53 protein-coding genes (2 of these 53 cut by a window edge) are annotated in these 57,671 nt (G+C 35.4%); 24 read left to right on the top strand and 29 right to left on the bottom strand.

Annotated features, from left to right (window positions below; translation table 11 throughout):
- Positions 1-357, top strand: the 3' portion of a protein-coding gene (locus B0E34_RS13675) for an ADP-ribosylglycohydrolase family protein (RefSeq protein WP_087710265.1). Its footprint begins 558 nt before the window's first position; 357 of the gene's 915 nt are visible here — the last part of the coding sequence; its start codon lies beyond the left edge, outside the window; its stop codon occupies positions 355-357.
- On the opposite strand, the gene B0E34_RS13670 is transcribed toward B0E34_RS13675, so the two are convergent.
- Positions 354-1,010, bottom strand: a complete 657-nt coding sequence (locus B0E34_RS13670; protein ID WP_087710263.1) for an NAD(P)H-binding protein — start codon at positions 1,008-1,010, stop codon at positions 354-356. The two genes, B0E34_RS13675 and B0E34_RS13670, sit on opposite strands and share 4 nt — an antisense overlap.
- Positions 1,011-1,103: 93 nt before the next feature.
- Here B0E34_RS13670 and B0E34_RS13665 point away from each other — a divergent pair, with 93 nt between their 5' ends.
- Complete coding sequence (locus B0E34_RS13665; RefSeq protein ID WP_087710262.1) at positions 1,104-1,457, top strand: MmcQ/YjbR family DNA-binding protein; 354 nt, start codon at positions 1,104-1,106, stop codon at positions 1,455-1,457.
- On the opposite strand, the gene B0E34_RS13660 is transcribed toward B0E34_RS13665, so the two are convergent.
- Positions 1,454-2,374, bottom strand: a complete 921-nt coding sequence (locus tag B0E34_RS13660) for a bifunctional riboflavin kinase/FAD synthetase (RefSeq protein ID WP_087710260.1) — start codon at positions 2,372-2,374, stop codon at positions 1,454-1,456. The genes B0E34_RS13665 and B0E34_RS13660 overlap by 4 nt on opposite strands.
- Before the next feature lie 204 nt (positions 2,375-2,578).
- Between B0E34_RS13660 and atpD the strand changes: the two genes are divergently transcribed.
- The 3 genes from atpD to B0E34_RS13645 all read left to right on the top strand — a co-directional run bounded on the left by atpD (position 2,579) and on the right by B0E34_RS13645 (position 5,355).
- On the top strand, positions 2,579-4,087 hold the full coding sequence (gene atpD / locus B0E34_RS13655) for a F0F1 ATP synthase subunit beta (RefSeq protein WP_087710258.1): 1,509 nt from the start codon (positions 2,579-2,581) through the stop codon (positions 4,085-4,087).
- An 84-nt stretch (positions 4,088-4,171) separates the two neighbouring features.
- On the top strand, positions 4,172-4,453 hold the full coding sequence (locus B0E34_RS13650) for a FoF1 ATP synthase subunit delta/epsilon (RefSeq protein WP_076390168.1): 282 nt from the start codon (positions 4,172-4,174) through the stop codon (positions 4,451-4,453).
- Positions 4,454-4,533: 80 nt separating this feature from the next.
- Positions 4,534-5,355: a hypothetical protein gene (locus B0E34_RS13645; RefSeq protein WP_087710256.1), complete on the top strand. Its 822-nt coding sequence runs from the start codon at positions 4,534-4,536 to the stop codon at positions 5,353-5,355.
- A 147-nt stretch (positions 5,356-5,502) separates the two neighbouring features.
- On the opposite strand, the gene B0E34_RS13640 is transcribed toward B0E34_RS13645, so the two are convergent.
- The 3 genes from B0E34_RS13640 to B0E34_RS13630 all read right to left on the bottom strand — a co-directional run bounded on the left by B0E34_RS13640 (position 5,503) and on the right by B0E34_RS13630 (position 10,198).
- The gene (locus tag B0E34_RS13640; protein ID WP_087710254.1) at positions 5,503-7,698 is read right to left on the bottom strand and encodes a B12-binding domain-containing radical SAM protein; all 2,196 of its coding nucleotides are present in this window, start codon (positions 7,696-7,698) and stop codon (positions 5,503-5,505) included.
- Between the two features lie 116 nt (positions 7,699-7,814).
- Positions 7,815-9,089, bottom strand: coding sequence for an aminotransferase class I/II-fold pyridoxal phosphate-dependent enzyme (locus tag B0E34_RS13635; RefSeq protein ID WP_087710252.1), 1,275 nt, complete (start codon positions 9,087-9,089; stop codon positions 7,815-7,817).
- Between the two features lie 71 nt (positions 9,090-9,160).
- Positions 9,161-10,198 (bottom strand): PLP-dependent cysteine synthase family protein, encoded by a 1,038-nt coding sequence (locus B0E34_RS13630; protein ID WP_087710250.1) that lies wholly within the window; start codon positions 10,196-10,198, stop codon positions 9,161-9,163.
- 222 nt (positions 10,199-10,420) lie between these two features.
- Here B0E34_RS13630 and B0E34_RS13625 point away from each other — a divergent pair, with 222 nt between their 5' ends.
- From B0E34_RS13625 to B0E34_RS13605, 5 genes are all read left to right on the top strand, one after another.
- Positions 10,421-13,906 (top strand): glycosyltransferase family 117 protein, encoded by a 3,486-nt coding sequence (locus B0E34_RS13625; protein ID WP_087710248.1) that lies wholly within the window; start codon positions 10,421-10,423, stop codon positions 13,904-13,906.
- A 93-nt stretch (positions 13,907-13,999) separates the two neighbouring features.
- Positions 14,000-15,487, top strand: coding sequence for a DUF8728 domain-containing protein (locus B0E34_RS13620; protein ID WP_087710247.1), 1,488 nt, complete (start codon positions 14,000-14,002; stop codon positions 15,485-15,487).
- A 112-nt stretch (positions 15,488-15,599) separates the two neighbouring features.
- Positions 15,600-16,124 (top strand): DUF1697 domain-containing protein, encoded by a 525-nt coding sequence (locus B0E34_RS13615; protein WP_087710245.1) that lies wholly within the window; start codon positions 15,600-15,602, stop codon positions 16,122-16,124.
- Positions 16,125-16,351: 227 nt separating this feature from the next.
- Positions 16,352-17,161: a 3-deoxy-8-phosphooctulonate synthase gene (gene kdsA / locus B0E34_RS13610; protein WP_087710243.1), complete on the top strand. Its 810-nt coding sequence runs from the start codon at positions 16,352-16,354 to the stop codon at positions 17,159-17,161.
- A 235-nt stretch (positions 17,162-17,396) separates the two neighbouring features.
- Complete coding sequence (locus B0E34_RS13605) at positions 17,397-19,643, top strand: TonB-dependent receptor plug domain-containing protein (protein ID WP_087710241.1); 2,247 nt, start codon at positions 17,397-17,399, stop codon at positions 19,641-19,643.
- A 344-nt stretch (positions 19,644-19,987) separates the two neighbouring features.
- Here the strand turns inward: B0E34_RS13605 and B0E34_RS13600 are convergent, their stop codons facing one another.
- The 8 genes from B0E34_RS13600 to B0E34_RS13565 all read right to left on the bottom strand — a co-directional run bounded on the left by B0E34_RS13600 (position 19,988) and on the right by B0E34_RS13565 (position 28,624).
- Positions 19,988-21,106 (bottom strand): FAD-dependent monooxygenase, encoded by a 1,119-nt coding sequence (locus B0E34_RS13600; protein WP_087710239.1) that lies wholly within the window; start codon positions 21,104-21,106, stop codon positions 19,988-19,990.
- Positions 21,106-21,714 (bottom strand): hypothetical protein, encoded by a 609-nt coding sequence (locus B0E34_RS13595; protein ID WP_087710237.1) that lies wholly within the window; start codon positions 21,712-21,714, stop codon positions 21,106-21,108. Before B0E34_RS13595 ends, B0E34_RS13600 begins: the two co-directional genes overlap by 1 nt.
- 273 nt (positions 21,715-21,987) lie before the next feature.
- Positions 21,988-22,782, bottom strand: a complete 795-nt coding sequence (locus B0E34_RS13590) for an alpha-ketoglutarate-dependent dioxygenase AlkB (RefSeq protein ID WP_087710235.1) — start codon at positions 22,780-22,782, stop codon at positions 21,988-21,990.
- Positions 22,782-24,005, bottom strand: coding sequence for a hypothetical protein (locus B0E34_RS13585; RefSeq protein WP_087710233.1), 1,224 nt, complete (start codon positions 24,003-24,005; stop codon positions 22,782-22,784). Before B0E34_RS13585 ends, B0E34_RS13590 begins: the two co-directional genes overlap by 1 nt.
- Positions 24,006-24,395: 390 nt before the next feature.
- The gene (locus tag B0E34_RS13580; RefSeq protein WP_087710231.1) at positions 24,396-25,643 is read right to left on the bottom strand and encodes a hypothetical protein; all 1,248 of its coding nucleotides are present in this window, start codon (positions 25,641-25,643) and stop codon (positions 24,396-24,398) included.
- A gap of 113 nt (positions 25,644-25,756) precedes the next feature.
- On the bottom strand, positions 25,757-26,245 hold the full coding sequence (locus B0E34_RS13575; RefSeq protein WP_087710229.1) for a hypothetical protein: 489 nt from the start codon (positions 26,243-26,245) through the stop codon (positions 25,757-25,759).
- 66 nt (positions 26,246-26,311) lie between these two features.
- A complete protein-coding gene (locus tag B0E34_RS13570; protein WP_027385416.1) occupies positions 26,312-27,178 on the bottom strand; it encodes a sigma-70 family RNA polymerase sigma factor in 867 nt (288 codons plus the stop codon).
- Positions 27,179-27,832: 654 nt separating this feature from the next.
- Entirely contained in the window at positions 27,833-28,624 is a 792-nt protein-coding gene (locus B0E34_RS13565; protein ID WP_087710227.1) for a S1/P1 nuclease, read from the bottom strand.
- Positions 28,625-28,836: 212 nt separating this feature from the next.
- Between B0E34_RS13565 and B0E34_RS13560 the strand changes: the two genes are divergently transcribed.
- The 4 genes from B0E34_RS13560 to B0E34_RS13545 all read left to right on the top strand — a co-directional run bounded on the left by B0E34_RS13560 (position 28,837) and on the right by B0E34_RS13545 (position 33,293).
- Positions 28,837-29,853 carry a type VI secretion system baseplate subunit TssG gene (locus tag B0E34_RS13560; protein WP_228423081.1) on the top strand — a complete coding sequence of 339 codons (1,017 nt, stop codon included), beginning with the start codon at positions 28,837-28,839 and terminating at the stop codon, positions 29,851-29,853.
- Positions 29,854-29,909: 56 nt separating this feature from the next.
- Positions 29,910-30,824: a TssN family type VI secretion system protein gene (locus B0E34_RS13555; RefSeq protein ID WP_087710225.1), complete on the top strand. Its 915-nt coding sequence runs from the start codon at positions 29,910-29,912 to the stop codon at positions 30,822-30,824.
- A gap of 10 nt (positions 30,825-30,834) precedes the next feature.
- Positions 30,835-31,974: a hypothetical protein gene (locus B0E34_RS13550; RefSeq protein WP_087710223.1), complete on the top strand. Its 1,140-nt coding sequence runs from the start codon at positions 30,835-30,837 to the stop codon at positions 31,972-31,974.
- A gap of 140 nt (positions 31,975-32,114) precedes the next feature.
- Positions 32,115-33,293 carry an aminotransferase class V-fold PLP-dependent enzyme gene (locus B0E34_RS13545; RefSeq protein WP_087710221.1) on the top strand — a complete coding sequence of 393 codons (1,179 nt, stop codon included), beginning with the start codon at positions 32,115-32,117 and terminating at the stop codon, positions 33,291-33,293.
- 352 nt (positions 33,294-33,645) lie between these two features.
- Here the strand turns inward: B0E34_RS13545 and B0E34_RS13540 are convergent, their stop codons facing one another.
- Positions 33,646-34,299 carry a metal-dependent transcriptional regulator gene (locus B0E34_RS13540; protein WP_087710219.1) on the bottom strand — a complete coding sequence of 218 codons (654 nt, stop codon included), beginning with the start codon at positions 34,297-34,299 and terminating at the stop codon, positions 33,646-33,648.
- 84 nt (positions 34,300-34,383) lie between these two features.
- On the opposite strand from B0E34_RS13540, the gene B0E34_RS13535 reads away from it, so the two are divergent.
- Positions 34,384-35,415, top strand: coding sequence for a threonine aldolase family protein (locus B0E34_RS13535; RefSeq protein ID WP_087710217.1), 1,032 nt, complete (start codon positions 34,384-34,386; stop codon positions 35,413-35,415).
- A 44-nt stretch (positions 35,416-35,459) separates the two neighbouring features.
- Here B0E34_RS13535 and B0E34_RS13530 read toward each other — a convergent pair whose 3' ends face one another.
- Both B0E34_RS13530 and B0E34_RS13525 read right to left on the bottom strand, forming a co-directional pair.
- Positions 35,460-35,963 carry a hypothetical protein gene (locus B0E34_RS13530; RefSeq protein ID WP_087710215.1) on the bottom strand — a complete coding sequence of 168 codons (504 nt, stop codon included), beginning with the start codon at positions 35,961-35,963 and terminating at the stop codon, positions 35,460-35,462.
- 351 nt (positions 35,964-36,314) lie between these two features.
- Positions 36,315-36,893 (bottom strand): YdeI/OmpD-associated family protein, encoded by a 579-nt coding sequence (locus B0E34_RS13525; RefSeq protein WP_087710213.1) that lies wholly within the window; start codon positions 36,891-36,893, stop codon positions 36,315-36,317.
- A gap of 682 nt (positions 36,894-37,575) precedes the next feature.
- Here B0E34_RS13525 and B0E34_RS13520 point away from each other — a divergent pair.
- Entirely contained in the window at positions 37,576-38,256 is a 681-nt protein-coding gene (locus B0E34_RS13520; protein ID WP_076390194.1) for an XRE family transcriptional regulator, read from the top strand.
- Between the two features lie 690 nt (positions 38,257-38,946).
- On the opposite strand, the gene B0E34_RS13515 is transcribed toward B0E34_RS13520, so the two are convergent.
- Entirely contained in the window at positions 38,947-39,402 is a 456-nt protein-coding gene (locus tag B0E34_RS13515) for a PA2169 family four-helix-bundle protein (RefSeq protein WP_087710211.1), read from the bottom strand.
- Positions 39,403-39,556: 154 nt separating this feature from the next.
- Here B0E34_RS13515 and B0E34_RS13510 point away from each other — a divergent pair, with 154 nt between their 5' ends.
- Positions 39,557-40,354 (top strand): Cof-type HAD-IIB family hydrolase, encoded by a 798-nt coding sequence (locus B0E34_RS13510; RefSeq protein ID WP_087710210.1) that lies wholly within the window; start codon positions 39,557-39,559, stop codon positions 40,352-40,354.
- Positions 40,355-40,487: 133 nt separating this feature from the next.
- A complete protein-coding gene (locus B0E34_RS21035; protein WP_106408105.1) occupies positions 40,488-40,658 on the top strand; it encodes a lmo0937 family membrane protein in 171 nt (56 codons plus the stop codon).
- 117 nt (positions 40,659-40,775) lie between these two features.
- Here B0E34_RS21035 and B0E34_RS13505 read toward each other — a convergent pair whose 3' ends face one another.
- Entirely contained in the window at positions 40,776-41,348 is a 573-nt protein-coding gene (locus B0E34_RS13505) for an OmpH/Skp family outer membrane protein (protein ID WP_087710208.1), read from the bottom strand.
- 166 nt (positions 41,349-41,514) lie between these two features.
- Positions 41,515-42,504, bottom strand: coding sequence for an aldo/keto reductase (locus tag B0E34_RS13500; RefSeq protein WP_087710206.1), 990 nt, complete (start codon positions 42,502-42,504; stop codon positions 41,515-41,517).
- A gap of 150 nt (positions 42,505-42,654) precedes the next feature.
- Here B0E34_RS13500 and B0E34_RS13495 point away from each other — a divergent pair, with 150 nt between their 5' ends.
- Positions 42,655-43,932 carry an NAD(P)/FAD-dependent oxidoreductase gene (locus B0E34_RS13495; RefSeq protein ID WP_087710204.1) on the top strand — a complete coding sequence of 426 codons (1,278 nt, stop codon included), beginning with the start codon at positions 42,655-42,657 and terminating at the stop codon, positions 43,930-43,932.
- 67 nt (positions 43,933-43,999) lie between these two features.
- On the top strand, positions 44,000-45,844 hold the full coding sequence (locus B0E34_RS13490; RefSeq protein ID WP_087710202.1) for a chloride channel protein: 1,845 nt from the start codon (positions 44,000-44,002) through the stop codon (positions 45,842-45,844).
- A gap of 90 nt (positions 45,845-45,934) precedes the next feature.
- On the opposite strand, the gene B0E34_RS13485 is transcribed toward B0E34_RS13490, so the two are convergent.
- Both B0E34_RS13485 and B0E34_RS13480 read right to left on the bottom strand, forming a co-directional pair.
- On the bottom strand, positions 45,935-46,744 hold the full coding sequence (locus B0E34_RS13485) for an anti-sigma factor (RefSeq protein ID WP_087710200.1): 810 nt from the start codon (positions 46,742-46,744) through the stop codon (positions 45,935-45,937).
- 1 nt (position 46,745) lies between these two features.
- Positions 46,746-47,222, bottom strand: coding sequence for an RNA polymerase sigma factor (locus tag B0E34_RS13480; protein ID WP_087710199.1), 477 nt, complete (start codon positions 47,220-47,222; stop codon positions 46,746-46,748).
- Positions 47,223-47,560: 338 nt separating this feature from the next.
- Here B0E34_RS13480 and B0E34_RS13475 point away from each other — a divergent pair, with 338 nt between their 5' ends.
- From B0E34_RS13475 to B0E34_RS13465, 3 genes are all read left to right on the top strand, one after another.
- On the top strand, positions 47,561-48,130 hold the full coding sequence (locus tag B0E34_RS13475; RefSeq protein ID WP_087710197.1) for a fasciclin domain-containing protein: 570 nt from the start codon (positions 47,561-47,563) through the stop codon (positions 48,128-48,130).
- A gap of 103 nt (positions 48,131-48,233) precedes the next feature.
- Positions 48,234-48,941 (top strand): ferritin-like domain-containing protein, encoded by a 708-nt coding sequence (locus tag B0E34_RS13470; protein ID WP_087710195.1) that lies wholly within the window; start codon positions 48,234-48,236, stop codon positions 48,939-48,941.
- Positions 48,942-48,965: 24 nt separating this feature from the next.
- On the top strand, positions 48,966-49,781 hold the full coding sequence (locus tag B0E34_RS13465) for a ferritin-like domain-containing protein (protein WP_087710193.1): 816 nt from the start codon (positions 48,966-48,968) through the stop codon (positions 49,779-49,781).
- Between the two features lie 87 nt (positions 49,782-49,868).
- Here B0E34_RS13465 and B0E34_RS13460 read toward each other — a convergent pair whose 3' ends face one another.
- The 4 genes from B0E34_RS13460 to B0E34_RS13445 all read right to left on the bottom strand — a co-directional run bounded on the left by B0E34_RS13460 (position 49,869) and on the right by B0E34_RS13445 (position 53,435).
- Positions 49,869-50,789 carry a DUF3078 domain-containing protein gene (locus B0E34_RS13460; RefSeq protein ID WP_087710191.1) on the bottom strand — a complete coding sequence of 307 codons (921 nt, stop codon included), beginning with the start codon at positions 50,787-50,789 and terminating at the stop codon, positions 49,869-49,871.
- A 467-nt stretch (positions 50,790-51,256) separates the two neighbouring features.
- Entirely contained in the window at positions 51,257-51,964 is a 708-nt protein-coding gene (locus B0E34_RS13455; protein ID WP_087710189.1) for a DUF421 domain-containing protein, read from the bottom strand.
- A 108-nt stretch (positions 51,965-52,072) separates the two neighbouring features.
- On the bottom strand, positions 52,073-52,609 hold the full coding sequence (locus B0E34_RS13450; protein ID WP_087710187.1) for a GNAT family N-acetyltransferase: 537 nt from the start codon (positions 52,607-52,609) through the stop codon (positions 52,073-52,075).
- A 58-nt stretch (positions 52,610-52,667) separates the two neighbouring features.
- Positions 52,668-53,435 carry an MBL fold metallo-hydrolase gene (locus B0E34_RS13445; protein WP_087710185.1) on the bottom strand — a complete coding sequence of 256 codons (768 nt, stop codon included), beginning with the start codon at positions 53,433-53,435 and terminating at the stop codon, positions 52,668-52,670.
- A 93-nt stretch (positions 53,436-53,528) separates the two neighbouring features.
- Between B0E34_RS13445 and B0E34_RS13440 the strand changes: the two genes are divergently transcribed.
- Positions 53,529-53,849 (top strand): winged helix-turn-helix transcriptional regulator, encoded by a 321-nt coding sequence (locus B0E34_RS13440; RefSeq protein WP_087710183.1) that lies wholly within the window; start codon positions 53,529-53,531, stop codon positions 53,847-53,849.
- A gap of 6 nt (positions 53,850-53,855) precedes the next feature.
- On the opposite strand, the gene bioA is transcribed toward B0E34_RS13440, so the two are convergent.
- The 4 genes from bioA to B0E34_RS13420 form a co-directional block, all read right to left on the bottom strand.
- Complete coding sequence (gene bioA, locus B0E34_RS13435) at positions 53,856-55,127, bottom strand: adenosylmethionine--8-amino-7-oxononanoate transaminase (RefSeq protein ID WP_087710181.1); 1,272 nt, start codon at positions 55,125-55,127, stop codon at positions 53,856-53,858.
- 521 nt (positions 55,128-55,648) lie between these two features.
- Positions 55,649-56,629 carry a biotin synthase BioB gene (bioB, locus tag B0E34_RS13430; protein ID WP_087710179.1) on the bottom strand — a complete coding sequence of 327 codons (981 nt, stop codon included), beginning with the start codon at positions 56,627-56,629 and terminating at the stop codon, positions 55,649-55,651.
- Positions 56,626-57,264 carry a dethiobiotin synthase gene (gene bioD / locus B0E34_RS13425; RefSeq protein WP_087710578.1) on the bottom strand — a complete coding sequence of 213 codons (639 nt, stop codon included), beginning with the start codon at positions 57,262-57,264 and terminating at the stop codon, positions 56,626-56,628. The genes bioB and bioD overlap by 4 nt, the downstream gene beginning before the upstream one ends.
- A 137-nt stretch (positions 57,265-57,401) precedes the next feature.
- Positions 57,402-57,671 carry the end of an aminotransferase class I/II-fold pyridoxal phosphate-dependent enzyme gene (locus B0E34_RS13420; RefSeq protein WP_087710177.1) on the bottom strand. The gene runs 840 nt beyond the window's last position, so only the last 270 of its 1,110 coding nucleotides appear in the window; its start codon lies beyond the right edge, outside the window; it ends in the stop codon at positions 57,402-57,404.

The following is a 57,671-nucleotide window of genomic DNA, read 5'->3' as shown; positions in this document are numbered from 1 at the left end:
CCTGACACGAACGTAAGAGACAGATTAATTGAAATCAATTACAAAGGAAATCGTTGCTCAATTTCAGAAATATCCAAATTGGGCAATAATGGATATGTAGTCAATTCTGTTCCTTTTGCTATATTTTGTTCCACTAAAATTCTGGATTTAGGATTGGAAAAAGTGTTTCAGGAAATCATTGATTGCGGAGGAGATACGGATACCAATGCTTCTATTGCAGGACAGATTGCGGGAACATTAATCGGAACCAAAAATATTCCTGAAGAATTAATTTTAAAACTGAAAAATTTACCGGATTATAATTGGATCAAAGAAATTATTGAGACAACAAAACATAAAATTAGGTTAAAATTTTAATCATTACTCTTCTCCGCAAAACAAAAAATATTTCCCAATTTTATACTGGAATATCCATTGCTTTTAATCTTGGAAGAATTAATCATTGCTTTCGCCAAAACATCTGTCGGTAAAGGTTTCTGACTTTCTAAGAGTCCTAATTTATTGGCAAATTTAATAATACGGCTTCCCAAAACTTCTCCCGTTCTGTCGGAATCTTTCCTTTCAAGCATTCCGGGTTTGAAAATAGTAATCTTGTTGAAATGTAACTGTTTTACAGCATCCTCCAATTCTCCCTTCATTTTAGAATAGAAAATTTTAGATTGGGGATTCGCTCCGTAAGCAGAAACCAAAATGTAATCGTCTACATTATTTTCTTTGGCAGCTTTTGCAAATTCGTACTGATAATCAAAATCCACTTTTCTTTGTGCTTCCTTGCTTCCGGCGGCTTTTAAAGTTGTTCCGAGACAGGAAAATGCAACATCACCTTTCACTTCACCTTTCCATTCTTCAGGTTTTTCAAAGTTGACGATATGTACTTTTAATTTATCATTTTCAATTTCAAGAGGTTTTCTCACAAAAACATTTACTTCTTCAAAATCTTTATCCTGAAGTAGCTGATTCACAAGGTCTTTTCCTGTAGCACCTGTTGCGCCGATAACTAAAGCTTTCATAAAGAATTTGATTTTAATTAATAATTGAAGAATTTCCCTACTAAATTTACAAAATTTTAATAATATTGAACTCGCAATTTTTAAACCAATTAAATGGACGCCAACGAAATTCTGGAATATTGTTTATCGAAAAAAGGAGTAACCGAAAGTTTTCCTTTTGATAATGAAACCCTTGTACTAAAAGTAGGAACGAAAGTATTTTTATTGATGGGTCTTGAAAGACAGCCTCTCGGAATCAATGTAAAAACAGATCCGGAATGGAGCGCAGAACTTCGTGAGCAGCATCCTCAGATTACGGGCGCTTATCACATGAACAAAACCCATTGGAACTCTGTGGTTATCGACGGTTTAAGAAAAGATTTAATTCTGAAAATGATCGATCAGTCGTATGAACTGGTCTTTAAATCTTTGACGAAAAAAGTTAAAGAAGAAATTTTAAACAGTTAAAAATTATACTCTTGCGTTAATCTTTTATCATCGTCTAATCTTTCAATCAGTTTTTCAAGCCCTTCGAATTTAATTTCATCGTGAAGAAAGTCTCTGAATTTTACGGTAATTTCATCATCATAAATATCTCCTTCAAAATCAAGAATATAGACTTCCACAGTAAGTTTTTCGCCATTTACGGTCGGATTGGTTCCAACGCTTAACATTCCTTTATATTGCTGACCTTTCACAAAAACTTCAACAATATAAGCTCCTTTTTTAGGCAAAAGTTTAATGGATTCCGTTTCGATATTGGCGGTAGGATAACCTATTGTTCTTCCGATTTTTTTCCCGTGAACCACTGTTCCGGAAACAGAGTAGGAGTATCCCAACATTTCATTGGCCTCTTTAATGTTTCCTGCTGAAAGTGCATTGCGGATTTTTGTAGAACTGATGTTATTCTCGTGAATATTAATGGCTTCCATCTGTTCAACTTCAAAATCCAACTCTTTTGAAAGTTTCTGAAGCAGTTCAAAATTGCCACTTTTATTTTTTCCGAATGAATGGTCGTAACCGATAATCAGATATTTTACATTCAGTTTCTCAATTAAAATCTGGCGTACAAATTCTTCTCCCGTTAAATTTCTGAATTCCTCATCAAATTCCTTTAGAAATAAATTTTCGATGTTGTATTTTTCCATCAGAAATTTTTTTTCTTCTAAAGTATTTAAAAGCTTAAGATCTTCATTGGGATTAAAAACAAATCTCGGATGTGGCCAGAAAGTAAGAACTGCAGTTTCCAGATCGTTCTGTGAACCTACGTTAATTAATTCATCAATAATACTTTTATGCCCAAGATGAACCCCGTCGAACATTCCTAAAGACAATGCTAATGGCTTCTGAGAGGTATAATCTTTAAAATTTTTGAAAACTTTCAAACCGGAAAAATTTTGACTGCAAATATAGGAAATAATGTAACAAAGTATCAATATAACAGTTTGCCAATATTTAATCTATACTTATTGGTATATTGCTAAACGAACAGTTTTTTAGACTTATAAAAAGATATGATAAAAATCTGTTTTTTACCAATTGCAGGTTTATGAAGAATCATTATATTTGCACCAAGAAAAAATTTAGCAATGGCAAACCAAATTAAAGGTAAAATTTCTCAAATTATTGGTCCGGTAATCGACGTTGTCTTCAGTGATGTGGAAGCAGTTCCAGCGATCTATGATGCGTTAGAAATTACAAAAGAAAACGGTGAAAAAGTAGTTTTAGAGGTAGAACAGCATATTGGCGAAGATACAGTAAGATGTATCGCAATGGACGCTACTGACGGTCTTAAAAGAGGGCAGGACGTAATCGGATACGGAAATCCTATTATGATGCCAATCGGTGAGGCAGTAAACGGAAGACTATTCAACGTTGTTGGTGATGCTATCGACGGACTTCAAAATATATCTAACGAAGGTGGTCTGCCAATTCACAGACCAGCTCCAAAATTTGATCAGCTTTCAACTTCTGCAGAAGTTTTATTTACTGGTATCAAAGTTATCGACCTTATCGAGCCTTATGCAAAAGGAGGTAAAATTGGTTTGTTCGGTGGTGCAGGTGTAGGTAAAACCGTATTGATTCAGGAGTTGATTAACAATATTGCAAAAGGACACGGAGGTCTTTCAGTTTTTGCCGGAGTAGGTGAAAGAACGAGAGAAGGAAATGACCTTTTGAGAGAGATGTTGGAATCCGGAATCATCAAGTATGGTGAAGATTTCATGCACTCTATGGAAAACGGAGGTTGGGATCTTTCTAAAGTAGATTTAGAAGTAATGAAAGATTCTAAAGCAGCATTCGTTTTCGGGCAGATGAACGAGCCACCTGGTGCAAGAGCGAGAGTAGCACTTTCGGGTCTTACATTAGCTGAGTACTACAGAGACGGTGGAGAAAGCGGACAGGGTAGAGACGTACTTTTCTTCGTAGACAATATCTTCCGTTTTACACAGGCTGGTTCTGAGGTATCTGCACTTTTAGGTCGTATGCCATCTGCGGTAGGTTACCAACCGACACTAGCTTCTGAGATGGGAGCGATGCAGGAAAGAATTACTTCAACTAAAAATGGTTCAATTACTTCAGTACAGGCGGTTTACGTACCTGCGGATGACTTAACTGACCCGGCTCCTGCAACTACGTTTGCTCACTTGGATGCTACAACCGTACTAGACAGAAAAATCGCTTCATTGGGTATTTATCCTGCGGTAGATCCATTGGCTTCTACTTCAAGAATCCTGGCTCCTGAGATTATCGGGGAAGAACATTATAACTGTGCACAGAGAGTAAAAGAAATTCTTCAGAGATACAAAGCGCTTCAGGATATCATCGCGATCCTTGGTATGGAAGAACTTTCTGAAGAAGACAAATCAGTTGTTTACCGTGCAAGAAAAGTTCAGAGATTCCTTTCTCAGCCTTTCCACGTAGCAGAACAGTTTACAGGTATTCCTGGATCTTTGGTAGACATCAAAGATACCATCAAAGGATTCAACATGATCATTGATGGTGAATTGGATCACTTACCGGAAGCTGCTTTCAACCTGAAAGGAACTATCGAAGAAGCAATCGAAGCAGGACAAAAAATGTTAGCTGATAACGCTTAAGAAATTTTAAATGTTAAATTTTAGATTTTAGATTGAATTTCAATAATTTATAATTTAAAATCTATAATCTATAATTTCATAAAAATGAATATAAAAATTTTAACACCAGAATACGTAGTTTTTGAAGGAGAAGTAGACTCAGTATTACTGCCTGGAAAAAATGGTGAATTCCACATCATGCAAAACCACGCAGGAATTGTTTCTTCTTTAATCGGTGGTAAAGTAAAATTATACGCTAAATCTATCGATGAAGCTTATTCAAAATACTTTACGAAAGAAAATGAGAAAGATTCAGTTTTTTCTTACCCTATCAAAAGCGGTGTTGTAGAATTTAATCATAATAAAGGAATTATCCTTTGTGAATAATTAAATGAAAAGCTAAATATATTTTCAAGAAAGTGTAACAATTCGTTACACTTTTTTTATTTTTGTATGAATTTGGTTTTATGAAGGGAATTTTAGTTATTTTATTTTCAGTTTTCGGGCTACTTTTCAATGCTCAGACGGTTAAAATTAAAAGAGGAATTGTGGATCTTGAAGGAATTCATGTCGCAAAACTGTCCTATAAAAGTGGAATATATACTTTTATGGATCTTAAAGAAACTCCAATTTATACCATCGAATTTGTAGATAAAAGTGTAGTGGATTCTGTACGCGACAGTTATATTAAGCTTAAAAGAATTTATAATCAGGACAAAACGCTTGATCTGGACTATATTTCTCCATCTGCATTTTCAGGGGAAGAAAAATCGGCAGCTTACACTTGTGTGAAAACTCTGAAGATCATTGATGAAAGAGGGATCAACATCAAAAACCTAGACGAGCTTTTTAAAAATTCACCTAAAAGGAAGCTTGATACCAAAACAAAAGATGCTTATACCATCCGAACTAAAATTGATAAATTAAATATTACCGTCAATAATGTAGGCGAAATTTTAAGCAACGGAAAACCAGTGGGTTATTTTACCAATTTACCGGCAAGTTTTGGTTCCGATGACACGGTTACGGATAAAACATTTGTTGATATTGAAATTTATGATGCCAACAGCAAATACATCGGAAAATACATTACAACAACAAAACAGATTAAATCTGCGGGAGGAAAAACCTTTACTCTGTACCGCGAAATATCCGGAAGAGCATCGATTTTAAAATTCCCGACCTACAAAGCTATTGCCGAAAGAATGGCCATTATGGATCCCAACTTTATAAAAATTCAGGAAAAAGTAATTGTGGGTGAAGTCACAAAAGACGGTGTTCAAAAGTAAAAATCATCAATAGGAACGGGCTTTATCCCGTTTAACACTGATATAAATTCAATTGGCTTTAGCCAAAATATAAAAAAGCTTCATATTTTTTTGAAGCTTTTCCTATTTCATTTTTCTGAAATAATTTAAGCCTGAGATTTTTTTAATCTACAAACTCAAAATCACTCCATTCTCTTTCAATTGCTGCATCGGTTTAGAAAACCAGAATAATTCAAAATCTTCAAAATTTTCTTCGAATTGAGTTTTCAATTGTTGCAAAGTTGGCTTTTTTAAATTTTCAATTGGATAATCACTAAACATTTTCATGAGCCAATCTGCGTGTTCCTGCTCTAAATCTACACTTACAACATTGGTTTTTAAGTGCGCTGTAATTTTTGTGTACGTATAAATATATTTCTTTTTATTTTTTACGCGATTCTCAGCGATTATGTTTTTAGCTAAAAATAGGACTTTAGAATTTCCTTTAAAAACAAAATCATCATCTTCCAGAAGACAGTCATGAATATAATCCGGATGAACGGTCGTTCTCGGAATTTTAAAATCAAACCATTCCTGAAGAGGAAGTTCGAAATTGATTCCGTGCATATAATTGAACAGAGATTTTTTCAAACCAAAGCTGAACTTTCCATGATCGATTCCAGTTTTGTCTGTAAAATCAACATCGTTGTTCGCAAATAGAATTTCCTGCTTAATCGGAGTAATGCCAAATTCTTCAGGATGTAAACCCACCGGTGAATGAGCCGTCATGGCGAACTGATGCCAGAATCCACTTTGTAAAATTCCCATCTCGAAAAGCTGACGAACCATTTCCAAAGAATCCACTGTTTCCTGAATAGTTTGAGTAGGATAGCCATACATCAAATAAGCATGAATCATGATTCCGGCTTCTGTAAAATTTCTTGTCACTTTAGCAACCTGTTCCACAGAAATTCCTTTGTCAATCAATTTCAAAAGTCGGTCACTCGCAACTTCCAGTCCACCTGAAACGGCAACACAACCGGAAAGTTTTAAAAGAAAACACAGATCTTTGGTGAAACTTTTTTCAAAACGAATATTCGTCCACCACGTTACGACCAAATTTCTTCGTAAGATTTCTAAAGCAACTTCACGCATCAATGCAGGAGGAGCCGCTTCATCTACAAAATGAAATCCTGTTTCTCCAGTTGTCCGGATCAACTCTTCCATTCTGTCAACCAGAATTTTAGCTGAAATCGGTTCGTAAATTTTAATATAATCTAAAGAAATATCGCAAAAAGTACATTTACCCCAATAACATCCATGTGCCATTGTGAGCTTATTCCATCTTCCGTCACTCCATAAACTGTGCATCGGATTGGCAATTTCAATTACAGAAATATATTGATCCAATTGTAAATCAGAATAATCGGGAGTTCCGATATCGGATTGCTTATAATCGTGTCTTGTGGAATTATTTTTATAAGTAACTTCTCCGTTTTCAAGTAAAAAAGTTCTTTTGAACTGAGATTCTTCACTTTGTTCAGAATGACAAATATTTTCATAAAGTAATTCAATTGGAAGCTCTCCGTCATCCAAAGTAATAAAATCAAAAAACTCAAAAACTCTTTGATCTTTTAATTCTCTGAGTTCTGTATTCGGAAATCCGCCGCCCATTGCAGTTTTAATGTGCGGATAATGTTCTTTGATATATTTCGCGCAACGAAAAGCTGAATATAAGTTTCCCGGAAAAGGAATGGAAAAACAAATCAGTTTTGGCTGAACAAACTCTAATTTTTCATGAAGAATTTTTAAAGTAAAATTATCTATAAAAGTAGGTTCGCCGCAAATTTTAGAATATAGTTCATCAAAAGAATTGGCACTTTTTCCTAATCTTTCCGCATAACGGCTGAATCCAAAATCAGGATCAATATTTTCAACAATATAATCCGAAAGATCTTCTAAATATAAAGTAGCCAAATGTTTGGCTTTGTCCTGAAGTCCCATATTTCCGAAAGCAAATTCCATATCATCAAGCTGATTGAATCGGGAGGCTTCCGGAAGAAAGTTCATCGAACAGATTTGTCTTGCCAACGTTGGGGTTTTACCCTGCAGAAAAGCAATAACCTGATCGATCGTTTTGATATATTCTTCTTTTAAAACGTAAATTCTTTGAGCATTTTCTGAAAGAGTCTGAAAATCAGTTTTCTGATTAAAAATCTTCTGAAGTCCGTCTTTCGAAAATAATTCCAAAATGACCTCAATTCCCAAATCTGTCTGAAAGCTGGAAATATTTTTGGTATTCAGAAAACCTTTAATATAAGCTGTTGCAGGATAAGGCGTGTTGAGCTGTGTGAAAGGCGGAGTAATGAGAAGTAGATCTTTCAAGAGAAAATTTTTGCAAAGTTATTTTAAATATTCAGATTTTGAAAATTTATGATAGGTTTTAAAACAAAAACCACTGATCGAATGTCAGTGGTTCTTAAATTTATTTTATATTCAGATTAAATTTCTTTGAAACTTAAACCTTGTTCTGCCAACAGTTTTTGTTCCTGCTCTTTGTAATAACCACTTACCAATTTATCATGAATAGCTTCAAACGCAGCAAGGGTTTCATTAATTTCAGCATCTGTGTGAGAAGCTGTAGGAATTAATCTTAATAAAATCATTCCTTTCGGAATTACAGGATATACCACTACCGAAGTAAAGATTCCGTAGATTTCTCTTAGATCTTTTACCAGAAGGGTAGCTTCTACCGGAGTTCCCTGCATCATCACCGGAGTTACACAAGTGTTTGTGTCTCCAATGTTAAAGCCCCTTTCTTTAAGACCGTTTTGTAATTTATGCGTATTTTCCCAAAGTTTTGCTTTAATTTCGGGTCTTGTTCTCAGCAGTTCCAGTCTTTTTAAACCTCCGATTACCATTGGCATCGTTAAAGATTTAGCAAAAATCTGAGATCTTAAATTAAATTTTAGGTATCTGATAATTTCTTTATCACCCGCGATGAATGCTCCAAAACCTGCCATCGATTTAGCAAAGGTAGAGAAGTAAACATCAATCTGATCCTGACAACCCTGTTCTTCACCGGCTCCGGCTCCTGTTTTTCCAAGAGTTCCAAATCCGTGAGCGTCATCAACTAAAAGTCTGAATTTATATTTTGATTTTAATTCACAGATTTCTTTTAATTTACCCTGCTGTCCTCTCATTCCGAAAACACCTTCGGTAATCACTAAAATTCCTCCTCCGGTTTCTTGCGCTACTTTGGTAGCTCTTTCAAGATTTTTTTCAAGACTTGCAATATCGTTGTGTCTGTACGTAAATCTTTTTCCTGCGTGAAGTCTTACACCGTCTACGATACAAGCGTGAGAATCAACATCATAAACAATTACATCATTTCTTCCTACCAAAGCATCAATGGTAGAAACCATTCCCTGATAACCGAAATTTAATAAATATGCAGATTCTTTCTGAACAAAATCAGCCAGTTCTTTTTCCAATTGCAAATGCTGCTCAGTTTCTCCCGACATTGCTCTTGCACCCATCGGATAAAACATTCCGAATTCTGCAGCTGCTTTTGCATCAGCCTCCAAAACTTCAGGATGATTACACATTCCCAAATAATCATTAGCACTCCAGAAAATAACTTCTCTTCCCTGAAACTGCATTCTCGGTCCGATAGGTCCTTCTAATCTGGGGAAAATGAAATACCCTTCACCATAATCTGCAAATTGTCCAAGAGGTCCTGGATTTTCTTTTATTCTGTCAAAAATATCCAACATTTTATTAATATTTTAAGTAAAAAAGCCTTTTGTAATCACAAAAAGGCTTGATTTGTATAAATTTTTCGTCCTTATTTAATGAATTCAGTTTTAAAAACTTCATCGTAGTTGTGTACACAGTTGTTTACAAACCCCTGTTCAGCCATCCATTTATCACTGTATACTTTAGTAATATATCTTGAACCGTGATCAGGATAAATCAACACAATCAGGTCATTTTCAGAAAATTCATGAGATTGCGCATATTGCATTAAAGCCTGTGTAACAGCTCCTGTAGTATATCCTCCCATAATTGCCTCTTTTAAAGCGATTTCACGGGTTCTGTAAGCAGACATTTCGTCATTTACTCTTACAAATTCATCTACTTTGTCGAAAAGAAGGGCAGAAGGAATTAAATTTTTTCCCATTCCTTCAATCTGATAAGGATGAACATCTTCTTTGTGGATTTCTCCGGTTTCGTGGTAGCTTTTCAGGATAGATCCGTCTGCATCCACACCAATGATTTTAATATCCGGATTTTTCTCTTTTAAAAATTTTGCTGAACCTGATAGAGTTCCCCCTGTTCCTGTACACGCAAACAGGTGAGTTACTTTTCCCTGAGTCTGTTCCCATATTTCAGGACCTGTAGTCTGATAATGTGCATCAATATTCAACTCGTTGAAATATTGGTTGATATAAACAGAGTTGGGCGTTTCTGAAGCAATTCTTTTGGCTACTTCATAATACGATCTGGGATCATCTGCGGGAACATTTGCAGGACAAATATAAACGGTAGCTCCCAAAGCCTTCAGATAAGCAATTTTTTCAGGCTTTGTTTTGTCACTTACTGCAAGTATACATTTATATCCCTTGATGATACAAACCATGGCAATAGAGAATCCTGTATTTCCTGAAGTAGTTTCTACCACTACGGAATCTTCTTTTAATAAACCTTTTTTCTCAGCGTTTTCTATAATATGAAGTGCGATTCTATCTTTTGTGGAATGTCCAGGATTATATGATTCTAACTTGGCATAAACGGTTGCAGGAATATCTTTCGTCACAGTGTTAAGCTTCACCATAGGAGTATTTCCTATTAGGCCAAGTATATTATCGTAAACATTACTCATTATTTGTTATTTTTCAATAAAAATCTGACGGCAAAAATACAAAAAAATAAATTTATTTCTAAACTTTTGTTTGATTTCTAACCTCTAAAATAGATAAAAAATTGTTTTCTGTTACTATCTAAAGATGAAACTTTTCAAAAAGCGAGCCAAAATCTTTAAATTTTGTTAAAAACCGTCTAAAATCATATAAAAGCCTTATTTTCGCGTAATTGATTTAATACTATGAAAAATTGGACTTTTAAGCAATGGAACACCGTTCTCGGATGGGTTGTTTTCGTCATTGCATTTTTCACGTACTTGTCCACCATAGAACCGAATTTCAGTTTTTGGGATTGTGGCGAGTATATTTCCTCGGCGGTAAAACTTGAAGTAACGCACGCTCCGGGAGCGGCTTTATTCCAGATTGTGGGTGCTGTGGCAGCCATTTTTGCTTTAGGAAAGGGCGAAAATTATTCTATCGTGATCAACGCGATGTCTGCATTGTTTAGTGCGTTTACGATCTTGTTTTTGTTCTGGACAATTACACATTTCGTAAGAAGACTTTTAAACAAAGATTTTGATGACATTACAAAACATCAGGAAATTTCTATTCTTTTTGCAGGAGTTGTAGGAGCGTTATGCTTCACCTTTTCAGATACCTTCTGGTTCTCTGCGGTAGAAGGGGAAGTTTACTCGATGGCATCTATGTTTATCGCACTTTTGGTCTGGTTAATTACCAAATGGGAGAATGAATATCAGGCGAAGGACAGCGAGAGATGGATTATTTTAATTTTCTTCATTTTAGGGCTTTCAGTAGGGGTTCACATGATGTGTATGTTGGCAATTCCTGCGATCTGTCTTGTGTACTACGCGAGAAACTACACTTTTACCTGGAAGAATTTTCTTTGGGCAAATGTGATTACGCTGGTAATTTTAGCAATCGTTTTTAAAGGGATTTTCCCATTGATCATGACGATGTTCGGGAAACTTGAGATTTTCTTCGTGAACGGTTTAGGTCTTCCTTTCCATTCCGGAACTATTGCTGCTTTTGTCTTAATGGTTGTCATCTGTTACTTCCTGATCTCTTATGCAGGAAAGATGAAGAAAAATGTTTATCAGACAATTGCATTATGCATTGTTTTCATGATGATCGGTTTTTCATGCTGGATGGTAATTCCTATCAGAGCAAACGCAAATCCTCCAATGAACCTTAATGATCCGGACAACGCCATCGGAATGCTGGATTATTACAACAGAGAACAATACGGCGACTGGCCTACAATTTATGGTCAGAATTATACCGCTTTCTTAGATGCAAACGGAATTGAGAAAAAAGAAGACGGAAGTTTTAATACTACGAAAACGGGAGAAATCTACGAAAAAGACGAGAAAACAGGAACGTACAGAAAAACAGGAGACCGATTCAATTATGTTTTCAATAAAGCACACGTAGGTTTTATGCCGAGAATGTTCAATGAAGACAAAGATGTAATGGCTAACTACATTTCAATGTACGGTGCGCCGGATTTCACCTTTAATTACAGTAATGAAGATGTTGCAGACAGCCCTGAAGCAAAGCAGATTTTCGACGAATTAAGAAAGAAATATGAAGACGGATCTATTACCGCTGCAGATTATTTAAAAGTAAAACCTTATAACTTAATCAATGTTCAGAAGCCTTCTCTGGCTCAGAATATGGATTATTTCATCACGTTCCAGAACGGATATTATTTTGTAAGATATCTGATGTGGAATTACGTAGGTCGCCAGAATGATCTTGAAGGTAACATGGAAAGCACAAGAGGAAACTGGATCTCAGGAATCTCTTTTATTGATGATGCTTTATGGGGAAATCAGGAAAAGATGCCTGCAAAATTCAAAAATGAAAGTACCGTAAAATTCTTCTTTCTACCTTTAATTTTAGGATTAATCGGATTCTTTTTCCAGCTTAACAGAGATTTCGGAAGATTCTATGCTATGCTTTCAATCTTTGTATTGATGAGTGTGGGAATCGTTTTCTATACCGGAGTAAAACCTTTTGAACCAAGAGAGAGAGATTATGCAATGGTAGGTTCGTTCTACGTTTTTGCCATCTGGATCGGATTGGGAGCCGGAGCAATTCTTTGGTTCTTACAGTCTAAAATAAAATCGAATGCAGCAAACATTGTTGCAGGAGTGGTTCTTCTTGGAGTTCCTTTCATGATGGGCTTCCAGAATTATAATGTACATAACAGACACGACAGATATACTTCTTACGATTACGGATATTCTGTATTGAAATCTTTGCCTAAAAACGACATTGTTTTCGTGTACGGAGATAACGATACGTATCCGGTTTGGGCAATTCAGGAGACTGAAAACTTCAGAGATGATGTAAAAGTAGTTAACTTTACCTTAGCTTCCACACCTTGGAATATCGATCAGATTAAGAGAAGAACGTACAATGCTGCTCCGGTTCCGGGAGTTTTAACGCATGACGATTACAGAGACGGTGTAAACGACCAGATCTATATGATGAAGAAGGAAGACTGGCAGGGACTTTTCTCAATGTTAAAAGAACAGGGAGCACCTCCAACGGAATTTGCGGAATTCAGAAAATATCTTACTCAGGATTCTATGACGATGAAAGAAGCAATCAGCTTCCTGAAATATACTTCTCCTGCGAAAAACGAACTTCTTAAAATGTATTTCGGGGAAGAAAAATTCGAGAAATACAATATCTTACCTGTAAACAAATTCATTTTACCGGTAAATAAAGAAAATGCAGTAAAATCAGGAATTATTAAAGCAGCAGATCTTCCGGAAACAGTTAATCAGATCATGATTACATATAAAGGAAATACACTGTATAAAAACAATTTAATTTTACTTGATGTTTTAGCACATTTCGACTGGAAAAGACCAATCAACTTCTCTTCAGGAGGAATCTACGACAGCGAAAATATTTTCTTCTTAGACGAGTATCTTCAGTTTGATGGTTTCAGTTACAGATTGGTTCCAATTCATACTCCACCATCACAAGGCGGAGATATGGGAAGAGTAGATGCCAATTCTCTTTACAATGTGGTTAAAAATTTCAGATGGGGTAACTTCAAGAATTTAAATACGCATTTTGACGAGACTGCAACCTCCAATATCATGAGCTACCGATCTTCTGCAAGCAGAGCAGCAGCAGCTTTGGCAACGATGGGAGAAAAAGGAAAAGCACTGGAACTATTGGATTTAGCTTCTAAAGAAATTCCTGCTGAAAAATACAACGATCCTCGTTCTCTAAGCTCAATGGTTTACGGATACATTGTGGCAGGACAGGAGAAAAAAGGATTGCAGCTTGCTGAAGTTCTGAAAAAAGGAATTTTTGAAGAATACGATTATTACATGAGTCTGAGCAAATCTGACCAGAGTTATCTGAAAAGACAGATCAGAACAAAACCAATGGAATATTCTTTAGTCATTTCTGCCGTTACAGATGCTTACTCGAAGATTGGAAAGAAAGATAAAGCGTATGATTATCTGATAAAATCCATCGAGCCGATTGATAAGAAATTCAACACTTTTGTAGAAAATCTTAAAGAAATGGGCAAAGAAAAAGCGATGAAGGAATCTGAGCAGGTACAGAAGATCACTCCTTTCTACCAGTATCTTTTCGATGTAATGGAACCTTTTGATTCCACTTACACCAAAGAAAAAGAGGCACAGATCACCAATTCAATTATTAAAGCAACGCAATAATAACAAAACTTAAAACGGAACTTCGGTTCCGTTTTTTTTATATATTGGGATTCAGAAATTTTAAGATTATATTTGCGATATCAAAGAAGCACAATGGTAGAGACGAGAAATAACAAAATCCCGGTGTATGCTGTAATTTTTACAGTCGTTTTTAAACTTTTATTTTTACTTACAAATTATATTCAGGAAGATGCTTTCATTACGTGGAGAGTTGCACAAAACCTTCTGGATTACGGAGTGATCGGCTTCAACGGCGATACGAAGATATCTGCTTCTACAACGCATCTTTATGTTTTTGTTTCGTATCTGTTTAATTTAATTTTCGGAAAAGAAAATTTTATAGAACCGCTTCTTGTTTTTAACTCAATCCTTTTTACCATAGGAAGTTTATTGCTTTCGCATCTGGTTTTAAAAAATGTATGGCACAAAGCTATTTTTATCTTTTTAATCGGAATTTTACCTCCGGCAATCAAAATTTCCATCCTCGGAATGGAGTACGGAATTCTTTTCTTACTGGAAATGGCATTGCTGTATTATGGCTTTCATAAAGGAAAAAAATGGACTTTCATCGTTTTACCGATCCTTATTCTGTTCACAAGAATTGATACAATTATATTTTTAGGAATTGTATTTTTAATCGATCTTTTCTGGAATAAAAAAATAAGATGGAGCTATATTCTTGGAGGTATTTTAGGAATTTCAATCGTCTTGGCTTTCAACTGGTTCTATTTTGGAGAGTTGGTTAATAATACTATCATTGCTAAAAAATTAGCGTATGATAAGAATTTTACATTCGAACAGAATTTGGAATATTTCTGGCTGAATTTCGGAAACTTTTGGGGAATGCTGAAACTTCCCGGAGATTTTAATCCGCTAACTGTTTTACTGCTGATCTTTGAGCTGCTTTGCTTTATTTATTTGATAAGACAAAAGGACAGAAGAAATATTTTCTTATGGATAATCTTCATTTTCGGATGGGTGAAACAGCTTATTTTCCTTTCTCAAAAAAGTCTTTTCGACTGGTATTACTGGGTTCCGCAGATTTTACTTTTCGTTCCGGTTGTAATTTTTATTTTGGAGCAAAAAGTAAAAAGAAATCTTTGGCTGTCATTATTAATCGTCACTTATATCATTCCAATGCTGGCTTTCCAGACGGTACATTCAATTGCTACAGGAAACGGAGAATGGAATTACAGAAGAACGATCGGAACATTTTTAAACCAATATGAAAAAGACAAAAACCAATGGATTTTTCTGGAACCTGCAGGGTATGTTCCTTATTTTTCAGGGTTAAAGGCGATTGATGAAGTAGGATTGGTGGATAAAAAAGTACAGGAAGAAATTAAAAAAGACAAGCCGAATTTCTGGATCAATACCGTGAAAAACAGAAAGCCCAAATATCTTCTTTCTTACGATGACCTTTTTAAATCAAAAAATGCAGACTATCTGAAAGTTCATTATAAATTGATTAAAGAATTCCGTGTAAAAGACCATCTGAAAAGAGACAATAAAATTTTAGAGAAAATCTATATTTTAAAACCTTCCGGAACGGATTATAATTTATACGAAAGAATTGATTAATTTTAGATTTTGCTGGAAGATAGAAGTAAGGATGCAGGAAGTTTAAAGTTTATTGTAAAGACTCATCAACTCCAAAACCCTCAAGCTCTAATACACTAAAACAACTAAAACTATGAAATACTGTGCATTTCTCCGTGGCGTCAACGTAAAAGGAACCAATATGAAAATGGCGGAAGTCTGTCAGGTTTTCAATAATGCAGGAATGAATGACGTTATTTCAATTTTAGCATCAGGAAATATTGTTTTTTCCTCCGATAAAAAAGCCGATGAATTAAAGACAATCCTCGAAAAGGCAATGTCAGAACATTTTTCTTACGAAGCTTATCTGTTCATCAAATCTCAGGAGGAAACAGAACAGTTTTGGAACGGAAATCCCTTTGAAAAAAATGATGATCTCCATATCTATGCTTTCGTAACGAATGATGGTGTCGAAAATAGTTTAATCAAGGAATTCGAAAGCGCTTCAAAAACAGAAAATGAAATCGCTAAAATCGTCAATAACATCTTTTATTGGCAGGTTCCGAAAGGAAATACTTTAGATTCTGCTTTCGGGAAAATTTTAGGTAAAAAAAGCATGAAAGACCAGTTTACAAGCAGAAATATTAATACTTTTGAGAAGATTTTAAAGAAATTTTGATTTAAAATTCTCTCGCAGATTTGGCGGATTACGCAGAAAATTTAATTATAAAATAGTTTCAAAAAAATCTGCATAATCCGCCAAATCTACGGGAATAAAAAAATAATTATTGTAAAAATTTCAAAAGACCAAAACTATTGTAGTCATAGTCCGTTAAACCCGCCAAATAATTTCGGATTTCCGAACTTTCTCCCTATTTTTACTGAACTTTTTAATCAAAAAATAAAATGATTCAGTATTTAGATAATATCCACCACAAAGATTCCAGAAACTTTTTCCTAATTGCCGGTCCCTGCATCATCGAAGGCGAAGACATGGCACTGAAAATTGCAGAAAAAGTGGTAGAATTAACCAATAAATATAATATTCCCTACATTTTTAAAGGAAGCTTTAAAAAAGCCAACCGAAGCAGAGTAGACTCTTTTACCACGATCGGAGAAGAAAAATCTCTGGAAATCCTTAAAAAAGTAGGAGAGACTTTTAATATTCCTACAACAACAGATATTCACGAAAACGAGCACGCAGCTTTGGCGGCGCAATATGTAGATGTGTTGCAGATTCCTGCGTTTTTGGTTCGCCAGACAGACCTTTTGGTTGCCGCCGCACAAACAGGAAAATGTGTCACCTTAAAAAAAGGACAGTTTCTCTCTCCGGAATCCATGAAATTTGCCGTTGAAAAAATTACAGACTCAGACAATCAGAAAGTGGCGATCATTGAAAGAGGAAATACCTTTGGTTACACAGATTTGGTGGTAGATTACCGCGGAATTCCAACCATGAGAAACTATGCGCCTGTCATTCTGGATGTTACGCATTCCCTGCAACAGCCGAACCAAAGTTCAGGAGTTACAGGAGGAAGACCGGATCTTATCGAGACCATCGCAAAAGCAGGAATCGCAGTCGGCGCAGACGGAATTTTCATCGAAACACATCCCACTCCCGAAACCGCTTTATCCGACGGAGCCAATATGTTGAGACTGGATCTTCTGGAAGATTTACTGCAAAAACTAACCAGAGTTCGGGAAGCGATTTTATAATTAAATTCTGTTAAAACTTTCATTTTTTATTTGAAGCTCTTTCCCGCTTTCCATTACAATCTTTTTTTGCAAAAAAGGATTTTCATTACAATCGGGGCTAGGATTTCAGTCTGTATTTCAAGGAAAGAAACGGATACAAATCTTCAAAAAACTTCAGATAAGAAATGTTAAATAAAGTTTAAATAAGTTAAAATAAAATTTATATATTCACGTTTGAAATTTTAAAGCATTTCTTTTGAAAAAACTAGTTTTACCATTGAGCCTTATGGTTCCTGCATTAGTATTCTCTCAGGTAAAGAAGAAGAAGGATACAATGAAGACCGCAACTATTGAAGAAGTAGTTTTCCAGAAAAAAGTAACAGGAAAAACCAATGATATCACCGCCGTAAAAATTTCGGCAAAAGATGCTCAGAATGTGGCGAGTATTTCCGGTGGGATCGAAGGGATTCTTAAGACTTTACCTTCCGTAAACTCAAATACGGAGCTTTCTTCGCAATATATGGTTCGTGGCGGAAACTATGACGAAAACCTGATCTACATTAATGATATCGAAATTTACAGACCATTCCTCATCAGAAATTCTCAGCAGGAAGGGTTAAGCATCATCAATCCCGATATGGTTTCCACCGTCAATTTCTCAGCCGGAGGTTTCGAGCCGAGATACGGCGATAAAATGTCGTCTGCTTTAAATATCTATTACCGTGAACCTAAAAAATTTGAAGTTTCCGGAGAAGGAAGTTTAATTGGAGGAAGATTATCCACCGGTTTTGCTGTCGGAAAAGACAAAGAAGGAAACAGGAAATTTACCGCCTTATTTTCAGGAAGATACAGAAATACCAACCTTGTTCTTAATACCCTGAAAGAAGATACAGACTTCAATCCGAAATACATGGATTTTCAGACGTATCTGAATTATCATTTCAGCCCGAAATTCACCGCTTCATTCATCGGATATTACTCCAAGAATGATTACGAAATGATTCCGAAGGCAAGGAGTGTAGACTTCGGATCTTTGCAGCAGCCGATTAATTTAACCGTAAACTACGGTGGCCGTGAAGACGATAAGTATAAAAATATGATGGGAACATTCTCCCTGAATTATAAACCATCCGACAAATGGAGATTTACTTTAGACGCTTTTGCCTACCAAAATCGGGAAAGAGAATATTACACCATCGCTTCGGCTTACGTTTTACAGACTTTTGATCCGATCACGGGAGAACCCGTTACTTCATACGATACAGGAGGACAAATCGAGCATGCACGAAATGATTTATATGTAAAAACATACGGAACACAGTTCAGAACACGTTTTTCGCCTAATGTAAATACAGATATTGAAGTCGGCTTCAAATATGAAAAAGAAAACCTGAAAGATCTTACCAACGAATGGAAACTGGTAGATTCTGCGGGATACAGCACGCCGATTTCCGCACTTTTAGATCCCAGAAATCCGCAGGATCTAAAATTATATTACAGCATTGCAGGGAAAAATGATATTCAGCCGACAAGAATGTCTGCTTACGCGCAGTATTCTCAGAAATTTTTCTGGGGAAGCAATAAAGTGTTTGTAAATGCGGGAGCAAGAGTATCGCACTGGAGTTTCAATAACGAAACCATTTTCTCTCCGAGAGCACAGTTTGCGATCAAACCGGATTGGGATACCGATATGTTGTTCAGACTTTCCGGAGGTATCTATTATCAGGCTCCTTTTTACAAGGAAATCAAAGACTTAGACGGAAATTTTAATTCAAATATAAAATCACAGAGATCTATTCAGGCAATTCTGGCGAATGATTACGAATTCCAGATGTATGACAGACCGTTTAAACTGACCACGGAATTGTACTACAAGAAAATGAATGATCTGATTCCGTATTTCATGGACAACGTGAGAATACGTTATTCCGGAAAAAATAATGCTTCAGGATACGCATACGGAATCGATACAAGATTGTTCGGAGAATTTGTTCCCGGAGTGGATTCCTGGTTATCTGCAAGTTATGCCCGAGTATATGAAAATATTGATGGGAGAGGAGACATTCCGAGACCAACCGATCAAAGGTTAAGATTTGCAATGTTCTATCAGGATTATATGCCGAGATTCCCGAAAATGCGCGTCAATCTTACTTTAACTTACGCAATGGGATTACCTACAGGATCGCCGATTGTTTTGGATGAAAACAGAAAAATCGATTATCTTGCAGGATATTCCTATCAAAAAACATTGCCATCTTATAAAAGGGTAGATTTAGGTCTTTCTTACGCGTTCATCGATCCGAAAGAAAAAAATCAAGCATATGGTTTTTGGGGAAATTTTGATGAACTAACTTTGGGTGTTCAGGTATTTAATGCTTTTAACATCAGAAATACCGTTTCCAATCAGTGGATTACCGATGCGAATACCAATCTGATGTATCCCGTTCCTGTACGTTTAACAGGGCGTTTCTTCAATGTAAAACTTGAATTTAGAATAAAATAAATACAGACTCCTGAAATTTTTCGGGAGTTTTTTTATTTCCTGAATTTTATAACATCTCCACAGAATTTTATAACGAAGATTGTCTTTATATTTTTAATTTTTTTTCATCAAAAAAATTCTTGCCATCCTGTTCTCTACTTAAATTCTTCTTTGGCTCGGACTTGTTCTCCGAATCTTTTTAGCCAAGCATAATTTTCAAAGTCAAAAAACACATTTTTAAGAAATGACTAGTTAAGTCAAACGCCTTAGTGAATTTAAAAATATCCGGTAAGTTTTTAAAAGAAAAATTTTTGCATTCTTCGCGTTAAAAAGCAAACAGACAGATAATCAAAATGTCTGGGAAGCTACATTTCCAGTCGAATCGTTTTTTCAACCAGTTTTTGATTAAAGCTTTCAGGAACCAGTCTGAACATGAAATTCCTTAGAAAAGTTCCTTTTTCCCATTGAGAAATCTGTCCGATTTTCCAGCTTGTATCAACTACATAATCTACTTTTTTTCTCCTGATCTTCTGAAAATTTTCAAAAACTTCATTAAAACTCCGATGGTTTTCCAACAGCTTTCCGATAATATAAGCGTCTTCAATCGACTGACAGGCTCCCTGTCCGAGATTCGGCGTTGTTGCGTGTGCTGCATCACCGATCAGACAAAGATGATTCGTGTGCCATTTCGGAATAGGAGCGAGGTCGATAATTTCGTTAAAAATGATATTTTCCTGAAATGTTTTCTCCATAATTTCAAGAACCAGAGGATGAAACCCGTAAAAATTTTCAGCTAAATTATTTTCATTCTGATGAATGTTTTTATTAATAACAGCATACCAGTATATTTTTCGGTTTGTCATTCTTACAAACCCAAAACGTTTTCCTTTTCCCCAAGCTTCAATGGCTTCATGATGAAAATTTTCAGGAAGATCAAATTCTGCCAAACCGCGCCAACACAATTGCTGTGTATTTCTGATGGTTCCGGTTCGGAAAATCTGGTTTCTTACTTTTGAATGAATTCCGTCTGCTCCGAAAACAATTTTGCTTTCAGTTTCAGTTCCGTTTCCAAAATGTAAAATATAATTTTCTTTCTTCTCAATTTTGTTCAGCGCATGATTCAGTTGAATAGTTTCATAGCCGATATTTTCCGCCAAAATCTTTTGCAGATCAGCTCTGTGAATGGCAACGTTGCAGGAATTGTACTTTTTTTCCAATTCCAGAACATTGGTTTTAGAGATGCGTTTCAGCTTTTCATCCGTTATCGAAATGCCGTGAATTTTGTTTCCCGCCTGTTCGATTTTTTCTTTTAAGCCTAACTTATCGAAAATCTGCATCGCGTTGATTGCCATCATAATTCCGGAACCGACAGGTTTTATTTCCGCTGCCGATTCATACAGGGTAAAATCAATGTTTTGTTGTTTCAGGATATTTCCTAATGTTAAACCGCCGATTCCGCCTCCGATGATGGATATTTCGTTCATTATTTTAGATTTTTCAATTCGTTCAGCAGTTGATTCTGTTTACTGATAAAATTCTCCAGACTGTCTGTTTTTAAAGGATGTGCATTCTGGTATTTCTCAATTTCTGGAAGGGTTTTTCTGATTTTGAAAATTGTATACGTATCATGAATTCTTTCACGGTTTTTTGTAATTTCTTCAATCAGATCTTTTATTTTTTTCACTTTGAGATTATATTGCTGTTCACTTCTCTTAATTTCTGCTTCAATTGCTTTTCGTGATATTGAATCGCTTACAGATTTAGCCAAAGATTCAGCGTTGCTGTAATAGGTTTCAGATTTGCTAATGACGTCATCATATTCAAGAGTAGCATCGTCTGTTTTGCTGTCGATCATGCTTACTTTTTCGTCAAGAGCCTGAAGATTTTTATCGTTTTTAAGCAACTCATCATAAATCTGATGAACCATATCATCTTCACGGGAAGAAAGTCTTGTTCCTTTTGTTATGGAGCCTGAAGCGGAAGATTCGGCATTATCCACGGCATTTTCAACCAAAGGTTTATTTTCGGATCTGCTTTCATTACAGGAAAACAGGGCTAAAAGCAGGGTAGAAGTAAAAAATAATTTTTTCATGTTGTGTATATATTTAATATGAGTTCGGATAAGTCTTCTTAAACGCAATGTTAAACAAAGATATTCAATTATTAAGAATTCAGCTTTTAAGATATACAATGGCGTAAAACTTATTAAAGCAATACTATTTTGTCTTTTTTAAATAAACGAAGTGCCTTTGTTTAGCTACAAACTTTCAATAAGTAAAAAAATCTTTTGTTTTTCTTTGCGATAAATCATTATAGTGTTATAAATCAATTATTTAAAGTTATTTTTTATCCGAACTGAAGTTATTTAATTTTTGATTTCAGGAAGTAGAAGATCTGCCGGACTTATCGTGAAAAACAGATCAGGATAGACAAAATCCAGAGAACGGTTTTCTTCTCCTCTCAGCCGGAAAAACTCTTTTTCCTTTTCTTCATCGGCTAAAATAAATAATTCTCCGGTTGAAAAATACGGTTGGTTGTCCTTAAATCTGATAAAAGTTTTGGAAGTCCTGAACGTCATTCCCAACCATCTGTTATCCGTAAAGCCTTTAGAATTAGGGTTGGAATTCAGAACAATTTTATGCTGAAACTTTTTGTTCGTTTCTACAGAAAATAGTACAACAGAATGATGATCCAGTATAATTTCAGATTCTTTTTCCGTGATTTTGTCTTTTATAACAAGTTTTCTGAGCTGATTTTCTTTTAACTGATCTGGATTTTCATAGCATGAAAACAAAGCAATAAATGAATGATCTTCGAGATCCAAAGCCTGATCGGAATGAAACCCCATTTTCGAGTACGAAGAATCATACACTTCAATCAATGCATTGTTGAAATGCTGTTCAGGCACATCTGTTATTTCGGCTGAAATTGTTTGGTTAATTTGTTCAACAACGGAATGATGAACCCTAGAAAAGAGATTCGCTGGAATCTGATATCTTGTCGTTGTCCTTACAACAGCAAAAGTTCCGTTTTCTTCTTTCAAGAGATGATTTCCGAGCCTGCCTTTTCCTGTTGTTTCAAAATCCGCAGAATTCAAGAGATTTTCAAATGTATTTTGCTTTTCAGGAAGCCGTATTTTATAAAATCCAGAGTTACTCATTACAGGATTGGTTTTTCATAATCGCCCAGATTCATGCTGAAATGGGTTGTTTTATAGTTCACTCTATTCTCCGTCATGTTTTCTTCGTAATAAGAATCGCGCAGTTCCGCCTGCATTTCGGGAGTCATGCTTTCTAATTTAACATAATTGTCGTTTTCTCTGATGTAAGTCTGATGGTCTCTGTATATCGCCTCAAGATTCGAACAACGAACAACATATCCCATTCTTATCGGAATCTGATCGACTCCCAAAACAGAAGGGCGGATTTCATGCGTATATAATCTGTTGGTAGACAGCGAAATAATAAACGCAGAATCCGGATATAAAGTAACCGTAAATTCTTTTTCCAGAGATTCGTCTTCAACCGTTTTCTTAAGCCTGAAATGGAGCCTTGTTAATGCGCTCGTTTGCTTATAACAAACATCAAATCTATCTGTTTCCGATGGTTTTAAATGTTCGGAATTGGAATCGTCGTAGAAAGTACAGAATGCGATCAGTCCTTCTTTCGGCATATCTTTCGTTTTGTCGGAGTGGGCTTTAATTTTAGCCTTCACTTCCTTTTCAGCGTCGGAAGTTTTCTTTTTGTTCTCGTAAATCTGTACCAAAGCGTGATTCAGATCCGTTTCATATTCAAAAGTTTCTTTTGCACATTCGTTAAGAAGAGCAATAATTTTTCGGTCGGTTTCTCTGAAATTATCTGTCGGTCCTGTAAGATTACTCGAACATCTCAACAAATTAAAATGCAGCATTTCTTCCCCATTTTCATCGGCTTCATGAGTCACTTTACTCAGATAAATGCCTTTTCTCAGAGCTTTCGCTTCTTTATTGGATTCTGTAAGCTCCTGAAAATGATGTTCTGATTTTACTTTTTCAAAAATATTCTCCTCATGAAAAATTCTTCGGAAATACACCCCCGCATTGCTTACAATAACCGGAACTTCTCCAGTTTGAATAACCTTTGATTTTTCTTCGCTAATATTTTCAAAATTCACAGAAAATTCTTTAATGATATGCAGGAAATGATGGTCTTTCTGAATAATTTCCAAATTTCCGCAGATGTATATTTTTTGATGATCAAGTTCCGGACTAAGTTCATATACTACGGTTCCGCAGAAATGATTAATAATGTACTGAAGTTCTGTATTGATTTCCTGACTGTTATTTAAAACAACAAGAACATTTTTATCTTTTGATATTTTGTTTTCTTCTGAATGGTTATTCATGTTTCTCAATTGAAAAGTGAAGATAGCTAAAATTTTAAATGTTTTCAAAATCTTAAAGCCTTTAAGGAATAAATACATTGATTTTCACTCAGTTTTTTTAAGCTAAAGAGGCTTAGAATAAAATATTCTTGTTGGAAAACGTAAAGACGCAGGTTTTTTATTAATCTCAAATCAAACTTAAACTAATTTCAGAATTAACCACAAAAGGCACAAAAGACAATGTTAAAGTGAATTTCAATACTATTCAAAGCACTCAAAAGAATAAAAATCAAAGATTTTCAATAAAGATTGATGCTTAATTTTATAGTAGATAAAATCCAAATTTTAGAATAAAAAAGACCATCGCAATGACGGTCTTACCAGTTTTTTAAATTTCAAATTCAAATTGTACTATTCGTATTTGGAAAAATCAACTGCAAAAATGCATCGGTTCACCTGACTTCCGTTTTGTGCTCCTGCATTCGGTTCATATTCGGTTAAACTCCACAAATAATTATACTGAGACTCATAGTAAAGAGATTCCGCTCCATATGGCCATCTGAAACGTACTGTGTCATCTGCACCATCGGTATAACGCGCTAATCTTGCGTTTGATCCGTAAGAATTGCTTGGAGATCCGGTACAGGAAAGCCATGTTCTGTTGCCTTTTCTGAAAACGCCCTGAATTCCATGCGCATGATTGTCTGTGAAAAGACTGTTTTTAGGTGTTACCGTTACAATTCCTGTATTCTGAAGCCTTCCGTTCGTATCAACCGGAAAACCAAACACTTTCGGAACAATGGAAGCATCCGCGCTGCCTGAATAATATTGCCCTGTCCAGAACTGCGTTCCTTCATCATTTACCTGAATCGTGGAGAAAGGATTTGCGTTGTTGATTTTCTGATATCCTGTCTGTGGCAATATGTATCTGTAATTGAAAGCGAACAGGTTTCCGTTAGAATCTTTACCACATTTATCACTCGTAGAGTCACCAGTACTCACTTCAATAATTTTATTCAGATCGAAAACACGAACGCCTAAATTTGTACTGCTGAGATAGATTTTACCTTTAAAATAGGCAATTCCCCCTGCATGAACATTCAGCGGAGCGTAAGAACCATATTGTGAATAGCCTGTTGTACCTGCCGGAATATCGGGCTGAACCAAAAGAATATGACGGTAGGTAAGATAAGTACTTGAGCTCGGACTGATGTCAATCAGGGTAATTCGGGAACCTTTAAATTCAGCTTCATCTTTCGCATACCAACTCACCAAAAGATAACGGACTCCATCTTTGGTAAATCCTGAAATCCCTTGCGGTCTCCAAAGCGAAGTCGTCTCATCATCGGTATTCCAGCGGATTCCTCTCACTCTGTTTTCTTCAGGAATATTGAATCCGTAGACTTCGGTATAAGCACTTCCGCCGATTGCCTGACGATTTTTATCAATCTGTGAAGGATTTAAAAAGCTGAAACCTGAATTGATGAATGCGCTTGTATCGGTGTAAGCATTTACACTTACATCTGCGGCAGCTTTGCTGAGATTGGTTTTTGAAGATAAATTTTCTTCTTTTAAATTTGAAGCGATGTCATTATCTGTACATCCTATGCTCGTTATGGTAAGCAAAAGCATCCACCCGAAAAGTTTTCTTTGAATCATGATCAGTTTAATCTGTTTTTTAAGTTTTAAATTGATTGCGAAACTATCAGATTCTTTTTTTATACGGATTTCAAGCGGATTAATTATGTATTAAATTTATGTTTTCTGAGTGATTAATTATTACACATATTTTGACCGTTAATATAATTCTCTAAATCAAAATCTTTGTTCTGGAAATCCAAAAATATTTTATAGTCAACCTTAAATGATCCGCGTAGCGCAAACCCGCTAATTCTAAGCTTATTTTCGACTTTCATTTTGGATATATAATTAATCTCTTCCCAGACATCTTTAAATTTTTCTGTATTTCCAATTCTGCTGATTTGCAAAATAGGTTGAGCCTGACTGAAAATTTTACCTCTAATTAGTAGAAAAATATGTTTTCTGAAGAAGATAACATCGGCTTTATTTATCTGATAGCCGCGGAAGGTTTTATTATGTGATACATCAATATCTATCTTTACGTTTTCAATACACAAAAATTCTTTTCCTATTAAGAATTTTAAAAGTTGTTTGTGTTTTTCCTTATAATAAAAATGCGTTCCCACATTTCCTATCGCCAAAAAACAGAAAAGCACTACGATAGCAAAATACAGTTCCATAGTTTAGCAAAAATAAAAAAGCGGAACCTGAAAATCAAGCTCCGCGTCGTATTGTTTCGTTAAAAATTACTTCCCTAAATAAGATTTTAAGATCTTACTTCTGGTGTTGTGCTTCAATCTCTTGATCGCTTTTTCTTTGATCTGACGAACTCTCTCTCTTGTAAGGTCGAAAGTTTCCCCGATTTCTTCTAAAGTCATCGGATGTTTTCCGTTCAGTCCGAAGTATAATCTTACCAAATCTGCCTCTCTCGGAGTTAAAGTATTCAATGCTCTTTCGATCTCAATTTGAAGAGATTCAAGCATCAAATCTTTATCCGGACTTGGAGATTCTCCTGAACGCAATACGTCATAAAGATTAGAATCTTCACCTTCTACCAAAGGTGCATCCATTGACAGGTGTCTTCCGGAGTTTTTCATCGATTCTTTGATATCTTCCTCGCTCATGTCAAGAACTTCAGCCAATTCTTCCGGAGAAGGTGGTCTTTCGTTTTCCTGCTCAAGGTGAGCGTAAGCTTTGTTGATTTTATTGATGGAACCGATCTTGTTTAACGGCAATCTTACAATTCTCGACTGTTCTGCCAAAGCCTGTAAGATCGACTGACGAATCCACCAAACCGCGTAAGAGATGAATTTGAAACCTCTAGTTTCATCATACCTTTTTGCCGCCTTCATGAGTCCTAAGTTACCTTCATTAATTAAATCGGGTAAAGAAAGACCTTGATTTTGATACTGTTTAGAAACCGATACCACGAAACGAAGGTTGGCTTTAATTAATTTTTCCAGTGCTGCTCTGTCGCCTGCACGGATTCTCTGTGCCAAATCTACCTCTTCGTCCGCAGTAATTAGTTCAACCTTACCAATTTCCTGCAAATACTTGTCTAATGAAGCAGTTTCCCTGTTGGTTACCTGCTTAGTGATTTTTAATTGTCTCATCTATTTTATCCTCAAAAAAGAGTTTCTATTATATTATACGTATGAAACAGCAAAAAGGTTACAATGGTTACAAAATATTTTCATTTATTTAAACTCAGTTTGAAAAAATAGTTGTAAATTATAGCTCTCACTTCACAGAACAGCGATTTTAGGGCTTTTAGAGGTTCAATAATTTTTTAAAACTTTTTACATAAAAGTTTTTCGAACTCGAAATGTATGCTCAAATCTTACCAAGAAACAAATCTTTCAACATACTTTTCTAGATGTTTTCAGCTTGACAAATATTGTGAATGTTTGTTATTTAAACTCAGTTCGGGATGAGAGATAAATTTGAATAATTGATTTACTGTATCCTATTGATTTATCGCAAAGAAAAACAAAAGATTTTTTTATTTATTGAAAGTTTGTAAGCTAAACAAAGCCACTTCGTTTATTTAAAAAATGCAAAAATGGTATTACTTTGATAAGTTTTACGCCTTTGTATATCTTAAAAGCTGAATTCCTGATAATTGAATCTATTTGTTTAATCTTGCGTTTAAGAAGACTTATCCCGAACTCAGATTATTTAAAATAAAAAAGCGAAACCGAAGTTCCGCTCTATTATTTAAAGGTGAAAAAAATTGACTTTTAAAATCCACCGTTGACAATTTCACTTTAAAAAAGGTCATTCAGCAATTTCGCCAGTCTCAATCCTCCGTACAAAAGCTGTCTTTCCATTGTATCGTTAAATTTATACTGATAATCGTAAGACAGTTTAGAATCATTCGGTGTCTGTGCGTAGATTCTGTTGGCAATTTTGTGAGAATCGTACAGCCAGTCTTCTAAAGTTCCGGTCTGGATCTGCTTTACTTCGTCATCAGACTTGATGTCCAGTAATTTTGCATATTCTGTGTAGCTGTATTTCTGAGAATCTACCAGTTTTCCGTCCCAGACAGAGTGTAAGTTGGATTTTTCTCCGAAATATGTCACATTAATTTTGTTTCCTCCCAAATCTTCCGCTCTTCCTACGTGTAAAGGCTGCGAAAGATCTCCCATCATATGGATCAGGAAAATTAAAGCGATTTTTCTGTCTTTCTCAGATGTTTTTTCGTCTTTGATCTGGCTTGATAACGTTTTGATCTGCGTGTATAAACTTGGTCCCGCCTGAGCTTTCAATTTTTCTTCAAACACTTTAAAATCTGTTTGCGGATCGATGTTTACATAATGCCACGCTGAAGTTTCCTTCCAGACTCCTGTAGTATCAGATTTAATGAAATCCGGCCAGTTTGCCCAGTACGCAAGACGTTCTCTCCCCATCATTTTTCTGATCTCTCTTTTTGCCTTTCCGGAAAGGTGATTTTCTGCGATCTCTGCAATAATTCTGTGTCCCGTTAATCCCCACGCATAAGAATAAAGCGAAGATGCGATGAATGCTAAAACCAGCATTTTAGAATAAATACTTTTCATTGTAAAATAACATTTTCAGGGGGCAAAGATACGGTTAATTTAAGGTTCAGGTTAAGCTTGAGGATAAGGATTTTAAAAATTAACGTAATCTTAAACATAATCCAATATAATTTTCATATTTCTAAAGTCTATTTTTGAATTATTATTTTCAGTTATTTTGAGTTTCTGATTTATTTTATTCTTTTAAATTCTGAAAATTTAGTATATTTAGTATGAATTTAGTGGAAGAATATTTTTTCAATAATTCGAGATATACTATTTTTACAAGCCAAATCACAGGAAAAACCATGTATGAGAATAATATTGTAGACATGCAATACAATAAGCTGCAGACCGATTTTAAAGCGGAAGCTGTAGCCGTTAACCTTTTAAAATACCACAGAGCGGTAAGCAATATTTTTATCGACAGGATCGGGATTAATGACCGTGCTTATTTAAAGGATATTAAAAGTATTTCGAGCGATTATCTGGGTTTTGACGAAGAAGTTTTTACCATAGAAACGTATAGAGAAGGAATTTACGATTATCTTCCCGAAGGACTTTTCCATCCGCCTTCTTTGGGAGCTTCCCGAAAAAATGTAGATACCGTCGTCCGCGAAATCCGCAAACAGAAAAAAGTGGAAGAGGATGCCCGAAAATTTTTCAAGCCTTTTGAGCTGGAAATATTTTTTACGGAGATCAGTGCTTTACTGAAAGAATTTGATTTTGACATTTCCAGCGATACAGATACTCTTCTGGAAACGGTGAGTGAGCTTTGGCCTTTGATTAATCAGTTGGACAAGAAAAACGCCTGTATTTTTATTTATATTCTTCCGTTTTTTCATCAGATCAGAGGAAATAAATCATGGTTTGAACGATGTATGACCGCATTTTTACAGATTCCTGTAAAAGTAACTTTTGCCCCGAATGTTATTGACGGAGTGGAAGAGGAAGACGATTCTATGCTGCTGGGAAATTCCAGATTGGGAGTTACTTATATTCCGAGTGGAAAACATATGGACGGGCAAAGGAACTGGGTAATAAACATTGGACCAATTCCTTACACCGAAATGAAAAAATATATCGACGGAAGTCCGTTCCGGAAAGTTTTGCAGGCGATGTACGATTATTTTCTGCCTGTAAGTGTGGATGTGGAAGAAAATTTTATCACAGAAAAAAAGGATTATTCTTTTGCACTGGAAGATGATAATAGAAATGCAAACCGGCTCGGTTATTCTACCTTTCTGTGAATTTTTTTAACTATATTTACAATCACCAAGAAAAATATTAATTCGAAAAAAGACAAATGGAAATTTCTTCAGTAAAAGGAATCTTTTTAAGGTATATTCTTATGCCTTTATTTGCGGTTATTATGATGGTCATTTTAGGAATCATCAGAAAAAACAAACCCGCAATTAAGATCAAAACCATTATCATCTATGTTCTGCTGTGCAGTTTATGCCTTGCGATTCCGGGAATTTTCGGGTTTGCAGGAAATTTATTCAATCCTTACTGGTATTTAATTGCCCAGATCATTTACCTTATTTTAGGAATTATTCATGTTAATTTATCAGATCGGTATTTCAAAAAACATTTCAGTTCTACCACAAAAAGTATTTTGTTTGAATCGATTCTGTCTTTAACGTGTATCGGATTCGGAGGGTATCTTTTTTACCTGATTTTCGGCTGGATGAGTCGCGGAACCGGTTATCCGATTATGGCAGCAACGAGTATTTTCATATTTATTGTTCCTCTTGTTTTTCATTACTGTTATGTCCAGTTAATCAGCATTCCGGTGGATATTTATAAAACCTGGAGGTATTCTCCGGAGCAGAAACTTCCGGATTTTGAAGGAGCGGATTTCGACAGATTAATGGTTTTGAATGTAGAATTAAGCAAAAACCTTGAGGATTCCAACAGATTCAGAATCAAAGCAAAAACTTTACCTACCGGAATTACTTTCGGAGACTGGTTTTACAGAGTTGTGGACGATTATAACCACAAAAATCCCAATTCCGTTATTCATCTTACGGATGAAACCAGAGAATCCTATTACTGGATTTTTTATACCAAAAAATCGTTCTTCAGCTTCAGAAAATACATCGATTTCGATCAGGATATTACAGAAAACAGAATTTCTGAAAACGATGTCGTGATCTGCAAAAGAGTGATCCAGCATGAAGAGGAAGGCGTAAGAAAACCACAGCAAAACACCATCTAAAATATTGAATATGATACAGCCTATAAAGCATTTTGCCATTAATTGGGTTGACGGGATGAAGGTTTCCCAGAGACATCTTAATGATCAGGATAATTTTTTAATCGATACCATCCGAGATTCTAATTCTTTGGGAATCACGACCTATAATTACGGACTTTTACCGATCTCGAATAATTTTACCGACCGAACTATTTTTGATGTTCATAATACTGCAACCAATGATGTTCAGTTGGTTATCAAACATTGCAGCGCAGTCACCATGGCGGGTTACAGAATTGAACTGAACGACAGGAGAGTGAGCGTAAAATCTCTGGCAAAATCCATGCATGAGGAACAGGCAGACGGAGAATATTACATCCTGATTTCGGTGAATCCTTTTGATAAAGTTCCTTTCGGAGATATCGATCCGGAGGAAATTCCGCCCCGTCATCCGAATGCACAATCGAATCACCATATCGAACTGCTTCCCGTAACATCCCTGAACAGCAGCTATTCCGGAGGAAATTATCTGATCATCGGAAAAGTAGATTTAAAAGGGAATATTGCGCAGGTGGATTCTAATTTTATTCCGCCATGCACATCAATTCAGAGTCATCCTGCGTTGCTTGGTTATTACAACAATTTCGCAAAATCTATTGGGAATTTACAGCAGTATGCTTTTAAAATTATTCAGAAAGCTTCTCATAAAAATCAGAATACGGCATTGGCACAAAATGTAAAATTCCTGTGCAATACCATGATCGATACTTTCGGAGATATGTATTTTCAGTTCAGAAATATTACGCCTTATCAGCCGCCAGTATTTTTAATTGAATCTTTTGCAAAACTTGCACTCCGACTGTATAATGCAACACAGGTTCTGGTTCCTGCAGAATTGGAAGAAATGCTGAATTACAGCTTGGAATGGAGTGAAATTGCTCCTCATACCTTGCTTAATCAGCTATCAATAGTTGCCGAAACCAATTACGATCATCATAATTGCGGAGAACCGTTCCTTTATATTCAGCAGATGCTGCGAAGTCTCGAAACGATCTTTGCCAAACTGAGTGAACTGGATTATATTGGTCAGAGAAAAGAAAATATTATTGTTAACGAGCAGGAAGTTTCCAATAATAATAACCCGAAAAGAGGGTGGAGTGTGCTGGATTAGTACCGAAACATATTTAAAAATATAAATCCCGAGACTAAAAATTCGGGATTTTTTGTGTAAAATTGTTAGACGTTAATTTATTTGGAAATCAGATTATTGAAAATGATTATTCTTTCGTCAGAATTAAAAAGTAATAAAAAATGAATACAGCTAAAATAAGAGAAGATATAAGAGGTCTTTCGGACGGAAAAATTTTCATGAATAATGCAGGATCTTCGTTAATGCCTTCAATCGTCGTGGATTCAATGATTGATTATTTAAAGCAGGAAGAACAATTCGGAGGATATGAAGTTGCCAACAGAAATGCTGAATTATTAGAAGAATTTTATGATGAAACTGCAAAACTGATTAACTGTAAACCTTCCAATATAGCCTTTGCAACAAGCGCGACAGAAGCATTTGCAAAAGCATTATCGAGCATTGTTTTTAAAGAAAATGATGTCATTATCACAACGGTTGATGATTATATTTCCAATCAGATCACCTTTATTTCGCTTCAGAAAAAAATAAATATCAAAATCATCAGAACCAGAAATCTTCCCGACAATGAGCTTGATCTGGAAGATCTCGAAAATCTGATCAGAAAATATGCCCCGAAACTGATTGCCGTTACGCATATTCCGACAAATTCCGGACTGATTCAGAATGTTGAAGGAGTAGGCAAAATCTGTAAAAGATATAATATTTTGTATTTGGTTGATGCCTGTCAGTCGGTCGGTCAAATGGTGGTTGATGTCGAAAAAATCGGCTGCGATTTTCTGACGGCAACAGGAAGGAAATTTTTGCGCGGACCGAGAGGAACAGGGTTTTTATATGTTTCGGATAAAGTTCTGGAACAGAATTATGCGCCATTGCTGTTGGATATGAGAGGAGCGAACTGGACAGAATACAATGATTATGAATTGTTTAAAACAGCCAAAAGATTTGAGCACTGGGAAATTTCCTATGCTTCTTTATTAGGAGTTAAACACGCCATACAATATGCCAACAATATCGGATTGGATAACATTGCAGAGTACAATAAGATTTTATCTGAAAAATTACGAAACAGCCTCAAAGACAGCGGCTTTAAAGTTTGGGATTGGGGAAATCATCTGAGCAGCATTGTTACATTTTCCGGTCCGGATGGAGATTTGGAAAATATTCAGAAGGTTTTGAAAGATAATAATGTTTTTTTCTCGGTAACGTATAAGAATTCAGCGTTAATTGATTTTACAAATAAAAAAATCAACGGAATTGTGAGATTATCACCTCATTATTTCAATACTTTGGAGGAGATTGAACGGGTTTCTGAAATACTGAAAAATAGTTTAAAATAATAACCTCAGTTCGTGATAAGAAATAAATTTAAATGATTGATTTATGTATTATATTAGTTTATCGCAAAGAAAGACAAAAGATTTTTTTACTTATTAAAAGTTTGTAAGGTAAACAAAGGCACTTCGTTTATTTAAAAAAACAAAAATGAAATGGTATTACTTTGATAAGTTTTACGCCTTTGTATATCTTAAAAGCTGATTCCTGATAATTGAATCTCTTTGTTTAACCTTGCGTTTAAGAAGATTTATCCTGAACTCAGGTAAAATATATTTATCTTCTTCGAAAAGCTTAGAGAAACACTTAAAATCATCAAAATGAACTTGTCAAAACATTTGTTTACTGACGAAAAAATTATTTCTTCACCAATATTTTTTCCGTTGCTTTTTTGCTTAAAACTTCCTGTTTTCCTTCGATTTCGATGGTTAAGGATCTATCAAAACTTTCAATTTTAATAATTTTGATTTTTTTATTCAGGAGTAAATTTCTTTCGGTGAGATAATTTAAAAAAGCATCATCCGAAAGTGTAACCGATGCAAAAACAACCGTTTCTCCAACTTCGCAGTTGCTTAGCTTTTGCAGATCCTGCGCAATAATATTTCCATCTTTATCGGGAATGGGTTCTCCGTGAGGATCGAATTTCGGGTAATCCAGAATTTCATCCATTTTGTCAAAGAAAACAGTAGAGTGGACGTGTTCCAGTTGTTCCGCGATCTCATGAACATTTTCCCAGCCAAAATTCATTTTTTTCACCAGAAACATTTCTGTAAGGCGGTGTTTTCTTACGACCAAAGAAGCTTCACGACGACCTTTATCTGTGACAATCAAGGGTTTGTAAGTTTCGTAAATTACCCAGCTTTTGTCTGCAAATTTCTTCATCATGTTGTTAACGCTTGGCATTTTTACGTTCAGAAATTTGCTCAGTTCGTTAATCGTCACTTTTCCCTCATGGTCTACCAGATGAAACAAAGCTTTCAGATAATTCTCTTCTGTTAATGTATTTTTCAAAATGTTAGATGATATTCTGTACAAATCTAACAAAATAATATGAATAAATTAGGCACTTTCGGCGAACTTTTTTAATTTTACTCTATGAAATTTTCATTCAAAAACGACTATTCAGAAGGTTGTCATCCCAATATTTTAAAAGCTCTTACAGAGCATAATCTCGATCAGCAAGCCGGTTACGGAGAAGACCTGTATTCTTTAGAAGCAAAAGCACTGATAAAAGAAAAAATCGCCGGTCCGGATTCTGAGATCTATTTTGTTTCGGGCGGAACGCAGGCAAATCTTATCGTTATTTCTTCGGTTTTAAGACCTTATCAATGTGCCGTTTCTGCATCGACAGGACATATTCTTAACAATGAGACCGGAGCAATTGAAGCAACGGGACATAAAATTCTGAGCATTGAAAAAGCAGACGGAAAATTAACTCCGGAAGACATTATTCCGGTTCTTGAGAATCATAGAAACGTTCCGCATCAGGTAATGCCAAAGATGGTTTATATCTCGAATTCTACGGAATTGGGAACGATTTATACCTTAAAAGAATTGGAAGAACTTTCTACATTCTGTAAAGAAAAAGGTCTTTATCTTTTTATGGACGGCGCAAGAATGGGACATGGTTTAACCTCCGAAATCAGCGATCTTACGCTGGAAAAAGTGGCAGAACTAACTGACATTTTTTATATCGGAGGAACCAAAAACGGAGCTTTAATCGGGGAAGCCATCGTAATCAATAACAGGGAGTTGCAACAGGATTTTGCCTTTAATATCAAACAGAAAGGAGCATTACTTGCCAAAGGAAGACTTTTGGGAATTCAGTTTCTGGAACTGATGAAAAATGATCTGTACTTTGATCTGGCAAAACAGGCCAATTCGCAGGCGATGAAGATGAAAAATGCAATGAAAGAAAGGGGAGTACAGTTTTTATCCGACACGTATACCAATCAGATTTTCCCGATTCTGAGCCATGATTTAATTGAAAAATTATCCGAAAAGTTTGAATTTTATGTCTGGAAGAAAATCGATGAGCATTTTTCTGCTGTCCGACTCATAACTTCCTGGAATACAAATGATGAAGCCGTAAACAGTTTTATTGAAATTATTAACAAAGAATTATAAAAAAAATGCAACCGATTTTGGTTGCATTTATATTTTACTGTCTTTTATTGTAGAGCCTTTGTAACCGTATTGCAATCAGCCGTTTTAAGGTTTCTTCCGCCTTCATATTTTATCTTTTTCTCGTTGGCATATTTTGTTCCGGTTTCGGCATCACGTTCGCCGATTCCTTCCATTAAGCCGTCTTTGGTCTGTATAAAATAGATGTCATTTTTATTTCCTGAAACCCCTTCAGAAGCAAATTCATAGGTCAACTTAAGCGTATCTCCCGATTTGATGCCGCTTAAAGTTCCTTTATTGCTGTCTTTTTCGCTGTTTTTGGTTGCCATTTTTCCGGTGATGGTTCCCAGATTATCATCAATACTTACAAAAACGGTATCTTTTCCGGTAACTCCCATGTAACAAAATGATTTTGCACCCAGTGTATCCGTAACTTTTTCTGTTGTCGCAGCAGTATCCGCAGAGACTTCATTTGCAGCCGGAGCTTCCGGTTTTTTGTTGCAGTTAAACAATACAACGGATAATGAACTTAATAAAAGTAATTTTTTCATAACCTTATTATTTATAGTCAAATTTTTTCGATCTTACTAAAATACTAATTTATGATGACAATTAAATTTTGTTGAGATAATGATTTATTGTTAAATTTTGTATAAAAGTCTGTTTAAACTTTTATTTAACCGCAAAAGTCAGAAAAGATCTACTAAATTTTTATTTAAGCTGATCATTATAAATGAAAAAGCTCACAATAGTTTTTAAAAATCTTTGATTTTTATTCTTTTGAGTACTTTGATTATTCTGGAAATTCGCTTTAACATGATCTTTTGTCCCTTTTGCGGTTAATTCTGAAATTAGTTTAAACAAGTTTTAAATTAAAAATATACAGTTTGATGAAATATAAACTAATCATTTAAACCTTTTCCGTTAAGAATTTCAGGGATATACTTTTCAATTCTGGATATTCTGGTTTTTGACTGTTTCGCTGAAGAAAAATAGAGTAGATACGCACGCTGTCTTCCGGGAGTTAACGCTTCAAAAGCTTTCTTAAGTTCCGGATTCTCATTTAGTTTTTGAGCAAATTCTTCCGGTATGTTGAATTCATGTGTTTTTTTCATTTCAACTTTCGCTCCGGATTCTTCAATTTCCACCGCTTCAAATATGTAATCGCTTAAAACATTCTCTAAATCAATGATCTGTTGTAGGTTTGTAAAACGAATCTGTCTTGTTGCCTGTATATTTTCTGTCTGCCGAATTAAAATATTTTCAGGATCCTTCATCAAAGCGCCTTTGAAAAAGAGGAGTGCGCAATATTCTTTAAAACCATGAATCAGGAATATATTTTTCCCTTCGTATGTATAACACGGACAGCCCCATTTTAAATCTTCTGTAAGCTCAGTTTTCAATGCAATTGTTCTTAATTTTTCAAATTCTGTCTGCCATTGTCCGGTTTTATTAAAAAAGAAATCAACTTTTGGATTCATAATATTTTCATTTACAACTGATTGAAATTATTTTCGGTTTAAGGTAAAATCAAATTTATTCATTTTTCGTATTGCCACTTAAAATTTATAGAAATTATTTCATAAATATTTTAAGCTAAATAATTACAGCAGTTTTAGATTGAATTAAAGCTGCATATTAATGCAGACAAATTATATAAAATGTAAAATTAATCATAAGATAGAAGCGAAGCTTTTTTAAACGCATATATGGTCTTATAAATTAAATGAATAGCATAGGTAGAGCTTTGTTTTAAAGGGCTTTAAAACGCATAAATGACTATGGATAAAGATTTAGCAGAATTTAAAAGAACGACATAAATACTCTATTCAGTATAAACAAAAAATCCTATAATTTATATTATGTTAAATAGAGTGTATTTTAAGAATTCTCTCAAATTGAAAACCAGAATATTTTCATGACCAAAATTCTTTCAGATGATCCTGTTTAATCTTGTTTTAAAACTTTCCTTTTAGTTTTAATGAATTTATTTATCTGCTATTAATCAAACGTTACTTTTCTGCTTCGAAAATTTTCAAGCATTTTAATTTTATGAATGATTACCGACTCTATCAAAATATTTTTCAAGGAACTTATCCACAACTGCCCTAAAACTTAGGATTCTCCGGCAAACATTCGTATTTTTACGTTTTAATTTTTTATATGTCGATTTTTTCAGAAAATATCAGACTTTTACGCGCCAAATTAGGAAAAACCCAACGCGAATTGTCTCAAAAAATACAGATTACAGCTTCCAGATACAGTTCTTATGAAAACGGAAAATCTAAACCTCCGGTTGATGTCTTAATTAAAATTTCGAGAATTTTTAATGTCAGTATTGATCTTTTGTTGTCGGTAGATTTAACAAAACATGCGCTTGAAGATATGCTGAAACTTCCTGATAACCGTATTGTTCTGCCTGTAATGGTAGATCAGAACGGCGACGAAAGCATTGAAATTGTCTCTCAGAAAGCTTCTATGGGTTATTTAACGGGTTACAGCGATCCGGATTATATTGAAAGCCTTCAGAGAATTTCTCTTCCTTTTCTGAAAAACGGAAAATTCCGTGCATTTCCTGCGGATGGAGATTCTATGCCGCCCTTTAAGAACGGCTCATACATCATCGGAAAATATATGGAAGGCCTTAATGATCTGAAATCCGGTAACACCTACGTTTTCATTACTTTAAATGACGGTATTACTTACAAACGTCTGAAATCTAAAAATGAAAATTCTTTAACGGTTGCCGCAGATAATACATTTTATGAGCCTTACGAAATTCCTTTAAATGAGGTAGTTGAAGTGTGGCAATATGCAACAGGAATTTTTCCTGAGGATTTTTAAGGAAAACAAACTCAATCAATTTATTTATTCTCTTGATTGAGTTTCTATACTACTCCATTTTTTGAAATTTTCAAATGATTTTCGTAGAATATTATGTTAAATTACTCTACGGAAATTATTTTCTATTTTCTGATCAGAATAATTGGTTTTTTTACAAATTATAATCCATATTTCTATATCATAAAAAACACCACCCTTTTACAAGAGTGGCATATACCTAATTTTAAAGCAGAATTTAAATATATAAAAGAATGAATAAAACTTTTAGTGATAAATATTTCCTAAATTCTATAAATGATAAAGTTTTGTATTTTATACATCACTAAAGTATGAATAATTTTAATAGTATAAAAGATTTTGATGATATTTTTATCATAAATTTTTATGGATGTATTTTTCCTAAATAAAATAATTTATTTTCTATTGATTTATTAATTCATTTGATTGATATTCAAATGTTTATTTTTAAAATTTCTACATTCTGAAATACTCGTCAGACTGATAAGAAATTGCCGGAATTATTTCTTTTCTACAATAATTCATTAATTTTTATTCAATATTTGGTGATTTGTAATGATTCTATTTCCCCAAAAAGGTTGTCAGAATTCCATTCTGAATTGTTTTAGAATAATTTTTTAGACATAAAAAAACTTCCCGTTTCAGGAAGTTGATCTGTAAGAAAAACAATAACTATTCTTTATAATTGCTTTTTCCTTTGAATTCATGATAAGAATCTTTGATGTGTTTAAGCTGCTCCGAAACAATTTCCCTGCTTTTTTCGCTCAGTTTTCCGGTGTCAATTGCGTTCTGATAAGTATCAATCGCTGCTTTTTCGCCAAAAATTACATTTTCAATCGTAGATTCTTCCGTATTTCCAATGGTAAAAGAGTTTTTGATATCAATCCAAGTTCTGTGGAGCGTTCCGGCAACAGACGGTGAATCATTCGCTTCACCACCATTTTCGGTGATGAGATCTATGAGTTCATTTTTCATAACTTTCGAAAGAGAATTCATTCTTGCGTATTCCGGTTTTACGTCGGGATAGCTTTCCCATATTTTACCTTCCACTTTTGCAAAACCTTTTATTCTGTCATTCGTAATGTGGACAAGATCATTCAAAAGATCGATTTCCTCCTGATTTTTCATATTATTTTATTATTGGTGTGCTGAAAGATGTACAAGAATTATACCTTATAGATTCTGCAATAATTCAGTTTTAATTAAAATACGACCTCATAAAACAAAATTATATTGTTGTATTTTTGTTTTAAATCTTAAACGATTAAATTATTACACTTCAATGAACACCCAAAATCACAACATTAAAGCCGTCTTTTTCGATATAGACGGAACATTATTAAGCTTTAAAACAGGAAAAGTTCCCGATTCTACCCAAAATGCTCTTCAAAAGTTAAGAGAAAAAGGAATAAAAGTTATTATCGCAACAGGAAGATCCATCAATTCCTTGCATCATATCGATCATCTGAAGTTTGATGGTTTCATCACTTTTAACGGATCGTATTGTGTTACAGCCTCAAACAAGCTTATTTCCAGACATACCATAGATCCTTCCGACATTGAAAGTCTGATTCATTATGCCAAAAATTTTCCGCTGAGTTATTCCTTGATGTATGAAGATAAAGTAGAAATAAACGATGAAACCCCAGAATTAGTGGGAATGTACGCTCACATCAACGTTCCAGTTCCACCGATTCATGATAAAGAAAATATTGATATTGAAAATGTAATTCAGGCAAATATTTTTCTGAATCCGGAAACCGAAGCCGAATTTATGAAAAAAGTAATGCCCAAAAGTTTATCTTCGAGATGGACTCCCCTTTTTGCCGATGTAAATCCCGGAGGAATAAGCAAACAGACAGGAATCGAAAATTTCTGTAAATATTTTGATATCGACGTTTCAGAAACGATGTCTTTCGGAGACGGAGGAAATGATATTTCTATGTTAAAATTTACAAAAATCGGCATCGCCATGGGAAATGCGAATGACAGCGTAAAAGAAGCTGCAGATTACGTAACCGAAGATGTTGACAATCATGGAATTGAAAAAGCATTAATTTATTTCGGTCTGCTGGATTAAATTCCGTTTACACGCTAATTTTTATGTAAAAAAATTCACTTTTCATAATTTGTGGTATATATTTTTAAGCTGTTTTTAAGAAAAAGGCATAATATGTGTATTTACCTTATCAAATCACTTAAAAATTTTAGTTATGAGAAGTTTATTATGGTTAGTCGCAGTCATTTGTATTGTGGTATGGCTTTTAGGAATGTTAGGAATCGTTCCGGGAATGAGTACAGGATATTTAGTTCACGTATTGCTGGTTATTGCCATCATTGTGGTACTGTATAATCTGATATCCGGTCGAAAGCCTCTCGATTAGACCGTCGTATAAAAGAAATAAAAGCCGGAAACGGGAATTTTCATATTCCTGATTCCGGCTTTTTTTATTTTGAATGAATAATTTTTACCTTAGAATTATTCATAATTTTTTTAAATATTACTTAGAAGCCGGCTTTGAAGCAGTTCCTGTAGCTCCCAGTTTAGACTTTACTGTAGGAGTAATATCTTCTCCTCCATCCATATAAGCAACCTGGCTGTTTCCTTGGGAAGGCGCAATATCAAAAACATAAGCCAATCCTTTTTCCTTCGCAACTGTCGCGATCATAGAACTTACTTTCTTCTGAATCGGCGTGAAAAGTTCTGTCTGTTTTTTAGAAATTTCCTGTGCCGCTTTTGTTCTTGAAGTTTCAATATCTTTACCTAAGGTCTGCAATTCTGTCTGAGCCGCTGTTAATTCTTTAATTACAGTCTCTTTGTTTGCCTCACTTATCGTTTTTTCTTTATCCTGAGCCGCTTTTAATTTTGTCTGATAAGAAGTGATCATCTTTTCAATCTCACCCTGCTTTGCTTTGGTGAAAGTATCTAATGAACCTTCTGCTGTTTTAGCTTCCGGAAGATTGGTAAAAATATCATCCGAATTTACATGCCCGATTTTTTGCTGCGCGCTTACCATGTTAGACGTAAGGAAAAGTCCTGCCGCTATAGAAAATGTTGTGATAAACTTTTTCATCTTTATTTAAATTTTTATTTTTCGTTTTTTAAAATTCAGCAAATATAATAAATATAACTATATTGGTAGTGATATTTAAAATAAAGTTACATGAATTTCCATCATTGTAAATAACAAAACCTCCCGAAAAGAGAGGTTTTTTAATGATAAATGGATGAAAGTTGTATTAATTTGGGATTTGCGCTTTTTCGTAAATTAATCCTTCCGATTGCAGCTCTTTCCAGAAATCAGACGGAATTTTTTCATGCAGAGCTTTTACATTATCTTCCACCTGTTCCGGTTTGCTCGCTCCGGGAATGATGGATGCAAATTCGTCGGCTGCCAAAACAAACTGCAATGCGGCGCGGGTAATGTTGGTATTGTATCTTTTAGCAATTTCATCAATCTTTTCACGCTTTTCTTTCATTCCTTTTGGGATCACATCCTTATAATTGTAACGATCTCGTCCATTGATAAATCCAGAATTATAACCTGCGCCAGAAACCAGCTTCACTCCGGCTTTTCTTACTGCGGGAAGCAATCGGTCGACTGCATCTTCATGTTCCAGAATAGAATATTGCGTTGCCGAAAGACAAATATCCGGATCTGCGGAATCCAGACAGTCTAAAATAGGCTCAATTTTATTCACGCCCATTCCCCATGCTTTAATAACGCCCTGATCTCTCAGTTCTGATAAAACTTTAAACGCTCCTTCTCTCGCCTGCTTCAAAAAATACGGATAGCGGTCTCCTACCTGATCTTCAGACAAATCATGCACGTAAACAATATCTATATGGTTCAGACGTGTTCTTTCAAGACTTTCTTCAATAGATCTTTTAATGGCATCTGCTGTATAATTATGTTCAAAATCATAATGTAAAGGAGCCTTCCACATCGTTGGAGGAACTTCGTCTTTGGAAACTTCCACAAATAAACGCCCGACTTTGGTAGACAGTACAAACTCATCTCTGTTCTGCCCATGAAGAAAATTCCCGAATCGTCTTTCGCTTTTTGTTAGTCCGTACCATGGCGATGTATCATAATATCTTATGCCGAGATCCCATGCTTTCTGTAAAACTTCATAGGATTCGCCGTCTGTTAATTTATCAAAGGCTGTTCCGATGGCTACTCCACCTAATCCGAGTCTGTGTTTTTCATTTAAAACATCTGCTTTCATATGGTAATATTTAAAATTTGGTTGCTATAAAGGATACAAACATCGTGCAGATAATTTTTAATCATAAATCTTTATGTCTAAATAATTGAAACCGCCTATTTGGCTTTATTATTGAATAAAATACGGTAACATTTTCAATCGCACATACATATGAAAAAACACATCGTAATCGTAGGAGGAGGTTTTGCAGGAGTTAATCTTATAAAATCTTTGGTTAATGACAAAAGATTCAGAATTACTTTAGTGGATAAAAACAACTATCATTTTTTTCCACCGTTAATTTATCAGGTTGCCACATCGTTTATTGAGGCCTCAAACATCAGTTATCCCTTCAGAAAGCTGCTTTCCAATTATAAGAACGTAAATTTCCATATGGGAAGTCTTGTGAATGTGGATCATGAAAAAAATATTCTTGAAACCGATACAGGAAATCTGAATTATGATTATCTGGTTCTTGCTTTGGGAACGGAATCTAATTTCTTCGGAATGGAAAATGTAAAGAAATGTTCTATCCCCATGAAAACCATTGACGAAGCACTTTATCTAAGAAATTATATGCTTTTAACCCTTGAAGAAGCGGCAAGAAATAAAAATAGTAAAGAAGCACAGAAACTCCAGAATATTGTAATAGCAGGAGGCGGACCAACCGGAGTAGAACTTGCGGGAATGATTGCGGAAATGGGAAGCTACATCGCAGAAAAAGAATATCCTGAAATTAAATTCTCACTCTCGAATATTTATTTAATTGATGCACTGCCTACTTTACTTTCGCCGATGAGCAAAATGGCTCAGGAAGCCGCTTATGATAAGCTTACAAAACTGGGCGTAAAAATTATTTTAAATACAGCCGTAAAAGATTATGTGGACGGAAAAGTAATTTTAGGAGACGGAAAAACCATTGAAACAGAAACCCTGATCTGGACTTCCGGCGTTATCGGCAGAGAAGTTCCGGGAATTCCGGAAGAAAGCATAGGTAAAGGACGCAGAATTTTGGTCGATGCTTACAATAAAGTTCAGGGAACAAAAAATATTTATGCTTTAGGAGATATTTCGTTACAGTTTTCGGATGAAAATTTCCCGAAAGGACATCCGCAATTGGCTCAGGTTGCCATTCAGCATGCCAAAAATTTAGGTAAGAATTTTAAAAGAATTGAAGAGGAAAAAGTTCAGATTCCTTTTAAGTATAACGATAAAGGAAGCATGGCAATCATCTCAAAATTCAATGCGGTTGTAGATCTTCCCAATTTTTCCTACAAAGGATTTACGGCTTGGTTAACGTGGCTTTTTATTCACATTATCCCGCTGATAAGTTTTGGAAGTAAAGTACGATTGGCATTCAACTGGTTAAGATTATTCATTACCAATAATCCGTCTATCCGTCTTATTTTGAGACCTAAAAAAGAAAATGCTTTTCACACGGAATTTTAAATTTCATGATTTATTTCATAACTTTACAAAACTGTAGCAATTCGGTTACAGTTTAAAATTCCCAAAAGTGAATATTCATAATAAGAAAAAGTTTCTGAGCTTCCTGAAGTTCAAGAGAGACTTTCAGAAGTATGGACTTGAAAAAGCGCGCAGCTACGAACTCATCTTACATTGGCTAAACAACAGACTCAGCAGGAACCAGTTTTTGGTTTTGTCGGGGATTATTGTGGGCTGTTCAGCCGGTTTGGCAGGTGTAATTCTTAAAACTCTGGTTCACAATATTCATCATTTTATCACAACAAAGGTTCATTTTGAATATCAGGTTCTTTTCTATATTATTTTTCCGTTTTTGGGGATTGTTTTAACGACGAGTATTGTTTTAACGATATTTAAAGGACAGGACAGAAAAGGAATCGGCGCAATTTTATATGAAATTGCACAAAATTCCAGTATTGTTTCTTCCGTTAAAATGTATTCGCAAATTGTACAGAGTGCCGTTACAGTAGGACTCGGTGGTTCTGCGGGACTTGAAAGTCCGATTGCAGTAACGGGAGCAGCCATCGGTTCCAATTTTGCACAGACGTACCGCCTCAGTTACAAAGAAAGAACCCTTCTTTTGGCTGCAGGAGCAACTGCCGGAATTGCATCCGCTTTTAATGCCCCGATTGCCGGAATTATGTTCGCTTTTGAAATTCTTTTAACGGGAGTTGTGTTCACAGACTTTATTCCTTTGGTTGTAGCGGCGGTTTGCGGAAGTTTACTCTCCAGAATTCTCCTGCAGGAAGATATTCTTTTCAGATTCTATACCCGGGAAGCTTTTAATTATAAAAATCTTCCTTACTATCTTATTCTGGGAATTGTTACAGGTCTGTACGCAAGATATTTTGTGGTGATCTCCCAAAAAGTTGAGCATTTCATCAAAGGACTAAATATGTCTCGCCTTAGAAAAGCAATGTTTGGCGGAGCTGTTTTGTCTTTGCTTTGCGTACTTTTTCCGCCATTATTCGGAGAAGGTTATGATACAGTAAAAGCTTTTACCAACGGAAATACCCACAACATTATCCAGAACAGCTTTTTCAGATATTTTGAAATAAAAGATTTCACGATTATTATTTTCTTAATTCTGGTTTTGCTGCTGAAAGCTTTTGCCACTTCTTTCACTATTTTCAGTGGCGGAAACGGCGGTAATTTTGCTCCTTCTCTTTTTGCGGGAGGAACAGTCGGGTATCTTTTTGCAGTTGTCTGTCAGCAGATCGGTTTTACGGAAGTTCCTGTCACCAACCTTGTATTGGTAGGAATGGCTGGAGCAATGAGTGGTGTGATGTATGCTCCTCTAACGGCTATTTTCCTTATTGCGGAATCCAGTTTTGGCTATGATCTTTTTATTCCGCTGATGATTGTTTCCATTATTTCTTATCTCATTGCCAAATGGTTCTCTCCTATTTCTCCGGAGCTGAAGTCTTTAGCCGATCAGGGAAAGATTTTCACCAACAAGCATGATAAAAATATCCTTTTTTCTTTAAAAACAGAAGAATTTATCGACAAGTATTCTCAGGCGATTGATGAAAATGCTCCTGTAAATGAATTGTTTGAACTGGTAAAAAACGTTAATAAAAATATTTTTGCGGTAGTAAATGAAGATAAAATTTTAAGAGGAATTTTAACGCTGGATGACATCAGACCTTATCTGTTTACGAGTGATGAAGTTTCTGCCACAATTATTCAGATCATGAAAGCCCCACCTGCGATTATTCATCCGGAAGATCAGCCTTTGGAAATACTGCAGACTTTTGATGATACCGGAGTCTGGAATTTACCTGTGGTGGATTCTGCCAATAAATTTATCGGATTTATATCGAAGTCAACGATATTAATGAGCTACCGACAGCTTTTAAAAGAATATTCTGAATAATTTTTTCAGTTGATTAAATTTTATCCTTTTTTATCCAACAAAAAAGACCGGCAAAACGCCGGTCTTCATATTTTAAAATTGTTTTTACTGTTAAATTTCTCCCATTACATACATATTTTCCATAGTAGGAACGGGACTTCCACCCTCTTTTTCCAGTGTAATGGCAAAAGCCTGAGCATTTGGAATGTTGGCAAGCGCAATTTTGCTGTCTTTTTCTTCCGTATACATCCCTGCATCTACAGGTTTCCCATCTGCAATAGCCCAAAGCTGATACTGCATTCCTTCCGGAGCTTTTGGTAAACTTTCCGCATCAAGATATACATCTTTGGTTTTAGTATCCCAGAAAACCATTGCTTTGGAATCGTTATGTTTTTCTACGCCTTTCAGTTTCACCATTTTCATATCAGGATTGGAAACCATTTCCATTTTCTGATTTAGTCTCTGCATTGCAAGATTCTGAGCGTTTTTCTCAGTCTCCATTTTTGCAATCGCTTCTTTAGTTTCTTTCTGGCTGTTCATCCAGAAAATATTTCCGCCAACGCTTACCAGAAGCAATACCGATGCTGCAACGGTATACACTTTCCAGTTGTTATTTCCCTGAATTCTTATTTCTTCCTGTGGTTTTGCCGCAGGAATATCCGCAGAAAATACAGGCTTTTCCTCTTCAGCATTCTGTTCCTGCTGAATTTTGTTCCAAATCTTCGATTTTAAATCTGCCGGAGGTGCTACCGCTTGTGCTGTTGCAAGATCTTCCAGTGTTTTCTGTGCCTCTTCAAAAGCAGCTTTTACTTCCGCATTGTTTTTCATCACACACTCCAAAATTCCCGCCTCTTCTGGAGAAGCAAGACCTAGAATATAAGATTCTAAAATTCCGGATGATATGTATTCTTTAGTGTTCAATTTATTGATAATCTTTTAGCAAATCTTTAAGTTTCATAAGTGCATTCCTCATTTTAGTTTTAACCGTTCCCAGCGGTATCTTCAGCTTTTCGGATATTTCGTTTTGTGTATATCCCTGATAATACGCGAGATCGATAAGTTCCTTTTTGTCTTTCTCCAGACTTTCAAGCACACTGGCAAAACCGATATAATCGGAAGAATCATTAGTCGTTGAAAGCTCTGTAGAATCATATACGAAATCTGGAAGCGATTGGTTTTTTAACTGGTTCTGAAATCCTTTTGATTTTAAATAATCGATCGCTGTATTCCTTGCAATATTAATCATCCAGGTATAAAATCTACCTTTAGAAACATCATATTGATGGATAGAATTCCATATTTTAACAAAAACGTCCTGAATAATCTCTTCTGTATATTCTTTGGACTGAACAATTCGAAGAATCACCCCGTACAATGCACCGGAATAGTGATCATACAGATGATGAAAACCTGTTTCGTTTTTTTCCTTTAGTAAAACGATTAGCTGCTCTTCAGAATATTTTGTTTTAATAGTAAATTATTTTACCCATCAAAAGTAACAATAATATTAATGATAACCAAATTTTAAAAACTCTTTTAAATCTTTATTAAAACAGAGTATATATTAACAGATTGTGAACAATATTCATCTATTTCAAAACAAATATAAAATTTAATAACCTGTTTTTCAATTACTTGTGATTTTTATTCAAATTTTTAAATCCAAAATAAAACCGAGTTCGTAAATGATTTTAACAACAGACAAATCGAATAATTTATCATTAAAAATTAAAAAAAATGAATACTAGATCAAAAATCGCAGTTTTAGGAATGGTAGCTTTATCATTCGCTTTCAGTGGAAACGCTACAGCACAGACAATGAAGGAAAAAACAGTAATGGTAGGAGGAGCTCCAATGTATCCGTCTAAAAACATTATTGAGAACGCAGTAAATTCTAAAGATCACAAAACACTGGTAGCTGCTGTAAAAGCTGCAGGTCTTGTAGAAACGTTACAGGGAGCAGGTCCGTTTACTGTTTTTGCACCAACAGATGCAGCATTTGCTAAACTTCCGAAAGGAACAGTAGAAAATCTTGTGAAGCCTGAAAATAAAGAAATGCTTACAAAAATTCTTACGTATCATGTTTTACCGGGAAAATATAGCTCTAAACAGGTTTGGGCAGCAGTAAAAGCCGGAAACGGAAAAGCAATGATGAAAACAGTGGAAGGTGAAGAACTTACTTTCTGGGCAAAAGGTAAAAATCTTTATGTAAGAGATGCTAAAGGAAACGATGCAAAAGTAACTATTGCAGACGTTAACCAGTCTAACGGTGTAATTCATGTTATAGATACGGTGTTAATGCCATAATAATTTTTAAGTGTGAGAAACAGCATAATATTTATGCTGTTTTCTTTCAACTTTGTCCAAAACACATTAAAATATATAAACCTCTACACTAAAAAATAATATTATGAAAAAAACTATTAATGTGTCTAACCAGGGAGTAACTCTGGATACAGGCAGAAGAAATTTTTTGAAACTGAGCGGTGTAGGTCTTGCTCTTGCAGGTCTTACCATGATCGGTTGTGATGACGATAATTTCGATATGGTTGAAAATAACGTTTTCGACCTTGGAAAAGGTGACGTTGGTGTATTGAACTATGCTTATGCACTTGAACAACTGGAAGCAGATTTCTATACCAAAGTGGTTAATAATTTCTATTCCGGAATCTCAAATGCTGAAAAACAGCTTTTTACAGATCTTTATCATCATGAAGTAATCCACAGAGACTTCTTTAAGGCAGCAATCAGCGGAGCAACATCCAATGTACTGCCTACTCTGGAGTTTCAGTACCCGAATGTAAATTTTAACGACAGAAACTCTGTATTGGCTACTGCAAAAGCATTGGAAGATACAGGAGTTGCAGCGTACAACGGAGCAGGAAAATACATTACCAATGCAGATTATCTGGTAATTGCAGGTAAGATTGTTTCCGTGGAGGCAAGACATGCTTCAGCAATCAGAAACCTTATCAACCCCGGAACCGCGGCTTTCTCAGGAGATGACGTGATTGATGCCAATGGATTGGATCTTGCAAAAGAACCAAAAGATGTCGTATCGGCAGCAGGAGGATTTTTCAAAACACCTTTCACTTGGAAAGAACAGGGAATCGGTTAATTATTCACTTCAAAAAATTACATTATGAATATTCTTAAATTACTAGATAAGCTTTCTGATGATAAATTCTTCACTACAGAAACATCAAGATTAGAAACACTTACCAATATTTCATCTTTCGGGAAAAAAGCGGCTATTGCTGCAGTTCCTTTTGGATTAGGAGCTTTAATGACGACTCCTGCAAAAGCTGAAACCACAGATACTACAAAAAATGCAACATTCTTTAAAAGTGCTTTAACGGATGCATTACAACTGGCTTTGGTTCTGGAATATCTTGAAAACGAATACTATGCATTAGGATTGGCGGCTTCGTCTTTGATTCCGAGTGCAGACAAAGTGGTATTTATGCAGATTGCAAAACATGAATCTGCACACGTAACGTTTTTGAAAAATACTTTAACTTCTTTAGGAGTAACTCCGGGCGCTAAACCGACCTTCGATTTTACGGCGAACGGTAATTTTTCACCTTTTACAGATTACAATCAGTTCCTTGTTTTAGCTCAGGCATTTGAAGATACCGGAGTAAGAGCATACAAAGGACAGGCAGGAAATGTAATGTCTAATAAAACAGTTCTTCAGGCTGCATTGCAGATTCACTCTGTAGAAGCAAGACACGCTTCACAGGTAAGAAGAATGAGAGCCAACAAAGGATGGATAGAATTGGCAGACGGAGGAAATATGCCTTCTGCAACCAATCCTGTTTACGCCGGAGAAGGCAATACAAATCAGGCTGGCTTTAATACCGCAACAGCTTTTGGAGCTGCTGCAGGTTCTGCTGCCTATGACGAGATTTTAAGTGGAAGTGATGCCCAGGCAATTGCATCATTATTCATTGTCTGAGGGGTTTTTACCTTAAATTTTTAGCTGTTTAGTCCCTTTCCGAAAAACTCGGAAAGGGATTTTTTTAAAATATTAAATAACTGCCAGTTATTTTTTAAGCCACGTCTGGTTTTCTTTATTCTCAGAGCGTTTTCTGCCATTATCAATATTATAAGCAAAGCCGACTCCTAAAGTCTGTTTTAGCTGTGTTTTAGCAATCTGATTATGATCGTACAGTAAGTCCAGCGTTACATTCGTGGAAATAAATTTATTAATTTTCATATTCAAAATTCCGCTGTATGCTAAAACAAGTCTTTCAGGATGATCCAGATAATTAGAGAAAACAGAACCTGTATTCATTAAAGTAATGTTCTCCATGATCTTTAGTTTATACATTGCTGTTCCCAAAAAACCGAATTGAAACAGAGAAGAATCACCGTCATTCTTTAATCCATAAATTCCCTTATATTGAAGTTCTTTATCTAAAACAAAGGTCCATCTTGCATTGGCAGGACGTATTGTTGCCGTAAAATTATCATTGGGTCTGTAAGTAACTCCGGCTCCCATATTAAGATAACCCGGAGCCATGAAATTTGAAATTTTCGCCGCATCAGGATTATTTCCGTCTGCATAACCCGGTGCAAACTGTGTCTGTAAACTGGCTCCTGCGGAAATATACCAGTTTTTTGCAAATTCTCTTCCATAATTAGTGGAAAGATTAATTACATCCTGAGTTTTTCTCGTTCCTACTCCTTTCGTATTATTTTGTCCGTATCCGAGAATAATAATATTTTCCCAGAGATCTTTTCCTTTTTCGTACGTAAGATTATAGTTTACTCCGGCAAGCCAACCCACATTATTGGCTCCTCCTCCAACCCAGTTGGAAAAAGCTGCCTGATTGAGCATTAAGGTATTCTGTCCCTGAATGCTCAATACTTTTGCTGTATCCGAAACAGCAGCTTCGCTTTTTTCCTGAGCGCAGAGATGAATCCCTAACAAAACGATAAGTGGAAGTAATTTTCTTTTCATAAGTTTATATTTTGGTTTAAAATTAAAAATAAAACTTACTGATTTGTTAAAAATTTTGAACTTAAAAGAATTTATGTGAAATTATTTTACACTTAGTCAATATAAAGTCGGTAATTAAAAGGGTAAAAGGTAAATGAGAAGATATGATCAGTCATTGTATTTAATTCAAAGATAGCGTTCCTACGGAACGCCGAGTATCTCGCGAATATGATTTCTACACAAATAAAGCTCCATAGAGTCTTTACATAGGCTTGAAACAAATTAAAAAAAGATTATAAAGAAATAAAAAATCACAGTTTAAGCCAATCATTTTTATCTATTAACATCATGAAAAAAATATGTTACTTTTTTTCTGAAAATATTAGGTTGGAAAATCATTTTTTGATTATATTTGTGAATCGAAATAATTTTTTTTCATCATTTGTGTTTTTTTAGGCTCCTTTCTAAGGAGTCTTTTTTTATTTTTATCAGGTAACGCGCTTTCTATTGCTTGAAGCTATCCATTCATCTTTTTTACATTTGCTGCAGTTTCCTGCCATACCTTTGTGTTTTTCTTCCGTATGTCCGCAGAACGTGCATGAATAAAATCCTTCATGAACAATCGTTTTCAAAGGATGATCCAGAGAATCCGGCATAATCGGAAGTCCGTACTTTACTCTTTCATCTTCGAAATAAAACACACTGATTTCTCCCGAAATTTCTTCAATGGCACTTTCGATCTGTCCCAACTGAGAAATTCCTTTTAGTCTTAATTCAGCAAAAAATTCATCACTGCCGAGATTTTCTTTTTTAAAATTTTCAATGGAAAATTCTCCGTTTTCGATCAGGCAGATCGATTTTCCCTCAATAAGTTGTTCGATTTTTTTATTTTTTGCGATAAAATAGGTTACAATGGTGTACAGAAGAATAATCACCGCAAAAACGATAAACGAAGAAATAATTCCCACATCTTTATTGAACATTGGATCTCCCGCCGCAGAACCCAGTCCGATAATCACCACAAGTTCGAAAATCGAAAGCTGCTTCACTCCCCTTTTTCCCAAAACTCTTAATCCGATAATGATCGTGATGAACATAATGGCGGTGCGGAGAATGATTTCCAGAATAAAAGACCATTCTTCGTGTCCCATCAGAAGTTCTTTCCAGTCTAATTCTAAAAGAAATACGGATAGCATATAAAATTTATTTTTGCAAGGTTCAAAAAATACGCCAAGCAAAAGGAAAATGCGGCATGAACGTTTGTACTGAAAATAAAAACCGTCTCTGTTGAAACGGTTTTTCTCTTATTCTTTAATCCATTCTTCCCGAAGCAAAGCATAGATCACATCATCTGTCCAGTTGTTTTTCCAGAATAAACTTTTCACAAAATGACCTTCTTTTCTAAAACCAATGCGTTCCATCAGTTTAAGTGAATCAATGTTTTCCGGATCTACAGAAGCCATGATTCTGTGTTTTTTCAGATCGCTGAAAAGAAAATTAATTACTCCTTTTAACGCTTCAGAAGCATATCCTCTTCCCTGAAAGTCTTTATTTAAAGTAATTCCTAATTCCACCTGCAAATTTTCTGCACCAAAGAAATGAATTCCGATATCGCCGATCACAGCTTTTGTATCTTTTTCCGTAATTAAAACCTGATACCAGCTTTCCGGCTGATTGAATTCTTTGTTATTTCTTTCAATAAACTGTTCAACATCTTTCAATGTTTCCGGAATCCAGCCCTGAAATTTATTCGCTTCCGCATCAGAACGATAATTGAAAATTGCCTGTTTATCGTCCAAAGTCAGATCCCGAATCAGTAATCTTTCTGTTTCTAAATGCATTTTTTATAATTTGATCCGGCTAAATTAAGATTTAATCTCAAATCTTTAAGCAAGAGATTTAGGCACCTAATTCAGCTTCTTCGCCGTCATTCAGCACAAAACATCTTTCTTCCAAACCATTTTCCTGAATTTTTTCTTTAATGAATTTTCTGTCTTCTTTAGAATGACTTACAGTTTCAAGATGTGTTACCCAGACCTTTGAATTCGGCGCAGATTCACAGACTTTCAAAATGTCATGACTCGTCATCACAATCGGATCTCCCACTACAAAAGTTGCTGCTCCTCCCGCAACAATAATGTGCTCCGGCTGATGTTTTTTAATTGCCTGTTCCACTTCTTCACACCAGATACTGTCACCCGCAATATAAACAGACTGTTCAGCATTTTTAAAGACAAATCCATGAACTACGCCCATTTGTTCTTCAATTTCTCCTGTTCCGTGATGTCCGTTCGTTAAAGAAATTTCAATATTTTTAAACTGTACTGTATCATTGAAAACAATCACATTTTTAAATCCTGCCTCAGAAATCTGTTCGGAAATGATTTCAGGACAAATGATGGGTACATTTTTATCTAAAAGTTCAATCGCTTTCGGGTCCCAATGATCGGGATGAAGGTGTGTAACGGCTACCGCATCAATCGTTTTTAATTTTTCCTGAAGTTCTTCCTCAGTGAAAGGTAAATCAACTAACGGATTCAATAATTCATTGTCTACCATCGGAAATTGTCCCAAAGAACCTTTTACACCTAACATCGGATCAATTAAAATGTTCAATCCATCAATATTTAAAAGCAGCGTTGCATTTCGCCATAATTGTAATTTCATTTTCTTTAATTTTGTATCTGCAAAGCTATTGTTTACCTGAAATTAAATAATGGCTGGTTACCAAAAGGTGCACTATATACAATTTTGTAACGTATGTTATTTGAAGAATTTAAAAATTGCGGACTGAGAAAAACACTGGACATGATTTCCGGAAAGTGGAAACCGCTTATTTTGTCCAATCTTTTTGAGCAAGAGGAAGTCCGTTTTGTCGAATTATGGCGGAAAATGCCGAAAGTTTCAAAGAAAGTTCTGGCAGAACAACTCAAACAAATGGAGGAAGATCATATCATTCAACGGGTTGAAGTCTACAATTTTCCTCCGGAAGTATATTATAAATTAACGGAAAGAGCCCAAAAGCTCGGTCCGATCCTTGATGAACTTCACCAATGGGGAAACGAACATCAAAGAGTTTAAAATCAATTAATTACTGAAGCTTTCCAAAACTTCAAGAATATTCCCATACACAAAATCCAGTTCTTCAGGCGTAATGCAGTAAGGCGGAACGAGATACATCACATTTCCCAAAGGACGCATGATGATTCCTCTTTTTAAAAATTCATGATACAAAACCTTCCCGATTTCGTTAAAATAGGATGCTTTTTCATCATTTTTAATTTCCCAGGCGATAATCGTTCCGGTCTGTCTCACATTTTCAACTTTCGGATGATTTTTTAAAACCTGAGAAAAATTGAAATGTTTCTGACTGATTAGATTGATTTTTTCCAGCGTTTCTTCTTTCAAAAGCAATTCCATACTTGCCAAAGCCGCTGTACAGGCTAAAGGATTTGCCGTGAAAGAATGACCATGAAACAAGGTTTTGTATTTGTCATCCGACAAAAACGCTTCGAAAATCTGTTGTGAAGAAGTTGTAATTCCCATCGGCATTGTTCCGCCTGTTAATCCCTTTGAAAAACACATGATATCCGGTTTTTCCGAAAGATAATTTGCCGCAAACAGCTTTCCGGTTCTTCCGAAACCTGTAAAAACTTCGTCCTGAATCATTAAAATTCCCTTTTCTCTGCAAAATTTCATCAATTCTGATAAATCTTCGGCTTTATGCATCAACATTCCCGCTGCTCCCTGAATCAAAGGCTCGTAAATGAAACAAGCCATTTCTTCAGCATGATTTTTTATGATGGATTTTAAATCTTCAATATTTTCAGAAGTCGGCGGATCAATAAAGATCACTTCAAAAAGCATTTCCCCGAAAGGTTTTGTCCAGACACCTCTTCCGCTCACCGACATCGCTCCGAACGTATCACCATGATAAGCTTCTTTAAAAGCCAGAATTTTCGTCTTTTCTTTTCCCTGATTATGCCAGAACTGAATACACATCTTCAGCGCCACTTCCACCGCAGTAGAACCGTTATCCGAATAAAAAACCTTCTCCTGATTTTCAGGCAGCAGTTTCAGTAAATTCTCAGAAAGCTGAATGGCTGATTCGTGTGTAAATCCCGCAAAAATAACCTGTTCCAGCGTATTCAACTGTTCAGAAACTCTTTGTGCAATGTACGGATTCGCGTGACCGTGAAGCGTAACCCACCACGAAGCTACTGCATCGATGTATTTTTTTCCGTCTTCATCATAAAGATAAATTCCGCTTCCTTTCACGATCGGGATTGCATCTTCCGCTGTTTTCATCTGCGTGTAAGGATGCCAGTTGACGGCTCTGTCGCGCTCTTGTAAATTCATAAATAATAGGTTGTAATTTTTAATTTTATCAATGGTGAATTGTCAATCGTAAATTGTAAACGCAAAGATTCTATTTCTAAATTAATATTTAAGATAAGCAAAGTAAAGCAGATTTCATCTGCCATTAAGTGAACGCTTCATCATCCGTCTCTGACGGAAATTTCTTTGATTTACTTATTAGTTTTTCTTTGCGTTTAATCATTCTTTATATTTATAGATAAGTACTAAAAATTCAATGGTGAATTGTCAATCGTAAATTGTAAACGCAAAGATTCTATTTCTAAATTAATATTTTAAGCTAAGCAAAGTAAAGCAGATTTCATCTGCCATTAAGCGAACGCTTCATCATCCGTCTCTGACGGAAATTTCTTTGCTTTACTCATTATTAAAACAAAACATTTTTCTTTGCGTTTAATCATTCTTTACTTTAATAGATAAATACTGAAAATTCAATGCTGGATTGTCAATCGTGAATTGTTATTATTCACACCCCAAAAAATTGACTATTGACCATTCACTTTTCAGCACATCGTTTTCTCTTTCATCATCGGCTTTAATCCCAAATTCTGCAACATCTGCATATCCTCAGAAACACCCGGATTTGGCGTTACCAGAAGCGTTTCTCTTTCCCCTGTAAAGATCGAGTTGGCTCCCGCCATGAAACACCATCCCTGCTCAAATTCAGTCATTTCAATTCTTCCTGCGCTTAAACGAACCATTGATGAAGGCATTACAATTCTTGCTGTGGCGATCATTCTTACCATTTCCCACGTATTCGTTTTTTCGTTATCCTGAAGCGGCGTTCCTTCTACTCTTGCCAATGCATTGATCGGGACAGATTCCGGATGTTTCGGCATTGTTGCCAATGTTAAAAGCATTGAAATCCTATCTTTTGGCGTTTCTCCCAATCCGATAATTCCTCCCGAACAAACCGTAATTCCGGCTTTTCGTACATTATTAATCGTATTGATTCTGTTGTCGAACGTTCTTGTGGAAATAATTTCATCGTAATATTCCTCGGAAGTATCCAGATTGTGATTATATGCATACAAACCTGCTTCCTGAAGGCGTTTTGCCTGATCTTCCGTTAACATTCCCAACGTACAGCACACTTCCAGTCCAAGTTCATTTACGCCTTTTACCATATCAATAACACGGTCGAAATCACGGTTGTCGCGCACTTCTCTCCACGCTGCAGCCATACAGAAACGCGATGAGCCGCCTTCTTTTGCTTTTTTGGCATGTTCAATGACTGTTTCTGTCGGCAGTAAAGCCTGAACTTTGATATTCGTATGATAACGCGCTGCCTGTCCGCAATACGAACAGTCTTCCGGACAGCCTCCTGTTTTAATTGAAAGCAATGTAGACATCTGAACTTCTTCAGGATTATGCCACTCACGATGAACCGTTGCAGCTTTATAAACAAGTTCCAGAAGCGGAAGATTGTATATTTCTTCTATTTCTTCCTTCGTCCAGTCGTTTCTTAATTGATTCTTATTCATGATTCTATTTTTTCTAATTGTTGTGCAATATTTTCTATACTTTCTTTTGTTATATTTTCAAGGTCAGGAATTCTTATAATTTCAGTTTCTGATGGAACATTTTCACAAATAACCCTTTCTGTGTCTGGTGGAAAATTTCCGTTGAGAATTAAATAGTTCAGTTTAATTTTCTTTTGGTTTAAAACTAAAACAGATAACAATGTATGATTGATGCAGCCTAAATAATTCTTCACAACCAAAACGGCGGGAACGTTCAGCTTTTCAATTAAATCAATAATAAATTCATTATCATTCAACGGAACCATCAATCCTCCCGCTCCTTCTATGATTAAATGATTCTGTGTTTTCGGAATTTGGAATTCATTTAAATCAATCAAGATTCCTTCTTCCTTTGCCGATTGATGCGGTGATGCAGCCAGCTTAAAACGATATCTTTCCGGATGGCAAACCGTATGTTCTCCCACCCAGTTTTTAATTTTCATCGTGTCGGAATATTCCAGATCTCCGGACTGAACCGGTTTCCAATACTCTGCCTCAAAATATTTGGTTAAAACCGCCGAACAAACCGTTTTCCCTACTTCTGTCCCGATTCCTGTGACGAAAAGGAGTTTTTGCCCTGAGTTTTGTGTTTCCATTTTTACTTTTTTTATATCCATATTTATATCCATCAGTTTGTCATTCCGTAGGAATCTAAACAGCGTTTTTAGAGTGTTTTTTTTAATTTTAATTGCTTAGATTCCTACGGAATGACAAACTGATGTTGATTTTTATATTAACTAAAATCTCTGATAATCCCCGTTAACTTCAAAATTTCTTCTTCTGTATTAAAACTGTGCAGGCAAATCCTCAATCTTTCTGTTCCTTCTTTTACACTCGGACTAAAGACAGCGTAAGTCAAAAATCCATTATCAAATAAAGTATCCTTTAAAGCTTTCAATTTCTGATTATCAGGAATAATAATCGCCTGAATCGGGCTGCTTTCAGAAGACGGAGTAATCAAATTCTGCTCACGAAAAATTTTAATATTTTCCTGAAGTTGAAT

Origin of the sequence: Chryseobacterium mucoviscidosis, from assembly GCF_002177115.1 — a bacterium.
GTDB lineage: Bacteria > Bacteroidota > Bacteroidia > Flavobacteriales > Weeksellaceae > Chryseobacterium > Chryseobacterium mucoviscidosis.
Note: the sequence above shows the minus strand (reverse complement) of the source record. Positions and strands in the feature narration are given on the sequence as shown.

Coding starts and splice junctions, on each gene's coding strand:
- B0E34_RS13620 (WP_087710247.1), top strand. CDS start 14,000: ATGGTAGAGACGAGAAATAACAAAATCCCGGTGTATGCTGTAATTTTT.
- B0E34_RS13475 (WP_087710197.1), top strand. CDS start 47,561: ATGAATACTAGATCAAAAATCGCAGTTTTAGGAATGGTAGCTTTATCA.
- B0E34_RS13565 (WP_087710227.1), bottom strand. CDS start 28,624: ATGAAAAGTATTTATTCTAAAATGCTGGTTTTAGCATTCATCGCATCT.
- B0E34_RS13520 (WP_076390194.1), top strand. CDS start 37,576: ATGTCGATTTTTTCAGAAAATATCAGACTTTTACGCGCCAAATTAGGA.
- B0E34_RS13535 (WP_087710217.1), top strand. CDS start 34,384: ATGAAATTTTCATTCAAAAACGACTATTCAGAAGGTTGTCATCCCAAT.
- bioA (WP_087710181.1), bottom strand. CDS start 55,127: ATGAATTTACAAGAGCGCGACAGAGCCGTCAACTGGCATCCTTACACG.
- B0E34_RS13575 (WP_087710229.1), bottom strand. CDS start 26,245: ATGGAACTGTATTTTGCTATCGTAGTGCTTTTCTGTTTTTTGGCGATA.
- B0E34_RS13440 (WP_087710183.1), top strand. CDS start 53,529: ATGTTATTTGAAGAATTTAAAAATTGCGGACTGAGAAAAACACTGGAC.
- atpD (WP_087710258.1), top strand. CDS start 2,579: ATGGCAAACCAAATTAAAGGTAAAATTTCTCAAATTATTGGTCCGGTA.
- B0E34_RS13500 (WP_087710206.1), bottom strand. CDS start 42,504: ATGAAAGCAGATGTTTTAAATGAAAAACACAGACTCGGATTAGGTGGA.
- B0E34_RS13455 (WP_087710189.1), bottom strand. CDS start 51,964: ATGCTATCCGTATTTCTTTTAGAATTAGACTGGAAAGAACTTCTGATG.
- B0E34_RS13460 (WP_087710191.1), bottom strand. CDS start 50,789: ATGAAAAGAAAATTACTTCCACTTATCGTTTTGTTAGGGATTCATCTC.
- B0E34_RS13505 (WP_087710208.1), bottom strand. CDS start 41,348: ATGAAAAAGTTTATCACAACATTTTCTATAGCGGCAGGACTTTTCCTT.
- B0E34_RS13650 (WP_076390168.1), top strand. CDS start 4,172: ATGAATATAAAAATTTTAACACCAGAATACGTAGTTTTTGAAGGAGAA.
- B0E34_RS13665 (WP_087710262.1), top strand. CDS start 1,104: ATGGACGCCAACGAAATTCTGGAATATTGTTTATCGAAAAAAGGAGTA.
- B0E34_RS21035 (WP_106408105.1), top strand. CDS start 40,488: ATGAGAAGTTTATTATGGTTAGTCGCAGTCATTTGTATTGTGGTATGG.
- bioD (WP_087710578.1), bottom strand. CDS start 57,264: ATGGAAACACAAAACTCAGGGCAAAAACTCCTTTTCGTCACAGGAATC.
- B0E34_RS13570 (WP_027385416.1), bottom strand. CDS start 27,178: ATGAGACAATTAAAAATCACTAAGCAGGTAACCAACAGGGAAACTGCT.
- B0E34_RS13635 (WP_087710252.1), bottom strand. CDS start 9,089: ATGTTGGATATTTTTGACAGAATAAAAGAAAATCCAGGACCTCTTGGA.
- B0E34_RS13550 (WP_087710223.1), top strand. CDS start 30,835: ATGATACAGCCTATAAAGCATTTTGCCATTAATTGGGTTGACGGGATG.
- B0E34_RS13510 (WP_087710210.1), top strand. CDS start 39,557: ATGAACACCCAAAATCACAACATTAAAGCCGTCTTTTTCGATATAGAC.
- bioB (WP_087710179.1), bottom strand. CDS start 56,629: ATGAATAAGAATCAATTAAGAAACGACTGGACGAAGGAAGAAATAGAA.
- B0E34_RS13445 (WP_087710185.1), bottom strand. CDS start 53,435: ATGAAATTACAATTATGGCGAAATGCAACGCTGCTTTTAAATATTGAT.
- B0E34_RS13585 (WP_087710233.1), bottom strand. CDS start 24,005: ATGAATAACCATTCAGAAGAAAACAAAATATCAAAAGATAAAAATGTT.
- B0E34_RS13450 (WP_087710187.1), bottom strand. CDS start 52,609: ATGCATTTAGAAACAGAAAGATTACTGATTCGGGATCTGACTTTGGAC.
- B0E34_RS13670 (WP_087710263.1), bottom strand. CDS start 1,010: ATGAAAGCTTTAGTTATCGGCGCAACAGGTGCTACAGGAAAAGACCTT.
- B0E34_RS13615 (WP_087710245.1), top strand. CDS start 15,600: ATGAAATACTGTGCATTTCTCCGTGGCGTCAACGTAAAAGGAACCAAT.
- B0E34_RS13600 (WP_087710239.1), bottom strand. CDS start 21,106: ATGAACGAAATATCCATCATCGGAGGCGGAATCGGCGGTTTAACATTA.
- B0E34_RS13625 (WP_087710248.1), top strand. CDS start 10,421: ATGAAAAATTGGACTTTTAAGCAATGGAACACCGTTCTCGGATGGGTT.
- kdsA (WP_087710243.1), top strand. CDS start 16,352: ATGATTCAGTATTTAGATAATATCCACCACAAAGATTCCAGAAACTTT.
- B0E34_RS13590 (WP_087710235.1), bottom strand. CDS start 22,782: ATGAGTAACTCTGGATTTTATAAAATACGGCTTCCTGAAAAGCAAAAT.
- B0E34_RS13555 (WP_087710225.1), top strand. CDS start 29,910: ATGGAAATTTCTTCAGTAAAAGGAATCTTTTTAAGGTATATTCTTATG.
- B0E34_RS13580 (WP_087710231.1), bottom strand. CDS start 25,643: ATGATTCAAAGAAAACTTTTCGGGTGGATGCTTTTGCTTACCATAACG.
- B0E34_RS13530 (WP_087710215.1), bottom strand. CDS start 35,963: ATGAAAAAATTACTTTTATTAAGTTCATTATCCGTTGTATTGTTTAAC.
- B0E34_RS13595 (WP_087710237.1), bottom strand. CDS start 21,714: ATGAAAAAATTATTTTTTACTTCTACCCTGCTTTTAGCCCTGTTTTCC.
- B0E34_RS13630 (WP_087710250.1), bottom strand. CDS start 10,198: ATGAGTAATGTTTACGATAATATACTTGGCCTAATAGGAAATACTCCT.
- B0E34_RS13470 (WP_087710195.1), top strand. CDS start 48,234: ATGAAAAAAACTATTAATGTGTCTAACCAGGGAGTAACTCTGGATACA.
- B0E34_RS13525 (WP_087710213.1), bottom strand. CDS start 36,893: ATGAATCCAAAAGTTGATTTCTTTTTTAATAAAACCGGACAATGGCAG.
- B0E34_RS13495 (WP_087710204.1), top strand. CDS start 42,655: ATGAAAAAACACATCGTAATCGTAGGAGGAGGTTTTGCAGGAGTTAAT.
- B0E34_RS13515 (WP_087710211.1), bottom strand. CDS start 39,402: ATGAAAAATCAGGAGGAAATCGATCTTTTGAATGATCTTGTCCACATT.
- B0E34_RS13465 (WP_087710193.1), top strand. CDS start 48,966: ATGAATATTCTTAAATTACTAGATAAGCTTTCTGATGATAAATTCTTC.
- B0E34_RS13560 (WP_228423081.1), top strand. CDS start 28,837: ATGAATTTAGTGGAAGAATATTTTTTCAATAATTCGAGATATACTATT.
- B0E34_RS13545 (WP_087710221.1), top strand. CDS start 32,115: ATGAATACAGCTAAAATAAGAGAAGATATAAGAGGTCTTTCGGACGGA.
- B0E34_RS13645 (WP_087710256.1), top strand. CDS start 4,534: ATGAAGGGAATTTTAGTTATTTTATTTTCAGTTTTCGGGCTACTTTTC.